54 protein-coding genes (2 of these 54 cut by a window edge) are annotated in these 57,671 nt (G+C 39.8%); 7 read left to right on the forward strand and 47 right to left on the reverse strand.

The window, feature by feature from the left end; all coding sequences use genetic code 11:
• The 3 genes from NSQ84_RS11845 to shc form a co-directional block, all read right to left on the reverse strand.
• On the reverse strand, positions 1–463 hold the start of the coding sequence (locus tag NSQ84_RS11845) for a sensor histidine kinase (protein ID WP_339211927.1). It extends 953 nt beyond the left edge of the window; 463 of the gene's 1,416 nt are visible here — the first part of the coding sequence; it begins with the start codon at positions 461–463; its stop codon lies beyond the left edge, outside the window.
• A gap of 14 nt (positions 464–477) precedes the next feature.
• Complete coding sequence (locus NSQ84_RS11850; protein WP_242513817.1) at positions 478–1,593, reverse strand: sugar-binding protein; 1,116 nt, start codon at positions 1,591–1,593, stop codon at positions 478–480.
• A gap of 215 nt (positions 1,594–1,808) precedes the next feature.
• Entirely contained in the window at positions 1,809–3,671 is a 1,863-nt protein-coding gene (gene shc / locus NSQ84_RS11855) for a squalene--hopene cyclase (protein WP_339211929.1), read from the reverse strand.
• Positions 3,672–3,761: 90 nt separating this feature from the next.
• On the opposite strand from shc, the gene NSQ84_RS11860 reads away from it, so the two are divergent.
• Positions 3,762–4,913 (forward strand): DUF2515 family protein, encoded by a 1,152-nt coding sequence (locus NSQ84_RS11860; RefSeq protein WP_066247631.1) that lies wholly within the window; start codon positions 3,762–3,764, stop codon positions 4,911–4,913.
• Positions 4,834–5,301, forward strand: coding sequence for a CBO0543 family protein (locus NSQ84_RS11865; protein WP_066247629.1), 468 nt, complete (start codon positions 4,834–4,836; stop codon positions 5,299–5,301). Before NSQ84_RS11860 ends, NSQ84_RS11865 begins: the two co-directional genes overlap by 80 nt.
• Positions 5,302–5,490: 189 nt before the next feature.
• On the opposite strand, the gene NSQ84_RS11870 is transcribed toward NSQ84_RS11865, so the two are convergent.
• The 7 genes from NSQ84_RS11870 to gltB form a co-directional block, all read right to left on the reverse strand.
• On the reverse strand, positions 5,491–6,162 hold the full coding sequence (locus NSQ84_RS11870) for an ABC transporter ATP-binding protein (protein WP_066247627.1): 672 nt from the start codon (positions 6,160–6,162) through the stop codon (positions 5,491–5,493).
• Positions 6,163–6,459: 297 nt separating this feature from the next.
• Positions 6,460–7,962 carry a hypothetical protein gene (locus NSQ84_RS11875; protein WP_339211933.1) on the reverse strand — a complete coding sequence of 501 codons (1,503 nt, stop codon included), beginning with the start codon at positions 7,960–7,962 and terminating at the stop codon, positions 6,460–6,462.
• Positions 7,963–8,123: 161 nt separating this feature from the next.
• Positions 8,124–8,675, reverse strand: coding sequence for a hypothetical protein (locus NSQ84_RS11880; RefSeq protein ID WP_130158810.1), 552 nt, complete (start codon positions 8,673–8,675; stop codon positions 8,124–8,126).
• A 226-nt stretch (positions 8,676–8,901) separates the two neighbouring features.
• Positions 8,902–10,314 (reverse strand): NADP-dependent phosphogluconate dehydrogenase, encoded by a 1,413-nt coding sequence (gene gndA, locus NSQ84_RS11885; protein WP_063388147.1) that lies wholly within the window; start codon positions 10,312–10,314, stop codon positions 8,902–8,904.
• A 110-nt stretch (positions 10,315–10,424) separates the two neighbouring features.
• Positions 10,425–11,648, reverse strand: a complete 1,224-nt coding sequence (locus NSQ84_RS11890) for a DNA polymerase IV (protein ID WP_261308722.1) — start codon at positions 11,646–11,648, stop codon at positions 10,425–10,427.
• A 264-nt stretch (positions 11,649–11,912) separates the two neighbouring features.
• Positions 11,913–13,394, reverse strand: a complete 1,482-nt coding sequence (locus NSQ84_RS11895) for a glutamate synthase subunit beta (protein WP_063388146.1) — start codon at positions 13,392–13,394, stop codon at positions 11,913–11,915.
• A gap of 45 nt (positions 13,395–13,439) precedes the next feature.
• Positions 13,440–17,999: a glutamate synthase large subunit gene (gltB, locus tag NSQ84_RS11900; protein WP_327874051.1), complete on the reverse strand. Its 4,560-nt coding sequence runs from the start codon at positions 17,997–17,999 to the stop codon at positions 13,440–13,442.
• A gap of 128 nt (positions 18,000–18,127) precedes the next feature.
• Between gltB and NSQ84_RS11905 the strand changes: the two genes are divergently transcribed.
• Entirely contained in the window at positions 18,128–19,030 is a 903-nt protein-coding gene (locus NSQ84_RS11905) for a LysR family transcriptional regulator (RefSeq protein WP_063388144.1), read from the forward strand.
• 190 nt (positions 19,031–19,220) lie between these two features.
• Here NSQ84_RS11905 and NSQ84_RS11910 read toward each other — a convergent pair whose 3' ends face one another.
• Entirely contained in the window at positions 19,221–20,342 is a 1,122-nt protein-coding gene (locus NSQ84_RS11910; RefSeq protein ID WP_063388143.1) for a tripeptidase T, read from the reverse strand.
• A gap of 150 nt (positions 20,343–20,492) precedes the next feature.
• Between NSQ84_RS11910 and prli42 the strand changes: the two genes are divergently transcribed.
• The gene (prli42, locus tag NSQ84_RS11915) at positions 20,493–20,588 is read left to right on the forward strand and encodes a stressosome-associated protein Prli42 (RefSeq protein WP_153028099.1); all 96 of its coding nucleotides are present in this window, start codon (positions 20,493–20,495) and stop codon (positions 20,586–20,588) included.
• Between the two features lie 425 nt (positions 20,589–21,013).
• Here prli42 and NSQ84_RS11920 read toward each other — a convergent pair whose 3' ends face one another.
• The 6 genes from NSQ84_RS11920 to lpdA form a co-directional block, all read right to left on the reverse strand.
• Entirely contained in the window at positions 21,014–21,991 is a 978-nt protein-coding gene (locus tag NSQ84_RS11920) for an aromatic acid exporter family protein (RefSeq protein ID WP_063388142.1), read from the reverse strand.
• Between the two features lie 77 nt (positions 21,992–22,068).
• Entirely contained in the window at positions 22,069–22,506 is a 438-nt protein-coding gene (locus NSQ84_RS11925; protein ID WP_063388141.1) for a BrxA/BrxB family bacilliredoxin, read from the reverse strand.
• Positions 22,507–22,623: 117 nt separating this feature from the next.
• Complete coding sequence (locus tag NSQ84_RS11930; protein WP_327873851.1) at positions 22,624–23,859, reverse strand: dihydrolipoamide acetyltransferase family protein; 1,236 nt, start codon at positions 23,857–23,859, stop codon at positions 22,624–22,626.
• A gap of 31 nt (positions 23,860–23,890) precedes the next feature.
• A complete protein-coding gene (locus NSQ84_RS11935) occupies positions 23,891–24,874 on the reverse strand; it encodes an alpha-ketoacid dehydrogenase subunit beta (RefSeq protein ID WP_063388139.1) in 984 nt (327 codons plus the stop codon).
• Between the two features lie 13 nt (positions 24,875–24,887).
• Complete coding sequence (locus NSQ84_RS11940; protein WP_063388138.1) at positions 24,888–25,880, reverse strand: thiamine pyrophosphate-dependent dehydrogenase E1 component subunit alpha; 993 nt, start codon at positions 25,878–25,880, stop codon at positions 24,888–24,890.
• 17 nt (positions 25,881–25,897) lie between these two features.
• Positions 25,898–27,319, reverse strand: a complete 1,422-nt coding sequence (gene lpdA / locus NSQ84_RS11945; RefSeq protein ID WP_063388137.1) for a dihydrolipoyl dehydrogenase — start codon at positions 27,317–27,319, stop codon at positions 25,898–25,900.
• A 211-nt stretch (positions 27,320–27,530) separates the two neighbouring features.
• Between lpdA and NSQ84_RS11950 the strand changes: the two genes are divergently transcribed.
• On the forward strand, positions 27,531–27,779 hold the full coding sequence (locus NSQ84_RS11950) for a DUF2627 domain-containing protein (RefSeq protein WP_063388136.1): 249 nt from the start codon (positions 27,531–27,533) through the stop codon (positions 27,777–27,779).
• Positions 27,780–27,799: 20 nt separating this feature from the next.
• Here the strand turns inward: NSQ84_RS11950 and spo0A are convergent, their stop codons facing one another.
• The 27 genes from spo0A to NSQ84_RS12085 form a co-directional block, all read right to left on the reverse strand.
• The gene (gene spo0A / locus NSQ84_RS11955; RefSeq protein ID WP_063388135.1) at positions 27,800–28,594 is read right to left on the reverse strand and encodes a sporulation transcription factor Spo0A; all 795 of its coding nucleotides are present in this window, start codon (positions 28,592–28,594) and stop codon (positions 27,800–27,802) included.
• A gap of 382 nt (positions 28,595–28,976) precedes the next feature.
• A complete protein-coding gene (gene spoIVB, locus NSQ84_RS11960) occupies positions 28,977–30,266 on the reverse strand; it encodes a SpoIVB peptidase (protein ID WP_327873850.1) in 1,290 nt (429 codons plus the stop codon).
• Between the two features lie 115 nt (positions 30,267–30,381).
• On the reverse strand, positions 30,382–32,106 hold the full coding sequence (gene recN, locus NSQ84_RS11965) for a DNA repair protein RecN (RefSeq protein WP_063388133.1): 1,725 nt from the start codon (positions 32,104–32,106) through the stop codon (positions 30,382–30,384).
• 21 nt (positions 32,107–32,127) lie between these two features.
• A complete protein-coding gene (gene argR / locus NSQ84_RS11970; protein WP_063388132.1) occupies positions 32,128–32,577 on the reverse strand; it encodes a transcriptional regulator ArgR in 450 nt (149 codons plus the stop codon).
• Between the two features lie 67 nt (positions 32,578–32,644).
• Positions 32,645–33,478 (reverse strand): TlyA family RNA methyltransferase, encoded by an 834-nt coding sequence (locus tag NSQ84_RS11975; protein WP_066247615.1) that lies wholly within the window; start codon positions 33,476–33,478, stop codon positions 32,645–32,647.
• Entirely contained in the window at positions 33,471–35,372 is a 1,902-nt protein-coding gene (dxs, locus tag NSQ84_RS11980; protein ID WP_063388130.1) for a 1-deoxy-D-xylulose-5-phosphate synthase, read from the reverse strand. The genes NSQ84_RS11975 and dxs overlap by 8 nt, the downstream gene beginning before the upstream one ends.
• A gap of 10 nt (positions 35,373–35,382) precedes the next feature.
• Positions 35,383–36,003 carry a hypothetical protein gene (locus tag NSQ84_RS11985; RefSeq protein ID WP_063388177.1) on the reverse strand — a complete coding sequence of 207 codons (621 nt, stop codon included), beginning with the start codon at positions 36,001–36,003 and terminating at the stop codon, positions 35,383–35,385.
• A gap of 763 nt (positions 36,004–36,766) precedes the next feature.
• Positions 36,767–37,645, reverse strand: coding sequence for a farnesyl diphosphate synthase (locus NSQ84_RS11990; RefSeq protein ID WP_327873853.1), 879 nt, complete (start codon positions 37,643–37,645; stop codon positions 36,767–36,769).
• Positions 37,645–37,884, reverse strand: a complete 240-nt coding sequence (locus NSQ84_RS11995; RefSeq protein WP_063388128.1) for an exodeoxyribonuclease VII small subunit — start codon at positions 37,882–37,884, stop codon at positions 37,645–37,647. Before NSQ84_RS11995 ends, NSQ84_RS11990 begins: the two co-directional genes overlap by 1 nt.
• Positions 37,881–39,227, reverse strand: a complete 1,347-nt coding sequence (gene xseA, locus NSQ84_RS12000; protein ID WP_144596800.1) for an exodeoxyribonuclease VII large subunit — start codon at positions 39,225–39,227, stop codon at positions 37,881–37,883. Before xseA ends, NSQ84_RS11995 begins: the two co-directional genes overlap by 4 nt.
• 22 nt (positions 39,228–39,249) lie before the next feature.
• Positions 39,250–40,104: a bifunctional methylenetetrahydrofolate dehydrogenase/methenyltetrahydrofolate cyclohydrolase FolD gene (gene folD, locus NSQ84_RS12005; RefSeq protein WP_063388126.1), complete on the reverse strand. Its 855-nt coding sequence runs from the start codon at positions 40,102–40,104 to the stop codon at positions 39,250–39,252.
• 10 nt (positions 40,105–40,114) lie between these two features.
• Positions 40,115–40,513, reverse strand: a complete 399-nt coding sequence (nusB, locus tag NSQ84_RS12010) for a transcription antitermination factor NusB (RefSeq protein ID WP_063388125.1) — start codon at positions 40,511–40,513, stop codon at positions 40,115–40,117.
• Positions 40,514–40,671: 158 nt separating this feature from the next.
• On the reverse strand, positions 40,672–41,073 hold the full coding sequence (locus NSQ84_RS12015) for an Asp23/Gls24 family envelope stress response protein (RefSeq protein WP_063388124.1): 402 nt from the start codon (positions 41,071–41,073) through the stop codon (positions 40,672–40,674).
• A gap of 17 nt (positions 41,074–41,090) precedes the next feature.
• Complete coding sequence (accC, locus tag NSQ84_RS12020; RefSeq protein ID WP_063388123.1) at positions 41,091–42,440, reverse strand: acetyl-CoA carboxylase biotin carboxylase subunit; 1,350 nt, start codon at positions 42,438–42,440, stop codon at positions 41,091–41,093.
• 10 nt (positions 42,441–42,450) lie between these two features.
• On the reverse strand, positions 42,451–42,942 hold the full coding sequence (accB, locus tag NSQ84_RS12025) for an acetyl-CoA carboxylase biotin carboxyl carrier protein (protein ID WP_063388122.1): 492 nt from the start codon (positions 42,940–42,942) through the stop codon (positions 42,451–42,453).
• A gap of 185 nt (positions 42,943–43,127) precedes the next feature.
• Positions 43,128–43,748, reverse strand: a complete 621-nt coding sequence (locus NSQ84_RS12030; protein WP_066247608.1) for a SpoIIIAH-like family protein — start codon at positions 43,746–43,748, stop codon at positions 43,128–43,130.
• A gap of 15 nt (positions 43,749–43,763) precedes the next feature.
• Positions 43,764–44,399 carry a stage III sporulation protein AG gene (gene spoIIIAG / locus NSQ84_RS12035; RefSeq protein WP_339211937.1) on the reverse strand — a complete coding sequence of 212 codons (636 nt, stop codon included), beginning with the start codon at positions 44,397–44,399 and terminating at the stop codon, positions 43,764–43,766.
• Positions 44,392–45,009: a stage III sporulation protein AF gene (gene spoIIIAF, locus NSQ84_RS12040; protein ID WP_327873848.1), complete on the reverse strand. Its 618-nt coding sequence runs from the start codon at positions 45,007–45,009 to the stop codon at positions 44,392–44,394. Before spoIIIAF ends, spoIIIAG begins: the two co-directional genes overlap by 8 nt.
• A 12-nt stretch (positions 45,010–45,021) precedes the next feature.
• Complete coding sequence (gene spoIIIAE, locus NSQ84_RS12045) at positions 45,022–46,170, reverse strand: stage III sporulation protein AE (protein WP_339212784.1); 1,149 nt, start codon at positions 46,168–46,170, stop codon at positions 45,022–45,024.
• 82 nt (positions 46,171–46,252) lie between these two features.
• On the reverse strand, positions 46,253–46,651 hold the full coding sequence (gene spoIIIAD, locus NSQ84_RS12050) for a stage III sporulation protein AD (protein WP_094246193.1): 399 nt from the start codon (positions 46,649–46,651) through the stop codon (positions 46,253–46,255).
• A 6-nt stretch (positions 46,652–46,657) separates the two neighbouring features.
• Positions 46,658–46,864 (reverse strand): stage III sporulation protein AC, encoded by a 207-nt coding sequence (spoIIIAC, locus tag NSQ84_RS12055; RefSeq protein ID WP_063388118.1) that lies wholly within the window; start codon positions 46,862–46,864, stop codon positions 46,658–46,660.
• A 27-nt stretch (positions 46,865–46,891) separates the two neighbouring features.
• Positions 46,892–47,404: a stage III sporulation protein SpoIIIAB gene (gene spoIIIAB, locus NSQ84_RS12060; RefSeq protein ID WP_066247606.1), complete on the reverse strand. Its 513-nt coding sequence runs from the start codon at positions 47,402–47,404 to the stop codon at positions 46,892–46,894.
• Between the two features lie 2 nt (positions 47,405–47,406).
• Positions 47,407–48,324 (reverse strand): stage III sporulation protein AA, encoded by a 918-nt coding sequence (gene spoIIIAA, locus NSQ84_RS12065; protein ID WP_327873846.1) that lies wholly within the window; start codon positions 48,322–48,324, stop codon positions 47,407–47,409.
• 481 nt (positions 48,325–48,805) lie between these two features.
• Positions 48,806–49,363 (reverse strand): elongation factor P, encoded by a 558-nt coding sequence (efp, locus tag NSQ84_RS12070; RefSeq protein WP_063388115.1) that lies wholly within the window; start codon positions 49,361–49,363, stop codon positions 48,806–48,808.
• Between the two features lie 50 nt (positions 49,364–49,413).
• On the reverse strand, positions 49,414–50,475 hold the full coding sequence (locus NSQ84_RS12075) for a Xaa-Pro peptidase family protein (protein WP_094246194.1): 1,062 nt from the start codon (positions 50,473–50,475) through the stop codon (positions 49,414–49,416).
• A complete protein-coding gene (gene aroQ / locus NSQ84_RS12080; RefSeq protein ID WP_063388113.1) occupies positions 50,465–50,917 on the reverse strand; it encodes a type II 3-dehydroquinate dehydratase in 453 nt (150 codons plus the stop codon). Before aroQ ends, NSQ84_RS12075 begins: the two co-directional genes overlap by 11 nt.
• A 140-nt stretch (positions 50,918–51,057) precedes the next feature.
• Entirely contained in the window at positions 51,058–51,552 is a 495-nt protein-coding gene (locus NSQ84_RS12085; protein ID WP_063388112.1) for a YqhR family membrane protein, read from the reverse strand.
• A gap of 243 nt (positions 51,553–51,795) precedes the next feature.
• On the opposite strand from NSQ84_RS12085, the gene NSQ84_RS12090 reads away from it, so the two are divergent.
• On the forward strand, positions 51,796–52,734 hold the full coding sequence (locus tag NSQ84_RS12090; protein WP_327873844.1) for a DUF1385 domain-containing protein: 939 nt from the start codon (positions 51,796–51,798) through the stop codon (positions 52,732–52,734).
• A 57-nt stretch (positions 52,735–52,791) separates the two neighbouring features.
• A complete protein-coding gene (locus NSQ84_RS12095) occupies positions 52,792–53,163 on the forward strand; it encodes an SA1362 family protein (protein WP_066247602.1) in 372 nt (123 codons plus the stop codon).
• Here NSQ84_RS12095 and NSQ84_RS12100 read toward each other — a convergent pair.
• The 3 genes from NSQ84_RS12100 to NSQ84_RS12110 all read right to left on the reverse strand — a co-directional run.
• Positions 53,160–54,038, reverse strand: coding sequence for a patatin-like phospholipase family protein (locus NSQ84_RS12100; RefSeq protein ID WP_066247600.1), 879 nt, complete (start codon positions 54,036–54,038; stop codon positions 53,160–53,162). The two genes, NSQ84_RS12095 and NSQ84_RS12100, sit on opposite strands and share 4 nt — an antisense overlap.
• Positions 54,039–54,146: 108 nt before the next feature.
• Positions 54,147–56,708 (reverse strand): vitamin B12-dependent ribonucleotide reductase, encoded by a 2,562-nt coding sequence (locus tag NSQ84_RS12105; RefSeq protein WP_063388108.1) that lies wholly within the window; start codon positions 56,706–56,708, stop codon positions 54,147–54,149.
• A 323-nt stretch (positions 56,709–57,031) separates the two neighbouring features.
• On the reverse strand, positions 57,032–57,671 hold the 3' portion of the coding sequence (locus tag NSQ84_RS12110; RefSeq protein ID WP_063388107.1) for a biotin/lipoate A/B protein ligase family protein. It continues 197 nt past the right edge of the window; 640 of the gene's 837 nt are visible here — the last part of the coding sequence; its start codon lies beyond the right edge, outside the window; it ends in the stop codon at positions 57,032–57,034.

Genomic DNA, 57,671 nt, shown 5'->3' on the forward strand with positions numbered 1-57,671 from the left:
CAGGCTGGTATTCACTCAATTCCATGTCTACTAGTTGTTGGCTATCCTCCCGAATGAAAGAAGCAACTCTTTCTATTTCTTTGAATTGATCAGCTTGATCCAGAAATTTTTTTTCTTTTAAGTTTGTTAAAATAGCTTCTTCCAGTTGGAGAAAAGTATTGATCATATTTTTGTAATTATCAACTACTAAAGCATTACTGGCCGAATTGTTGCTTAAATTACTTTGCAGAGCTTCTAAATTAGCTTTATGTTTAATTAGCAAGTTAAGATTTTCTTTGTCTTGATATATGAGATAGCTGCTTAAATAGCGAAGATTTTCTTGAGTTTCATTGGAAATTTGTTTGTATAAGTAAATACGATGGACCATGAAGTCATAGCTCTTTTGAACTTTTTTTCCACTATCAAAAATAAAAAATGCTATAGTATTGAGTAAAATGACGAGCAATGGAATAAAGATAAACAATTTTGTCCGTATATTCACGGTGTTACCTCCATTTGTACGTTTGATGCATCTACTTTTTTGCTTGAAGTAAAATATACGTTTGGAATAGGTTGTCCTTGCAAATGCTTGGACATTAATTGAACAGCAATAAAACCCATTTCATATGGTTTTTGAATGATGGTTGCTGTAATCTCTCCTTTTTTTATTGCCAATAATGTTTCTTCGACGTCATCAAATCCAAAAATTTGAATATCGGATCGTTGCAAATTTTTCACAGCCACTGTCATACCAATTGCATCTAAAGCACTTGTCCCAACCATCACTGAAATATCGGGATATTTTCTTAACATAATATCAGCTTGAATGGACGCTTGTATTCTTGAAATATTGGATGCTTGGACTTCCACTACTTCTAACCTTGGATGTTGTTTAATAACTGACAAAAAACCATCTAGCCGCTCCTGTTGATTGTCAGATGATTCACTCCCAATAATAACCCCAATTTTATGCTGCCCTGTTGTCATATCTACCACGGTTTTCCCAAGCAATTGACCAGCTGCAAAATTGTCTGTCCCTACATAGGAAAGACGACGGCTCGCTTTAGCATCTGTATCAATTGTGATAATTGGAATATTTTTGGATATTGCTTTATTAATGATTGGAGTAAATGTTTCTTCATCCAAACTTTGAACAATGATTCCATCTACTTTAGAAGCAATTGCTTTTTCTAATAACTTAATCTGTTCTTCAATACTTGTTCGTAACGGAGCGACATATTCAACTTCTACTTGAAACTTTTTTGCAGCATCCTGAGCACCTTTTTCTACTTTCCGCCAGTATGGATTATCGAATTCTTGAGCAATAAGAATAAAATGCGGAGGTTCTTCATGTAGGGAAACCCTTTTGTCAAGAGCTTCCACTGTCTCTTCCATCTGCTTTGACGTCCATATAAATTGAATAAAAACATATAGAAACAAAATAATTAAGAATAAAAAAGTTAATGTCCATCTTTTGTTTGACATATATTTCACCTTTAGCTCAAATAAATTGTAACCGTTTACAGTTAATCCGATTAAATATTTTGATAATCTACAAGCCTTATATCTATTAATATTATTATAAACTAGTGCGATTTCCTTTTTATTTTTCATAAATTTCTCATGTATGACTCCTCATAGGGAAATAATTCATAGCTTTTGTCTTACACTGATCGCTTTTTCCCTTTAGGAGTCTCGCGAATTTCACTTTAAATGAGGATAGCTTTCCATTGAAACATCGTTCTACTATTTTTCGGTAAAAAGGTTAAAAATTAATTATCAAAAATGTTACGGCCGTAGCTTTTTGCATACAAATTTCCATCCTCTAATCACCATTTCTTTACAAAATGAGCCAATGCCAGCAAAGGAAAAATATATTCATAGCTTGGATAATGAATGTAAAATCCGCCAGGTAAGCCTTGACCTTTTGGGTATGTGATTGTCCATGAATTTTCATCTTTTGAATTTAATAAATAGTTCACTGCTTGATTCATTTGTGGTGTAACCGTTTCTTCTGCCGCTGCCAAAGCGTCTAATGCCCACGCGGTATGCACTCTAGTACTAGCTGGTAAAGGGATAAATTTTTTCTGTATATCACTTTTACAAGACTCTCCCCAGCCCCCATCGTCATTTTGAATGGAGTATAACCATTTCACAGCCTTTCGTACGGCAGGGTGATCTCTTCTCACCTTTACTGCGATTAAGCCTGTTAATGCACACCATGATCCATAAATATAACAAATTCCCCATCGTCCATACCAAGAACCATCGCTTCGTTGATTTTTTAAAAGCCACTTTACCCCTTGTTTTATAAACGTTTGATTGTAGCTTGATCGTGTAAAATTCCCTAAAAACTCCAACGTTCTTCCCGTTAAATCAGGCGTTGATGGGTCAAGAAGCATTTTTTCCCCGCCTTCTATCGGAAGCCAAGATAGCGATGACTTATTGACATTTTTTTCGAACGATCCCCAGCCTCCATCATCGTTTTGCATAGACAGGAGCCATTTCATTCCTCGATCCCAAAAGGAGCGATTATTTAATGCTTCTTTTCGCAACGCGCGTAAAGCCGCTGTTGTATCATCAATATCCGGATTCATCGTATTAATATTTGAAAATCCCCATCCCCCCGGTATTTGATACGGATTATGAACAGCCCAATCACCATATAGATAGTGCTGGCGAGAAAGCAAATATTGATTTGCTCTTTGAATAGAAGCTGACGCAGATGGTACACCAGCTTCTTGTAATGAATAGCTTAATAATGCCGTATTCCAAACAGTTGCCGTCGTGTATTGAATATGAGTGTGTCCATCTATTGTTGTCTTCATTGACTTTAGCCCTTGAACAGCCCGAACAATAACTGGATGCTTTTTCGAATATCCTAGAGCCATCAGAGCAAAAATCATTAAAAATGTTGAACTAAAGTAGCTATAAAAGGTACCATCTTGTTCAATTCGATTTAACATATATTGTTCTGCTCGATGTAATGCCAATCGATGAAGCTCAAAAGGAATACCTACTAATTGTTTCATGCCGTCATATATAAACGAAAAAAAAGAACGCCATTCAGAAGAGTCCAAGTCCCAAAGGTCTTCATTTCTATGAACATATAAGTCTGATAAGTCAGGAGTATGCTTTGTCTTTATACTAAACTTGCGATCAGCAGCAATCAATATTGGTATTAAATTGGCTCTTGCATAAACGGAAAAGTCAAAAAAATTTACAGGAAAAGTAGTTGGAAATAAAATGAATTCGATCGGCAGATGAAAGGATTTAGGCCATTTGATTTGGCCCGTTAAAGCAAGCATGACTTTCGTAAACATATTTACTTTTCCAATGCCACCATAGTTTATGATAAACTTCCTAGCTAGTCGCATGTTTGTATTGTTTTGATCGATGAATCCCGAATAAAGTAAAGCATAGTATGCTTCAACTGTTGTGGATAGATTTCCCTTCTCTTCATCGTAAAACAGCTTCCATGCTCCGTTTTTCTCCTGTTTACTTAATATCCTGTCAACGAGTGATTGAATGAATTGTTCATCATGAATTTCCAATGTTCGTAATAAGATAATCATATAACAATCTGTGGCAATACCCGTTTCAAATGGGAAATCCCAAGCTCCGTCAAAATTTTGCCTCTTTAGGATTAATTCCGCCAATCGATTGATTTCAGCTTCAATTCGTTGTTTCATCCTATTCACCACCACTTCATGTAGTAAGTTTTAGCTTATTCCTATACATATTCAGCTTTTATGGAAGCTATTCGATGAGGGAGGAATAGGATGGTCTTTCCATGGTTGAACAACAATAAATTGATCGATCAACAGCTTTTGAAAATTAAGGAAGATCTCGTCGAAAAAATGAAAAGTAACGTAAATCAGCCTATGCCTCCATTACAAACATGGGAACAAAACATCATTGATTCCATTGTGAACGTGACAAATACACTCAACACTAACAACGTAACTAGAACAGCTGCATATTTAAATTTTTATATCAGGCATCCAGACATCCATTGGGCGCTCTTAGGACATATGGTTTCCCGGAATGGAGGATGGCATATGACAGATTTAAAAGGAGACTTGTTATCAAGGCTAATATCAGAAAAGGAGCAAAAAAACTACTTTTTATTTTTAGAACGTGGAAATTGGTTAATCTTTCAAGATGTATTCCCGCAATTTTTACTTTATCACCACAGCTTGCGCATGAAACGAAACTTATTTTACCTCCTCCCCTATTTAAACGTATCAACATTTATGGAAACAATCTGGAATCACTATTGGGAAAACAGAAACTATTATCTACTGGCAATCGCAACGGTCATCAATGAACAAAACTATTTAGAAAAACATGTTATTCAAAATCATCATTTTCAAAAGACCGTATTAAACACGATTGGTTTCAAGCTTTATGATTTTTTGCGATTTAATCACATCATCTTTCCGTATGTCGAAAATGAAACAAAGCCTGCTTTAATCGGAGCGACGCTGCAGCATTTTGCATCGCTTCATGAACGAATTATGTTAGGTAAACGTTTATATTCTTTGCTTTTTCACCAAGAGAACGTTTTACAAGGAGTGCTGCGTTGGGCAAAAAAAAATAAGCATACAGGTTCGAGAGCAGACTACTGGGGGCACCTCTTTCATCATGTGAAAGAATCATTGCCAGGCACAATCTATAAACGAAGGACAAAAAAGTGCGAGTTGAAAAAAGGAGAGCCGCGCATTTACAGCCCTCAATTAAAATTCGCTTGGGGAAATATCAAACACGAAGACGCGGACAGTGGAGATTGGTTCCATGATTGGAAGGTCATCCACTATTTAAAAGAAGAAACATTTTCAGGCGGGGATATTTATGAAGATTATTGTAAAACAATCGAAAAAATTGAACTTACCATCATGGCGAAAAAAGCAATTTTTCTTAGAAAGGAATAACATTGCTTTACTTGCTGCAGCACTTTTTGCCTCTTTACTTGGAACATACTTAGATTTGATTTTTGTTGAATGCAGATTTTACGCCTTTCCAAAACGATTGTTCCCGAAAATCTTCTCTATTAACATCTTGTTTACGCTCGTCATTCTACCTATTATCACCGCCTCATTTTTAATCGTCATGCATAAAATCCGTCCTTTTGTTCGCCCAATCCTACTTTGCTTAATTGGTATTTTAGCCTGCATTTTTGAACAAGCGGCTGAACGAGCGGGCGTGTTTATCCATTCTTCTAATTGGAATCATTTCTATTCTTTTTTTGGATATATCCTTTTCTTTATAATTATATGGAGATTTTACAGCATACTGGTGAATTCTCCCCAAAACAATTAGGGCTGCAACGTTCAGCCCTTTGAAGCTGTCGATTACGGGAAAAGAGGCTCCAATAAAAGGATCAATGAGATTCTGGAGAATGATAAATCGGTGATTTTTTCGGTCTTGACAATAATTGCTGTTTTAAGCCCGACAGCATAATTAACGGCATCGATTTTGAAATAGCTGAAGCATCCAGCAAAAATATTATTATATTTGATTTAACACATAATGTTCCAGTTCGCTTTCGCTGTATTGATTGGCAACTTGATGAATTTTCCCGTTTTTCAGCAATAATATTTCATCGGCCAATTTATGGGCGATCGGGATCATATGCGTGGAAAGAAGAACAATATTTCCCCTTCTGGCATAAGAAACGAGCTTCTTATAAGTTTCAGCAATGTTAATCGGGTCTAAAGATACTAGCGGCTCATCCAACAGCAATACCCTCGGTTTTATTAAAAAAGCAACGGCTAAAGCCAGCTGGTGCTTCATTCCATGCGAATAATTGATGACCAGTTCGTGGATAAACGACTGAATTCCTTGTTCTTCACAAAACCTTTCCAATTCATCTTTCGACATATTCAAATGATAGATTTTTTGAATAAAATCTAAGTTGTCAAAGCCAGATAAAAAATCTAGAAAAATTGGCTTCTCTGAAACATAATGAACAAGCTCATTAAGCTTTTTGTTATCTTTTATTATAATCGTGCCGGAATCATAAGCTAGAATGCCGGACAAAATTTTCATCAATGTCGTTTTTCCCGCACCATTCCTCCCTAATAGACAATAGATATTATTTGGTTCTAATGTAAATTGAACTCCTTTTAATATTTCCATTTTCGCCCGATACGACTTTTTTAAATCCGCAACTTGAATCATCTTTTTCAACCCTAACTTATGTTAATTTTTAACATTTCCCTCTATATTTAAAGAGGAGACAACATAATCCCATTGTTGATTCTTAATTGAAGCTGACTGCAAGCCAACGCGACCGCTGTCTTCCCAGCCTATATAAAATGAAGCGAAATGTTGATAAGCTGTCCATGACCGATCGCTGTTGAAAAAGCAGCAAAAATTAGCATAGTGAATAATGCGACAAAAATGGTGCGTTTTATCAATAAATTTTCGTAGAAGCCGATTGTTTAGGTAAATTCCAAGCACGCCATCATTCAAAAATCAATGAAATCGCTCATAAAAGAAGCCTCTTATTCGATCGATTTTATGAAAAATTAAAAATAAAATTGTACAAACACAAATGAGACTTAGCATTTCTCCTAAAAATAAATTGTTTAAACCTATTAGACGCAGCAAGGATTTTATAGCAGCAACGAAGGCAAAAAAGAGAACGATTAAAATCCCGCCTAATTTTTCAAACGCTTTTTCGTCAATAAAATATTTTTCAAATTGATAAATAAACGTACAATAAATGATTAGACTGGAAAATATAAAGGCAAATCCTAATAAAATAAAGGATAATGCTGCCAGATCAGCAGATATCAACTTCGCAGAAATTAGTAAAATCACCACAATGAAGTATTGAACCCATAAAATATACGAAAACATAACAGACGTTTGAATGATCGAAAGTTTATGTCTTTTACAAAGCAAAATGATATTCGAATGATTATGATTCATGAATAGAGAAATAAATAGAAAAACTGTAAAAAGGGATATATCATTCACCTTTATAGGAAGAGATTCGACAAATAGAAACAGCAGAACAGTTAATGTGTACGTCACGAAAAAATGGCTGTTGATGATCCCGTTTGATCTTATATAATTGAAAAAAATATATAATGACTTCTTTTTAGGCAAATGGTATTTAGAAAAAGATCGTATTATTTGCTTTTCAATGAATAAATAATCGCAGGCTTTATGAAAGAAAAACAAGCAAATTCCTATTAAAACAATGCCCAGCCAAAACAGCCATCCATGTATTCTCAACTCATATAAATTGACTTCGGTAGGGACAAATTTTATTACAAAATCCGCAAAATCTCCGTGAATAAAATAACGAACGGCAGAACCAACAAAAAATTCAAGATCTTCTTTTTTTCCATTGATGAATAAACAGAGAAGCAAATAAATGAAAGAAATCATGAACCGATTGCTTCCAAAGGGGTAGCTTCGCTTGAACACAAATAATAAAAATTTTATAAATGCCAGCACAAACCCATAGAAGAACAAAAATGAAAAGATTTGCAGAAGAAAAACAAAGCCTGCATAGGAGTTGTAATATGTCTGTACGATAAAAAAAGGCAATGACATGATCAAAAGAAACAGCCATATTAAAAAAAAGCCTAAAAATTCATTAGTGATGATCAATTTCTTCTTTATGTCTGCTGAAAATCTGCTTTCAATTGCAAAATTGCGAATTTCATCGCTAACACCGCTTCCAGCCTGAATTATACACAGCTGCAAAATATATAAGATAATCAATAAATTCAATGTTTTTATGGGCAAGGAAATATGGTGAAACAAGATTTGGAATAAGACCGCAAGTACAAACCAGAATATATAAGCAGCCAAACATACAAAAACAGCATATCTTTTCAGTATTTGAAGGATCGGATTAAAAATATTAGACTTTAATCCAATTCCATCGCTTAAATAAAAAAGCCTGTTTATAAATACTTTGATGATTTTATTCGTTAATAAATAGCATAATTTTAAATACATGTCTTATCATACTCACTTACACAAGTTTAGATCGGTTTTCTCGTGAATAAGGATGAATCATGTGATATTTTAAGAGTACTAAATTTTAAAAGCCGCTTTTAGTGCACCCTTTATAATAAACTGCATAACTTCATCCTGATGCCATATTAGAAAAGATCACGTCACATAATGTATTCTTCATCAAATACGCAACCTCCTAAAAATGTAAAAGCCAAATAGACGAATAAAGAAAAAATGGTGAAAAGGAGCGGCTTTTTCCAGCTTAAATTCGCCATTCTTTTCAATAGAATAAAAAGAGTAAAAAGACCTGAGAGTAAAAACGGATTGGCTACAATGAAAAAAATATTCGAAGTATCTCGGAACATAAACAATTGCCAAATAATCGATAACGCTAAAAAAGAAGTGAAAATAAGATAAACTCTATAAAATAAAGAAAATTGTAAAGGAATTCTAAATAGAAATTTTACGAAAAAATGAGTAATGGAAGCTCCTACAAATAATTGCATTATGACTGATAATATAATAAACACGAGGACAATTCCGAAAACTGCATAAGCCGGCGCCCCTTCTTTTTTCAGCATGATTGGAATATTTTCCACCTCTGAGCCCATCGATATATAGATGGACAGAATGATCGAAATGAACGACAATGTAAAAGCAATAAAAAACAATACATAGCTGGAAAATTTATTATCCTTTATCCATTGGATCATTTTTTATCACTCATCTCGCTTTTTAGCAAATGAATTATAAGTCTAGTTTTATATCTTAATGGAATATATAACCTTTATTTGAATTTATAGTAATTTATGTTGAAATTTTTATCAAGAAAAATTTTGTATTTTCCTTTTTCAAAATGAAAAATAGCAGAACGGTGCTCACGAGAAAGGAATCATGGCGAAATGAAAAAGCATCGGTTAAAACCGATGCTTTTTATCGTTATTTATTCAGCCAATCTGTATGGAAGATGCCTTCTTTGTCAACGCGCTGATACGTATGAGCGCCGAAATAATCGCGCTGTGCTTGAATTAAGTTTGCCGGCAATGTTTCAGTGCGGTAGCTGTCATAATAAGCAAGAGCGGCAGAGAAGCACGGCACTGGAATTCCTCTTTCGATGGCAATCGCAATAACTTGTCGTAAAGCTCCCTGATAGCTTTCAACAATTTCTTTAAAATAAGGGTCCAACAGTAGGTTTGGAAGATCAGGGTCGCGATCGTAAGCGTCTTTGATTTTTTGCAAAAACGCTGCGCGGATGATGCAGCCGCCGCGGAAGATCATGGCAATATCGCCGTATTTTAAATTCCAATTATACTCTTCGCTTGCTGCTTTCATTTGCGCAAACCCTTGAGCATAAGAACAAATTTTGCTCATGTACAGCGCTTTGCGAACGGCTTCAATGAGTTCTTCCTTGCTTCCTTCATAAGGCCGTACATTCGGTCCGCTCAACAGTTTGCTTGCTTTAACACGCTCTTCCTTCATGGCGGAAATAAAACGGGCAAATACCGATTCAGTAATGATCGGAAGAGGGATTCCTAAATCGAGAGCGTCTTGGCTTGTCCATTTTCCTGTTCCTTTTTGCCCGGCGGTGTCAAGAATGACATCGACAAGCGGTTTTCCTGTTTCTTCATCGATTTTTGTGAAAATATCTGCTGTAATTTCAATTAAATAGCTGTCGAGCTCTCCTTTATTCCATTCAGCAAACACTTCATGAAGCTCTTGAGCATTTAACCCTAGAACATGTTTTAAAATGAAGTAAGCTTCGGAAATTAATTGCATATCTCCGTATTCAATGCCGTTATGCACCATTTTTACGTAATGTCCTGCTCCATCTGGACCAATGTAGGTGGTGCACGGCTCACCATTTACCTTAGCGGCGATCGCTTCAAAAATTGGACGCACAAGCTCATGAGCCTCTTTTTGTCCTCCCGGCATGATGGAAGGGCCTTTTAAAGCTCCTTCTTCCCCGCCGGAAACCCCTGTGCCAATGAAATGGATGCCGCGTTCAGCGAGCTGTTTGCTGCGGCGTTGAGTATCTTTATAATATGTATTTCCGCCGTCAATTAAAATATCTCCTTCATCGAGATATGGAAGAAGCTGTTCAATAGTTGCATCAGTCGCAGCACCCGCTTTAACCATCAGTAAAATTTTTCGAGGCTTTTCAAGAGAATTGACAAATTCCTCTATACTATACGTTCCGACGATTTTTTTTCCTGCTGCTTCTTTTAGCATTTCGTCTGTTTTTTCTGAAGAACGGTTGTAGACAGAAACGCTGTAGCCTCTGCTTTCAATATTCAATGCTAAATTTTTTCCCATTACTGCTAATCCGATAACACCTATTTGCTGTTTTGACATATGAATACGTCCCTTTCTATTTCGAATAACTATTCTACAGAACTGAAAATACCATAATTAATAGATTGTTTTCAAGTCAAAGCCATATACAAAGTACAGGCTTAAAAAACTTATTTAAAGAAAAAATCTTTCCCGAAGCTCGAGCCGAAAGAATCAATCTCTTTATGCATGCTCAGTCCTTTTTTGATAATTCCTTCTCCATATTTTTCAGACAATTTTTCTATCGCCTGATGGAGCGGTTCATTTTTCGCTTCTTCTTCAAAAGTAAATAGATCAAGCTGTTTAAAAGCATTTTTTTTGTGCATCACATCCTGCCCTGTTATGCCGAGCAGGCGCACAGGCTCGTTTTTCCACAGCTTTTGAAAAACAATCAAAGCATGCTGGAAAATTGTTCTTTCATCATCGGTTGGGTTTTCTAATTTCATACTTTTTGTTACAGTCGTCCGGTCTTTATAGCGAAGCATCACTGCAACTTTTGTCGCTACCGCCTCTTTTTTCTTCAATCGGAGACTTACCGATTTCGCCAAACTTTTCAGGGCATTCTTTAACTCTTCTTCATTTGTTGCATCTTCGGGCAGCGTCATCTGATTTCCGACGCTTTTAAAATCATAAACGGACGATGGATCAACCGGGCGATGGTCAATGCCGTTTGCTTTTTCTTTTAACCTTAATCCATTAATACCAATTATTTTTTCTAGTTGAACGTCGTTTCCTCTTGCAAGGTCACCGATTGTCCGAATTCCGATCTTCTTTAATTTTTCAGCTGTTTTCGCCCCTACGCCATGCATCTCTTCTACATCAAGAGGCCACAATTTCTCTTTAATATCCCTCTTCCTTAAAACCGTTATGCCTAAAGGCTTTTTCATATCAGAAGCTGTTTTAGCCAAAAATTTATTCGGGGCAATTCCGATGCTGGACGGCAGCTCCAACTCATCAAGAAGCCGCTGTTGAATTTCTTTTGCCAGATCGAGCGGATGTCTTGCGACGTCTGTGACATCCATATATCCTTCGTCTATAGAAACCGGCTCTACAATCGGTGTGTATGAACATAAAATCGCAAACATTGCTTTCGATGCTTTTCGATAACGATCAAAACGGGGCTTTTTGACAATTAAATTCGGGCAAAGCTTCTTTGCCTCCCATACTGGCATGGTCGTCTTTACCCCAAACGCTCTAGCTTCATAGCTGCAAGTCACAACAATTCCTTTCCTCTCCTCCGGGTTGCCGGCTATCGCAAGCGGCAGCCCTTTTAACGACGGATCAAAGGCAGCCTCAACAGATGCGTAAAAACTATTCATATCAATATGCAAAATAACGCGGCTCATACACATCACCCAATATCATTGTACCATACATAAATAAAAGAGGCTCCCTTGTTCTTTTGAATGGGCGGACAGAGCTGAATGAAGCTGGCATTTCTTGCTGCCTGCTATGCAAATGCTTTAAAAATAAAGGAAAGGGGGTATCTAATAAGTCGTTTTTACGGCTTATTGACGCCCCCATTAATGTTTTAGAAACGTTGATATATCGGTGTTTATGATTTTTATTTTCAATGGCGATTGACTTTCTAGACAGCCCCGGGATTTCAAAATATAATTTTAAGGTAAATTCGTCGCTCCCATTAAGAAACGATCCACTTCCCTTGCGGCACCTCTTCCTTCATGAATCGCCCAGACAATCAAGCTCTGTCCTCTTCTTGCGTCACCTGCGGCAAATACGCCTTCTACATTTGTTGTAAATTTGCCGTACGGAGCGTTCACTTTCCGGTTTACCGTTTCAACGCCAAATTGCTTCAGAACAGGCTGTTCCGGCCCTTCAAAGCCGATTGCGATAAAGACTAAATCGCACGGCCATACTTTTTCTGTGCCGGGTATTTCTTTAAACACCGCATTGCCGTTTTCATCAAATGATTTTTCCATTTGAATCGTATGCAATTCTTTTACATTGCCATTTTCATCGCCGACAATTTTCTTTGTTTGGATGCAAAATTGACGAGGATCCTGTCCGAATTTGCTTTTGGCTTCCTCATATGCATAATCTAACGTAAAGACCAGCGGAGCTTGAGGCCATGGATTGCCTTCCGCCCGCTCCTTCGGCAAGGCTGGATGTTTACCAAATTGCACAACGCTTTTACACTTTTGCCGCAATGCTGTCGCTACACAGTCAGCACCTGTATCACCGCCGCCAATGACGATGACATGCTTATCTTTTGCATCAATAAACTTTTTGTCTGCAAAATTAGAATTGAGCAGGCTTTTCGTCGTTTCTGTTAAATAATCCATCGCAAAGTGCACGCCGTTTAATTCTCTTCCTTCAATCACAAGATCACGCTGCTTTTGCGCTCCTGTGCATAAAACAACAGCATCATATTGGGAGCGAAGCTCATCAGCGGTGATGTCTTTGCCTACTTCCGTATTAGTTATAAACGTAATTCCTTCTTCTTCTAAAAGACGCACTCTTCTTTCAACAATTTCCTTCTCAAGCTTCATATTCGGAATACCGTACATTAATAACCCGCCGATTCGATCAGCCCGCTCATAAACCGTAACGGAATGTCCCGCTTGGTTTAATTGATCCGCACATGCCAGACCGGCAGGACCTGACCCAACAATAGCGACTTTTTTACCTGTGCGCTTTTCAGGAATTCTCGGCTGAACCCATCCTTCGTCAAAGCCCTTATCGATTATTGCGCGCTCGATGCCTTTAATGGCAACAGCAGGATCTGAAATCGCAACCGTACAAGATCCTTCACACGGTGCAGGGCAAACCCTTCCGGTAAATTCAGGAAAATTATTTGTTTTTAAAAGACGGTCCAGCGCTTCCTTCCATCTACCTCTATAAACAAGATCATTCCATTCAGGGATTAAATTATGAATCGGACAACCTGATGTTAAGCCGTTAATCTCCATTCCCATATGACAGAAAGGAGTCCCGCAGTCCATGCAGCGGGCACCTTGTCTGGCAAGTGTTTCATTTGAAAACGGGAATGAATATTCCTTCCAATCATCAAGGCGGGAAAGCGGATCACGTTTTTTCTCTTCTTCGCGTACATACTCCATAAAACCTGTTGCTTTTCCCACGAGTCTCCCCCTCCTTTTCATCCATTCACTAGGTGTGCAATGAGGTTAATTTGCAACAGCCTGTAAAGCGAATGGTTCACCGGCGGTTGTTTTCTCATTCGCAACCGCTTCAAATGCTGCAAGTACAGCTTCTTCTTTCGTAAGACCTGAATTTTCCATTTTTTCAATCGTGTTGATCATTAATTTGTAGTTTCTAGGTATCACTTTAATAAATCTTCCGACATACTCTTCCCAGTGATCTAATATATGCCGGGCCTTTGGACTTTCTGTATATTGGAAATGCTTCGAAATCATGTCATATACAGTGCGGATTTCTTCTTCATCTTCAAGAGATTCAAATAACACTAATTCCTTATTGGCTGTTCGTTTGAATTTCTCCTGATCATCCGCCAATACGTAAGCAATGCCTCCGGACATACCAGCTGCAAAGTTTTTGCCGACAGATCCGAGAATGACAACACGTCCTCCGGTCATATATTCACAACCGTGATCGCCGACACCTTCAACAACAGCATTCACACCGCTGTTTCTTACACAAAATCTTTCGCCGGCTCGCCCTTGAATATATGCTTCACCGCTCGTTGCACCGTAGAACGCCACATTTCCAATAATGACATTGTCACTTGATGCAAAAGATGCTTCTTTCGGGTGACGGACAATTACTTTTCCGCCGGATAAGCCTTTTCCAATGTAATCATTGGCGTCGCCAGTAAGCGTCATCGTCATTCCTTTCGGTACAAACGCAGCAAAGCTTTGACCTGCTGAGCCGTAGAAATGAAGATTGATCGTATCTTCCGGCAGCCCCTCTTCGCCATATTGTTTTGCAATTTCGCTGCCTGTAATGGTTCCAACGACGCGGTTCACATTTTTAATGTTCAAATGGAGTTCAACTTTTTCTTGCCGTTTAATTGCCTCTTCAACTTTCGGCAATACTTCGTTCACGTCTAATGACTGGTCGATTTTATGGTTTTGCGGACGTGCAAATGTTCGCGGACCCTCCACTTGATAAAGCAAGCGGGATAGGTCAAGATGCTTTGCTTTCCAATGTTTTTTTGCACGGTCGCTAACCTTCAATACATCTACTCTTCCAACCATTTCATCAATAGTTCGGAATCCGAGGCTTGCCATGATTTCGCGAACTTCCTGCGCGATGAAATACATGAAATTAACAACATGCTCTGGCTTGCCCATAAATTTTTCACGAAGTTCAGGATTTTGCGTTGCCACTCCGACTGGACATGTATCAAGATGACATACACGCATCATGACACATCCTAGAACGACTAGAGGAGCGGTTGCAAAACCAAATTCTTCTGCCCCGAACAATGCCGCCATCACAACATCACGGCCTGTCATCAGCTTGCCGTCTGTTTCAAGAACGACTCGGTCACGCAATCCGTTGAGCATAAGCGTTTGATGTGTTTCACTAAGGCCGAGCTCCCACGGAAGTCCGGCATGCTTAATGCTCGTCTTTGGAGATGCCCCGGTACCGCCGTCATAGCCGCTGATTGTAATAACGTCCGCTGCACCTTTCGCAACTCCAGCAGCAATCGTTCCTACTCCAGCTTTTGAAACAAGCTTGACGCTGATTCGGGCATCTCTATTCGCGTTTTTCAAATCATGAATAAGCTGCGCCAAGTCTTCAATTGAATAAATGTCATGGTGCGGAGGCGGTGAAATCAATTCCACACCCGGTGTAGAGCCGCGAACTTTTCCGATCCAAGGATACACCTTTTTGCTTGGCAGCTGTCCGCCCTCACCTGGCTTTGCTCCTTGAGCCATTTTAATTTGCAGCTCGTCAGCATTGACTAAATAATGGATTTTCACGCCGAAGCGGCCGGAAGCTACTTGTTTTATGGCGCTTCGCTTCAAATCTCCATTTTCATCTGGAACATAGCGGTTCGGATCTTCTCCACCTTCACCGCTGTTGCTTTTTCCACCGATGCGGTTCATCGCAACCGCCAATGCTTCATGCGCTTCCTTGCTTAAGGAACCGAAGGACATTGCTCCTGTTTTAAAGCGGCGTACGATCGATTCCACCGGCTCAACTTCTTCAATAGGAATCGGTTTTCTAGATTCATTGAATTCAAACAAGTTGCGCAAAAACGTCACTTGCTCTTCATTGGCCATCTTCGAGTATTCTTTAAATAACTTATAATCGTTTTTCCGGCATGCCCATTGCAGCGTATGGATCGTTTTCGGATTGAATGCATGGTGTTCTCCGTTTCTTCTCCATTGAAATTCGCTGCCTGGATCGAGCGTTTCATCTCGATAAGTTGTTTTAAATCCTTGAGCATGACGCATTTTCGCTTCTTTTTCAATTTCTTTTAATCCGATTCCTCCAATTTGCGAGGCTGTTCCAGTGAAGTATTCCTCGATAACTTCTTCTCCAATGCCGACCGCTTCAAAAATTTGGGCTCCGCGGTAGCTTTGAATCGTAGAAATTCCCATTTTTGACATGACTTTGACGACCCCGTCTGTCACCGCTTTTTTAAATCTTTTTACTGCTTCTTTATATGAATATGGAATCGTTCCCTTTTGAACAGCATTTCGCACTGTTTCTAAAGCTAAATAAGGATTGACCGCATCTACACCATATCCTATTAGAGCCGCAAAATGGTGCACTTCTCTCGCTTCTCCGCATTCAACAATAATGCTTGCTTTCGTGCGGGTTCCTTTTTTCACCATATATTGATGCAGAGCGCTTCCGGCAAGCAGTGCTGGAATTGCTGCATATTCTTCATTTACTCCGCGATCTGATAAAACTAGAAGTGTAGCGCCGTTTTCCACCGCTTCATCAGCAGCTTGAAAGAGCTGATCTAATGCATTTTTCAAATCATCTTTAAACAAAGCTGGCAAAGTGACGCATTTAAATTCAGGATACGGATTATTTTTCAAAGCAGCGAGTTCTTCATTCGAAAGAATTGGAGATTCTAAGCGAATGCGTCGTGCTGCTGATGGATCAGGATCGAGAATATTTCCTTCCTTTCCTAACAGTGTCATCGTAGAAGTGACGATCGATTCACGAATCGCATCAATCGGAGGATTCGTTACTTGGGCAAACAATTGTTTAAAATAATTAAACAAGCTTTGCGGGCGATCTGACAGCACTGCAAGAGGAGTATCATTTCCCATTGCACCGATCGGATCTTTTCCATCGATCACCATTGCTGCAATTGTTTTTTCAACATCTTCATACGTATAACCAAACGCTTTTTGGAGTTTGGTTAGATCGTCAACCTTTTCAACATCTTCAGGGACATTGATGTCGAAAATAGAAATCATCTGATCATTGATCCACTGGCGATATGGTTTTTCTTTGGCGATTTCTTCTTTGATTTCCTGATCAGAAATGATTCTTCCTTCTTCCAAGTCAATCAACAGCATTTTTCCTGGACTCAGCCGGTCTTTATAAAGCACATTTTCCGGTTCAACATCAATCACACCGACTTCTGATGAGAAAATAATGTAATCATCTTTCGTCACATAGTAGCGGGCTGGTCTAAGTCCATTGCGGTCCAAAATAGCTCCAATCTGCTTTCCGTCTGTAAACGAGATGGCCGTTGGACCGTCCCACGGCTCCATAAAACAGCTGTGAAACTCATAAAATGCTTTCTTATCATCATCCATTTCATCATCCCAAAACCACGGTTCAGGAATAAGCATCATCGCCGCGTGCGCCAGCTTTTTCCCTGCCAGCACAAAAAATTCAAAAGCGTTGTCTAAAATGGATGAATCGCTTCCGTTCATATCTAAAATAGGTGTGATTTTTGTCAAATCATCCCCGAAAACGTCTGAAACAAACAGCTTTTCCCTTGCAGCCATCCAATTCACATTGCCGCGCAATGTGTTGATCTCGCCATTATGGATTAAATATCTGTTTGGATGCGCTCTTTCCCAGCTTGGGAACGTATTGGTGCTGAATCGGGAGTGGACTAGAGCAAAAGCTGATTGAAATCTCTCGTCCTGCAAGTCTACATAAAATTCATCTAATTGTTCAGGCGTCAAGAGACCTTTATAAACAATTGTCCGGCTTGATAAACTTGCAAAATAAAATTCATTATTTTGAACAAGACGTTCTGCTTGTTTCCGAATAACATACAGCTTTCTCTCAAAAGTAAGCTCGTCTTGAATATCATCGCTCGCCCCAATAAATACTTGTCTGATGAAAGGTTTGCTCTCTTTTGCAAGCCAACCGATCTTTTCAGAATTTACCGGCACAGTTCTCCAACCTAATAATATTTGTCCTTCTTTTTCAATGATTTTATTGATTTCTGTTTCATAATGTATCCGATCATGTTCACGACTCGGCAAAAAGACCATTCCGACTCCATATCGTCCTTTTTCTGGAAGGTTCATTCGTCCGCAAGCAACTTTAAAATAATTGTGCGGAATTTGAACCATAATGCCTGCACCGTCTCCAGTTTTCGGATCGCTTCCTTGTCCGCCGCGGTGCTCCAATTGACAAAGCATGTGAAGGCCTTTTTTGACAATATCATGAGAAGGTTTCCCTTTCAGATGAGCATATAAACCGATCCCACATGCATCATGTTCAAATTCAGGACGATAGAGACCTTGTGCCTTTGGTAATCCTATCTGTTTCATCTCTTCTCCCCCATTCTCATGCCGATAAGTCTGTATGTATAATTGTAGTTTTCAAAAATAATATTAACAATATATAATTTAGATAATAATAATCTCATTTTGATATAAATTGCTTGGGGGTGAGTCAAATGGAACTGAGACAGCTTATATATTTTTGGGAGGTTGCGAAGCGGGAGCATGTTTCAGAAGCTGCTGAAGCCCTTCATGTCGCACAGTCGGCTATCAGCAGGCAAATAGCAAATTTAGAGGCGGAGCTCGGAGTGGAGCTTTTTGAAAGGGAAGGAAGGAATGTTAAGCTTACTCCAATTGGACGTCATTTTTTGCCCCATGTCGAGACGGCTTTAAAAGCGATCGAACACGCCAAACAGCAAATTGAAGAATTTTTGGATCCGGAAAGAGGAACAGTTAAAATCGGCTTTCCGACCAGCTTGGCAAGCCATACAATGCCGACTGTTATTTCCGCTTTTAAAGCAAAACACCCGAACGTTTCCTTTCATTTGCGACAAGGTTCTTATAAATATTTAATTGAAGCCGTCAAAAAAAGAGAAATCGATTTAGCTTTTCTCGGTCCTATTCCGACGGATGACAACGATGTGAAAGGGGATATTTTATTTACGGAATCCTTTGCAGCCCTTTTGCCGCACAATCATCCGCTTGCGCACAAAAAAAGCTTAGTGCTGACTGAATTGCGTAATGAACCGTTTGTGACGTTTCCAGAAGGTTATATTCTGCATAAAATCGTGCATGAAGCGTGTCAACAGGCTGGATTTTCCCCAATTATTTCATCGGAAGGGGAAGATTTAGATGCCATCAAAGGGCTCGTATCGGCAGAAATTGGCGTAACATTGCTGCCTGAAAGCACTTTTTATGAAACAATGCCTCGTTTTACGGTAAAAATTCCGATTGAAATGCCTCGTGTAAGCAGAAATGTCGGCATTATTATATCGAAAAATTACGAGCTGGCCCCGTCCGTTAAAGTGTTTTATCAATTTGCTAAAGAGTTTTTCTCAGTACTAGAAAAATATCAATAAAAAAGATGCTCTTCCAACACGACGCTGGAAGAGCGGAACGGCTGTCAATATTATAGAAGCCGGAGGTTGTAAAAACTATCAGAGGTCTTGCAGATGTTTTGGAGCTGTCAATTCTTATTATGAAGCCTAAGGCCTGGCACATCGGATCGTTTGCTGAGTGACGAGCTTCCGGCTTCAAATTTTCAAAGCTCTATTGGTTTGCTACCTCTTTTATAATGGCGACAACTAATTCTGCTGTTTTGACAAGCTCCTCAATCGGCATTTTTTCATTTGTTGTATGAATTTCCTCATAACCAACAGCAAGATTAACAGTCGGAATACCGAAGCCAGCGATAATATTCGCATCGCTTCCGCCCCCGCTTTTTAACAATCTGCTCTCTCTGCCGATTGTTTTGATAGCTTTTTTAGCAATTTGAACGACCTTATCTTCATCGGTAAACGTAAATCCGGGATACATTACGTTAATATCCACTTCTGCTTTTGCTCCCATTTCGGCAGCTGCTGTTTCAAAAGCTTCCTTCATTTTTTGTACTTGCTGCTCCAATTTTTCAGGTACAAGTGAACGCGCTTCAGCTAAAATATCAACGCGGTCGCATACGATATTTGTTTGCGTTCCCCCTTCAAAACGGCCGATATTTGCCGTTGTTTCTTCATCGATTCGGCCTAAAGGCATATTGGCAACTGCTTTTGCTGCAACCGTAATAGCGGAAATTCCTTTTTCTGGCGCAACCCCGGCATGAGCGGTTTTTCCGTGAATCGTCGCTTTAATTTTTGCATGTGTCGGCGCCGAAACAATAATGTCTCCAACTTTTCCGTCACTGTCCAATGCATACCCGTATTGCGCGGTAATCAGTTTTGAATCGAGCGCTTTTGCCCCAATTAAACCTGATTCTTCTCCAACCGTAATGACAAACTCGATTTTCCCGTGAGGAATGTTATTTTCTTTTAATACACGCACCGCTTCCAGCATTGCGGCAAGGCCCGCTTTATCATCAGCGCCTAAAATCGTTGTTCCGTCCGTCACAATATATCCGTTTTGTATAGAAGGTTTTACCCCTTTTCCAGGTACGACCGTATCCATATGAGAGGTAAAATAAATCGTATCAACGCCTTCTTTCGTCGCCTCTAGCGTACAAATTAAATTTCCTGCTCCATGTCCTGTTTTTTCAATTGATTCGTCTTCTATTACTTGTAGTCCAAGCTCGGTAAATTTTTGCTTTAATACATTTGCTATTTCCCGTTCAAATTTTGTTTCTGAATCAATTTTCACGAGTTCTAAAAATTCATTCACTAGCCGGTTTTCCTGAACCATTTTGTCTTTCCTCCTAATTATGTATTCATGTTTAGTGTAACCGATTTTGATTCCGCTTGTGAAATCAAAAAGAAGCTGTCGATGAAGGTTGTCCCCTCTAAAAAATCGTTGTACAATGTTTTATAAATCATGTATGTGGAGGGAATCATGATGACAAGCAAAAAAATGCAAAAGTGGGTTGTTTATATTATGTTAGGTTCATTGCTGATCACCTCAATTTTAACAGGCATCACTATGTGGCTTTAAAAATTCAACATGCACTTTTTACACCACATAGGCTGTTTGGTGAAAAACAATTTCTTTCAAATCGGTGCTTCCTCCTCTCGATTGCTCGTCCTCATACTACCTTTTGTTACATATTTTCCGATAAAGTCCATGAATTCCGCACATTCATTTTCGCAAAATCAATCTCGTCCGCTGCGGACTTTTGGCATCGTTGCCGCGAATTTTTTTACAGATCACGCTGATTTATTCCATAGCTGTTCACGAATATTTTCAGATCATGCGAACCGATATGGTGAACATTCTTAGCCGATTTTTTTCAGCAGACACGGTCCATTCTTCTGTTTGTATTTTGAAAAGTGCAGCTCATAAAGGCGTTTCTTCTAAACATATGTACGAAAAAAGCATTGACACGATCTCTCGTTTTATTGTGCTCAATGACAAGCGCTTCATCCTTTTCCTTTTTTGGCGTCGGCAAGACCTTTAAACTGGCTTTTAATAATTAAATATTGCTCCATTTCATATAAAAAATGATAAAGCCTTGCTCTCGTTTCAAATTCCTTTCTTGTTTTCGGAAGCGGTGCCCTTTCCATCTCTTTTTTGATGTCATCTAGCTTTTTTAAAAATTTCTTTGCTGTATTTCCGGAATGAATGTTGTCTTTTAACTCTTCAATAAACTGTGCAATAAGGTGCGCTTGTTCTACGTTTGCGGTGATCATCGTGAACGTCGGCAGCACTCGTTCAATGATTTCAAATTGTTTTTCTCTCATTTTAAAATATGCATAATATTGGTCTTCATGTCTTAGCAAACGATTTTCTACATTTCGGAGCGCCAATCCTTTCCCTTTTTCAATGAGATCGGCTGTCTCAGGAATTTCTTTTCCATCCCACGTATAGTCGCCTTCTCTTAAAAAAGCTACAATTTTTTCAAAAATAACCGCAAAGTTTTTTTCTACTTCTTTTCGATAAACATTAAGGTCATTTTCCAAGCTCGGCATATACAGATTCATTAAGAGCGCTACTCCGATCCCTGTCACAATAATCAAAAGTTCGTTTTGAACAATATCCAGCGTTATTTGACCTGCTTCATATAAGTGCAAAATAATAACAGCGCTCGTTACAATGCCTTCTGTCGTTTTAAAAAGCACCATTGTCGGTATGAAAAAAAGCAACAGAAATCCAATGACAATTGGATGGTAACCAAAAATTTCAAAAAAAAGAAAAGAAAACATCATTCCCGTTATACAAGCAAAAAACCTGGACCAAGCGCTTTTCAATGATTTCTTTTTTGTTACTTGAATACAAAGAATCGCGATGATGCCGGTGGAAACAAAATGGTTTAAATCCATCAGCTGTGCTAAAAATATCGATAGAGAAGCACCTATCGCTGTTTTTAACGTACGATAACCGATTTTAAATTTTCTCATTACTCATCACCATCATTTGCCTATTCTCTTTTCGAAATAAAAAAGGCGCCACATCTAAAAATGGCAGCCTTTTCTTTTTATACTTCGTCACAATATTGCTCGAATGCCTCTTGCAATTTTTGGACAACAGACATCGGCTCATGTCCTTCGATTTCATGGCGTTCAATCATGGTAACGAGCTTTCCATCCTTGAGCAGCGCAAAAGATGGAGAAGACGGCGGATAACCGGTAAAATAAGATCTAGCTCGTTCCGTAGCTTCTTTATCTTGACCTGCAAATACAGTCACTAATTGATCAGGACGTTTATCATAATGAAGCGCATGATATGCAGCCGGTCTTGCGATTCCGCCTGCACAGCCGCAAACAGAATTAACCATTACTAAAGTGGTTCCTTTTTTCGTTAAAGCTTCATCCACTTCTTCCGGTGTTTTCAATTCCGTATAGCCAGCGGCAACGATTTCCTCACGCGCTTGGCGAACTATGTCGTTCATGAAGAAATTAAAATCGATGCTCATTCATTCGCACCCCTTTCCCTTTTTTTCACCATTATATTGTTATCTTACAATAACAGCAATCTTTGAAGCAAATGTTAACCAATGTTGCTTAAGCATTATTTCTAATAACTCAAAGGACTAATATACGGATGTCGTTTCTTTCGAAATACCTTCTAATATTTGTTTTACTCTTTGCAAAAATCTTCCGCATACAACCCCATCTAATACTCTATGATCGAGAGAAAGGCAGAGATTCACCATATCGCGCACGGCGATCATTCCGTTTTTCATGACAACTAATCTTTTCACAATCGTTTCTACTTGCAGCAAAGCCGCTTGTGGATAGTTAATAATTCCCATTGATTGAATAGAGCCAAATGAACCTGTGTTGTTAACGGTAAATGTACCGCCTTCCATTTCCTTCGCTTCTATCGTTCCCGTTCTAACCTTTAAAGCAAGCTCGTTAATTTCTCGAGCAATTCCTTTAATGGATTTTTCATCAGTGTGTTTAATAACTGGTACATAAAGCGCATCATCTGTTGCAACAGCGATCGAAATATTAATGTCTTTCTTTTGAATAATTTTATCCCCCGCCCAAGTCGAATTCATTTGCGGATATTCTTTCAACGCTTCTGCAACGCTTTTCACAAAAAACGGGAAAAATGTTAAAGGAAAACCTTCTTTTGCTTTAAATTCTTCCTTGATCGAATTTCTTAACTCAACTAACCCAGTTACATCGACCTCAATCATCATCCAAGCATGGGGAATTTCTGTTTTGCTTCGCGCCATATTTTGAGCAATGGCTTTGCGCACCCCAGAAACAGGAATTTCAGTATCACCGGCTGTTTTAGGTGATTTATAGGATTTCGTTTCTTGGATCAAGGAGCCCTTTTTCGGTATATTACCTGCTTCAATCAGTTTCAACACATCTTTTCGGGTAATTCTTCCGAAAGCTCCCGTTCCGTTGACTTTTTCTAAATCAATATCATGTTCTTGAGCTAGCCGGAGCACTGCCGGAGAATACCTGTTTTTCATAGTCTTCTTTTCCGTTTCTTCTTTTTCAGCCGGCTGATGGTCATTAGCATAAAGACTGTCTTTTGGCTGAATGTTTTTTTCTTGTTCAACCGCCACAGCCTCCACTTCAATTCTGCAAATAACTTCGCCAACTTGGAGAGTATCTCCCTCCTCAGCTAAAAGCTCTTTAATTACACCTGTATATGATGAAGGAACTTCTGCATTCACTTTATCCGTCATAACTTCTGCAATGGGATCGTATTTGTTGACCTTATCGCCGATGGAGACGAGCCACTTGCTGATTGTTCCTTCTGTCACGCTTTCTCCTAATTGAGGCATTTTCATTTCTTCGATTAGCACGTTGATTCCTCCTTGAGATTAGGGTCAACTTTTAAAACTCTGCCAATTCTCTCATCGCTTTTTCAATTTTTTCTGCATTCATCATAAAAAATTTTTCCATTGTCGGTGCAAATGGCATCGCAGGTACATCCGGGCCTGCAAGCCGTTTAATTGGTGCATCAAGATCAAACAAACAATGCTCTGCAATAATGGCGGATACCTCGCTCATTACACTGCCTTCTTTATTATCCTCAGTCACGAGAAGCACCTTGCCGGTTTTTGAAGCGGCCTCAATAATAGCCTCCTGATCAAGCGGATATACCGTTCTTAAATCTAAAAGGTGGACAGAAATTCCATCTTTTTCTAATCGTTCAGCTGCCTGCAGAGCAAAATGAACGCACAATCCATATGTAATAACGGTAATGTCATCCCCTTCCAGCTTGACATCCGCCTTTCCAATCGGCAAAACATAATCATCTGCCGGAACTTCCCCTTTAATGAGCCTGTATGCCCGCTTATGTTCAAAAAATAAGACAGGATCATCATCGCGTATCGCTGCTTTTAATAATCCTTTTACGTCATACGGCGTAGAAGGTATGACAATTTTCAAACCGGGCTGGTTGGCAAATACCGCTTCAACAGACTGAGAATGGTATAAAGCACCGTGCACTCCTCCGCCAAACGGCGCCCGAATCGTAATCGGACAGTTCCAGTCATTGTTGGAGCGATACCGTATTTTCGCTGCTTCTGAAATAATTTGATTGACAGCCGGCATAATAAAATCAGCAAATTGTATTTCACAAACAGGGCGCATTCCGTACATGGCCGCTCCTATTCCAACGCCAGCGATAGCAGATTCAGCAAGGGGAGCATCGATTACCCTCTCTTCTCCAAACTGTTCATATAACCCTTGAGTCGCTTTAAAAACTCCTCCTTTTTTCCCGACATCTTCTCCTAGTAGAAATACTTTTTCATCTCGCTCCATTTCCTCACGAAGTGCAGCTGTAACTGCTTCGATATATGACATAATTGGCATCTTTTTTCCTCCTTCAGTTTCCATACACATGTTTCAGTGCATGTTCCGGAGCCGCATAAGGCGCATTTTCTGCATAATCAGTTGCTTCATCGATTATGCTTGCAATTTTCGTCTGCATATTTTGTTCCAATTCCTCTGTTAACAATCCAATTTCTTTTAAATAGGATGCAAACGTATAAATCGGATCTTTTTTCTTAGCTTCTTCGATTTCTTCTTTTGTCCGGTAGCTCCGATCATCATCATCGCTCGAATGGGGTGTAAGGCGGTGCACAAGCGTTTCAACCAATGTCGGTCCCTCTCCTCGGACAGCTCTTTCTCTCGCTTCCTTCACAACTTTATACACTTCAAGAGGATCGTTTCCATCTACAGTCACCCCGTGCATGCCGTACCCTGCTGCTCTGTCTGACACTTTTTCGCAAGCTAATTGCTTTTGAATCGGAACGCTGATGGCGTATTGGTTATTTTCACACATCAAAATGACAGGTAATTTATGTACTCCAGCAAAATTCGCCCCTTCATGAAAATCTCCTTGGTTCGATGATCCTTCCCCAAAGGAAACAAATGTGACAAAATCCTTTTTATCGATTTTTCCTGCTAAGGCGATCCCAGCTGCATGAGGAACTTGAGTTGTAACAGGGGATGAACCAGTTACAATCCGATTTTTCTTTTGGCCGAAATGTCCTGGCATTTGCCTGCCCCCGGAATTCGGGTCTTCCGCTTTTGCAAATGCTGATAGCATTAATTCTTTCACGGTCATTCCAAAGTGCAGGACAACGCCTACATCACGGTAGTAAGGCAAGATATAATCCTTTGTTTTGTCCAAGGCAAAGGCTGCACCAACTTGAGCGCCTTCATGCCCTTGACATGAGATGACAAATGGGATTTTTCCTGCTCGGTTTAAAAGCCACATCCGTTCGTCCACTTTTCTTGCAAGAAGCATCGTTTCATACATGTTTAATACGTCCTGATCCGTTAAACCTAAAGACTGATGACGATTTTTGGGCATGACAAGACCTCCCTAGCTTATATATGTATTGCTTTGCCATTTACCGCAAGAGCCGCTTCCATTATCCCTTCTGACAATGTTGGATGGGCATGAATCGTACGGGAGAGTTCCCAAGAGCTTGCATCGAGAAAGCTTGCTAAACTTCCTTCAGAAATCAGCTCTGTTGCATTTGGTCCGATAATATGAATTCCTAAAAGATCATCGGTCTTTTCATCTGCGACAATTTTGACAAACCCTTGCGGTTCTCCATAAATGAGCGCTTTTCCAACTCCTTGAAAAGGAAATTTTCCGATTTTGATGGTATAGCCTTTTTCCCTCGCTTCTTGTTCTGTTAAACCGATACTTGCAGCTGCAGGATTCGAATAAATACATTTAGGGACTTTTTTGTAGTCAATTGGCAAAACATTCTCTCCTGCAATATGTTCTACGGCGCGTATTCCTTCTTGCGATGCGACATGGGCAAGCTGAAGACCGCCGATGACATCACCGACTGCATAGATGTTTGATTCCTTTGTTTGATAAAACTCGTTTGTCACAATATAGCCATTATGGATTTCAATTTCGGTATTTTCCAATCCAATTCCTTCTGTGTTCCCTTTTCTCCCTATTGACAACAGCAGTTTTTCACTGTGCAAACTGATTTCTTGTCCATCCTGTTCGATGAACACTGTGATTCCGTTTTGTATTTCTGTTTTTTCAGGCAAAATCGATATATTCGTAAAAATGCGGACTCCTTTTTTCCTCATTAGCCGTTCCATTTCTTTACTTATTTCAATATCTTCTGACGGCAAAATTCGATCCGCCATTTCAAGGATCGTGACTTCAACTCCGAAATCAGAGAGCATAGATGCCCATTCCATTCCAATCACTCCGCCGCCCACAATGATCATAGATGAAGGAAGGCGTTGTAATTGCAATGCTTCATCTGACGTCAAAATAGTCTCGCCGTCAATCGTTAATCCAGGCAATTCACGAGGGCGCGATCCAGTTGCAATAATAACGTATTTCGGAAGTAAAATTTGGTTTTCCTCCCCGTTTTCCATCTCTACAGAAACTGTTCCTGGCTGCGGAGAAAAGATGGACGCACCTAAAATTCGTCCGATGCCATGAAACACATCGATCTTTCCCTTTTTGACTAATTGCCTGACCCCTTGATAAAGTTGAGAAACTATCTTTTCCTTCCGCTCCTGCACTTTATCAAAATTGACTTGAACATTGGACAGCTCGATTCCAAAGTCGCTGCTTTTTTTTGATTGAGCAAATATTTCAGCGCTTCGCAATAAAACTTTGCTCGGGATGCAGCCCGAATGCAAACAGGTCCCTCCAAGCTTTGATTTTTCAACAATAGCTGTTTTCATTCCGAGCTGGGATGCCCGGATCGCTGTAACATATCCTGCCGTTCCTCCTCCTAAAATCACTACATCATATTCTTTGGCCATGAAACTCTCCTTCCTTCATCTCTTCTATGTATGCTAAAAAACCGATTTTTAAAAATATTTATATAGAAAAGACGTATGCTCCTTGTCCATTCATCGTTAATAAAATGGCATATCTTCATCATAACATGTTTATTTGTATTGACAAATTGTAATATGATCGTAAAAATGAAATTGATTCGCTCTATTTTAACAGAAAGGGATATAAAGTCAAATGATAAGGCTTATTGCATTGTTGATTATGGTGATTCCAGGGATCCTGGCGGTTTACGGAATTAAATTAATGAGAGACATGCTTTTTGGCATTTTACAGCCCCCGTTTCCTTACTTATGGCTGCAATTTTTAATGGGTTTATTATTTTTCCTAGCAGGATTGTTCTTTATAGGAGGATTTATTTTGCATAGAGATAGAAAACGCAATCGAGTTCAGCCGCGTTTTCAGAAAAAAAGTAACCGCCGTTAGGCTCAGCGGTTACTTTTTTTTCAGGAGGCCTTATGCTCCAATCTCAATTTATCTGCCACCATTGCAATAAATTCCGAGTTCGTCGGTTTGGCTTTTGACATGCTGACTGTGTAGCCAAACAGCGATGAGATAGATTCAATGTTGCCGCGGCTCCATGCTACTTCAATAGCATGGCGGATAGCACGTTCCACACGGCTTGCCGTTGTGTTAAATTTTTTCGCAATATCTGGATAAAGCACTTTTGTAATCGATCCTAACAGCTCGATATCATTATAAACCATGGAAATCGCTTCTCTTAAATATAAATATCCTTTGATGTGCGCAGGAACCCCGATTTCATGAATAATGCTTGTAATACTAGCGTCTAGATTGTCATTTTTATTTTCAGAAACAGCAGAGCCAGATTTATGTAAAGATATATTTTTCATTAGAGGCGAAGGCTTTCCACTCACTTGACGAATATTTCCAGCCAGCTGTTCCATATCGAACGGTTTTAAAATAAAATAAGCAGCCCCTAGGTCGACCGCTTTTTTCGTTACATCCTCCTGGCCAAAAGCAGTTAACATGATTACGTTCGGCTTTTTCGCTTTGTTTAGCTCCTTGAGCTTTTGCAGTACTGCTAATCCATCTAAATGGGGCATAATGATATCCAAAACAAGGACGTCCGGGCTTTTTTCATTCAAAATATTTAAACATTCCTGACCATTGTAAGCAACGCCGATTACTTCCATATCCTCCTGGCTGGATAAATATTCATCCAAAAGGGCAACAAGCTCTCGATTATCATCAACGATACATACTTTAATTTTTTCCACACGCACTCCTCCCAATCCTCTTTACAAAATTATACATTGTTTGATCTACAAGATATTTTCGACAACTTTACAGAGAATCCTTTTCCTTTTTTAAAAAAAGTGAAAAATTATGTGTTTTTTCAAAGTTCTTCTTATTATGAATAAAGTTTTCGATTTCAAGCAAAATTCTCCTCTAACAAACATAAACAGCGTTTTTGTAATAAATATGTATGTCGAATTAAATAAGTTTATACATAAATTTTCGCTTGATTGAGCCAGTACACTTCCCTTGCTTTTAAAGCAAACAGCCCACTTCACAAAACTCCTTTATGTGAACGTGACGTTTTTCGCAAAAGGATTTATGTCAGAACGCTGCATCATGTAATAAGAAAAAGCGAGTGCGTTAACTCGCTTTTTGCTGCTTTTCGTCCATACTAATCCCTGCGTCTTGCAGCATCCATTCAATGTGAACACCGTAACCAGATGTCGGATCATTGACAAATACATGAGTCACAGCGCCAACCAGCTTTCCATCTTGAATGATTGGACTGCCGCTCATTCCTTGAACAATGCCTCCTGTTTTCTTAAGCAATTCCTTATCTGTCACTTTTATGACCATACCTTTTGTTGCAGGAAACTTTTGATTAACGGTACTGACAATTTCTACATCAAATGCTTCCACTTTATTTTGATCTACCACTGTTAAAATTTGTGCAGGACCTTCTTTCACTTGATGTGAAAAAGCAACTGGTATCGGTTTGTCCATAATTCCGTTTTTCACTTCTTGATTCAGCCTGCCAAATATGCCGAATGGACTGTTTTTTGAAATAGAGCCGATCACTTCATGTTTTTCTGAAAATCTTGCTAATTTTTCACCTGGACTTCCGCCTCTTCCTTTTTCAATCGACGTTACCGTAGACCGGACAATTTTTCCGTTTTCAACCACAATCGGTTTTTTTGTATCCATATCTGATATAACGTGCCCAAGAGCACCGTATTTTTTTGATTTCGGATCATAAAACGTCATCGTTCCAATGCCTGCTGCAGAATCCCGTATATAGAGACCGATACGATACGTTTTGTCGCTTTTGTCTTTGACTGGTGTCAATTTCGTGTTGAGAACTTTGTTGTTGCGTTTTACTTCGATCGCTAAAGGGCGGCCTGTTCTTCCTGCTTCTTGTATAAATGGAATAATATCACTCATTTTTTCTATTTTTGTCCCATTAATTTTTGTTATCATATCGCCGACTTCTACACCTGCCGATTCACCCGGTGATTTTTTTCCGGCTTCAGTTTCAATTTGGTGAAAGCCGACTACTAAAACACCAAGTGTATTTAACTTAACACCGATCGATTGGCCTCCAGGAATTACCTTTAATTCCGGGAGAACTTTGACATTCACGTTTTTAACCGGCATGCCTTTTATTTCATAGAGAATTTGTCCATCTCCAGATTTCGTGCCTTTTAGCTGCAATTCGTCCCCGCTTTCCGACACTTTGAAAGCGTTTTGAACATCCTGAACTTGAGCTTGAGCTGGAATAACATTTTTTTCTATTGTATAAATGTCATTTTCAAAAATGGTGATTGTTTTCGGAATGTGTAAATATTGTCGCACCTCTTTTGAAAAGCCTAAACTGATTAAAGAAACAAGGAGAATCGTACCAATTATTTTTCTGATGTATTCTAAAGTCATTTCTTCACTCTCCTCGCTCCTAACCCACACCATATGACTATTTCACATGGCTACATCTAATAATTTTTCCTTGAGCGAGGTCATTTATAACTTTTTCTTAAAGAAATTATTTCCGCTAGGAGGATTTCACCGATATAGCCAGATCCAACAGCTCTTTTGCATGCTGCTTCGACAATTCCGTCACTTCTGCTCCAGCAATCATCCGGCCGATTTCTGCAATTTTTTCTTTTTCAGAAAGCGGAATAACCTTTGTTTTCGTTCTTCCCTCTTTGCTTACTTCCTTAGCAATTAATAGATGGTTGTCAGCCATCGCTGCAACTTGAGGAAGATGCGTGATGCATAGCACTTGAGAGTTAATCGACACCTGATAAATTTTTTCTCCGATCGCTTGGGCGACACGGCCGCTTACACCAGTATCCACCTCGTCAAATATGATGGAAGTAATTCCTTGATGCTTGGAAAAAATCGTTTTTAAGGCAAGCATGATTCTTGATAATTCCCCGCCGGAAGCAATTTTCGCAAGAGGCTTAAGAGGTTCGCCTGGATTGGTGGAAATGTAAAATTCCACAAAATCCATGCCGTCACTTCCAAATTTCGCTGGAATTCCATCGATCAAAGCGGAATCTTGGGCCTCTTTCTGCGAAAATTGAACCTTAAATGTAGTTTTATCCATGTACAGCTGTTTTAATTCAGATGTGATTTGAGCAGTTAGCTTGTTTGCATATTTTTTTCTTATTGCCGTTAAATGTTGGGATTTTGTCAGCAGTTCTTCGACGACAGATTTAAGCTCATTTCTAAGCGTTTGAATATGGCTATCACGGTTTTCAATCGTATCGATCTCTTTTTCAATTTCATCTCTATATTGCAAAATGTCTTTGATTGTTTGCCCGTACTTTCGTTTTAACCGATGAATGACATGGAGGCGGTCCTCTATCATATTTAACCGATCAGGATTAAATTCCATGCGTTCTAATTCATTTCTAAGCTGAAACGTTAAATCCTCTACAACGTAAAAACTGTTCGACAGCGTTTCGGACATTTCTTTTAACTGTTTATTAAATTCTGCTGCTTCTTCTAAATGATTCATGGCAAGTCGTAAAAAATCAAGCCCGCGCTGCTCTCCTTGCAGCGATTCATAGCTATTTTTCAAGGCTTCATAAATTTTTTCAAAATTTAACATTTCCTGCCGTTCTTCCTGAAGCTTTATATCTTCATCCATTTTTAAATCGGCATCGTCAATTTCCTTTAATTGAAACTTCAATAAATCCAATCGATGCGCCATCTGCTGCTCATTTTCTGAAAGGGCTTTTAACCGCTTTGTTAAGTCCGCGTATTTTTTATAAAGCTTTACGTATGCATCCTTTGCTTTTTTCACTTCTTCGCCGCCATATTCGTCGAGAAGATGAAGATGCTTTTGCTCGTCCATCAGCTCTTGATGATCGTGCTGTCCGTGTATATCGACTAATGTGCTCCCAATATCCCGGAGAATTCCGATTGTGACAAGCTTTCCATTAATTCTGCAAATGCTTTTTCCGTTAGCGGAGATATTCCGGTTTAAAACAATCATGCCTTCACTAGCATCTATTCCTAATTCATGGCACTTTTTCAAGCACGGATGGTCCTCTTCTTCCAATATAAACAACCCTTCCAATTCAGCGCGCTTTTCACCGGCTCGGACAAATTCAGAAGAACCGCGTCCTCCTACAAGAAGAGATATAGCATCAATAATGATCGATTTCCCAGCACCTGTTTCTCCCGTCAGCACTGTCAGCCCTTTTTCAAAAGAAAGAGATAGGGATTCAATAATGGCAAAATTTTTAATCGACAATTCCGCTAACATCGCATTTTCACCCCAAACTTGTTAAAGCATGTCCAAAAATTTTTCCGTCAACGTTTTGGTGTCTTCATTCTTCCTGCATATAATTAAAATCGTGTCATCGCCGCAAATTGTCCCTAATATTTCTTCCCAGTCCAAATTATCAATTAATGCACCAATTGCATGAGCATTTCCCGGCATTGTTTTCATCACAAGCAAATGTCCGGCAGAATCGATTTTAACAAATGCATCCATCAATGCTCTTTTCAGCTTTTGATGGGGATTGAAGCGCTGATCTGCGGGCAGGCTGTATTTATAACGTCCATCAGATGTCGGAACCTTCACTAAATGGAGCTCTTTGATGTCGCGGGATACGGTTGCTTGGGTGACATTAAAACCTAAATTTTTCAGCATTTCAACTAGTTCATCCTGCGTTTCGATTTCGTAATTTGTGACAAGCTCTCTAATTTTAATAAGACGCTGTCCTTTTGTCATTAGCGACCACCCCTATTCTCTTTCCTATTATGATATCTCATAGAAAAACAGGAATAACTTGTATTCGTTATCCCTGTCTCTTTATTTTTAACGTCGAATGAGCGTTTTTCACAATTTCTTCAATTGTTTCCGTAAATTTTATGTCACCTTTTTCTTTTGCCCCTCCCCAATACAAATGGAGCAAAAACTCTATATTCCCGTTGCTGCCAGTGATCGGAGAGTACGATAAATGTAAGCAATCAAATCCTTCATTGATTGCAAAGGCCGTTATGTCATGCAAAACTTCCTCATGAACCCGAGCATCTTTCACAATTCCTTTTTTCCCGACTTTTTCTTTTCCTGCTTCAAATTGCGGCTTAATTAGCGCGACGCATTCACCAGTGGGCACCAAAATGGTTTTTAAAACAGGGAGGATCAATTTTAAAGAGATAAACGATACATCAATGGTAGCAAATTCCGGAAGCCCCTTTTGAAAATCCTCCGGCTTTACATAACGGAAGTTTGTCCGTTCCATCACGATGACACGTTCATCTTGACGCAGCTTCCAATCCAATTGATTATACCCGACATCCACCGCATAACATAATTTTGCGCCGTTCTGCAAGGCGCAGTCGGTAAATCCACCCGTAGAAGAGCCGACATCTACCATAATTTTTCCTGCCACACTGATTTCAAATTGTTTCAATGCCTTTTCCAGCTTTAAACCGCCTCTTGAAACATAAGGGATCGCATCTCCCTTTACAGTTAACGGGATGTCGCGATCAATTTTTTCGCCAGGCTTATCCAATCGTTTTTCATTTGAATAAACAAGCCCGGCCATAACGGCCCTTTTTGCTTTTTCTCTCGTTTCTGCAAGTCCTCTTTCTACAAGCAATACATCTAAACGTTCCTTTTTACCCATATTTGATTCCTTTTTCTTTTTTTGGTATTACTTCGAGCACATTTTTTATTATTCCTTCTTTTGTTAATCCAATCTCTTCTAATAGTTTTTCCACGCTTCCATGCTCGATAAAGCGATCTGGAATTCCCATTCTTTTCATTGTAAGATTTGTAAAGCCATGCTTTTCAGCAAATTCTAATACCGAGCTGCCAAAACCGCCTTCAAGAACTGCTTCCTCTACTGTTAAAATCGGTATTCCTTCGTTGAAAATCTCAAGAAGCATTTTCTCATCAAGCGGCTTTAAAAAGCGGGCATTGACGACTCGAACGGAAACATTATTTTTGGCAAGTGCTTTCGCTGCATCCAATGCCATTTTAATCGTCGTTCCAAATGTTAAAATGACAGCATCTTTACCTTGTAAAAGAACTTCCCACGTACCGATCGGAATTTCTTTCAGCTCAGGATCAAGAGGCACACCCAATCCTGTTCCTCTCGGATAGCGAAGAGCGATCGGCCCTTCATCGTACTTCAGAGCCGTATAAACCATATGCTGTCCTTCATTTTCGTCTTTCGCCATCATTAATACAATGTTTGGTATATGGCGCAAAAAAGCGATGTCAAATACTCCCTGATGGGTTTCTCCGTCAGCTCCGACGAGTCCTGCGCGGTCAATTCCGAAAAACACATTTAAGTTTTGTCGGCAAATGTCATGAACCATTTGGTCATAACCGCGCTGCAAAAAGGTTGAATAGATTGCCAAAAACGGCTTCATATTGGCAGCAGCAAGTCCTCCTGCAAGCGTCACCGCATGCTGCTCGGCAATACCGACATCAAACATTCTGTCCGGAAATTCTTCTCGGAATTTTTCAAGTTTCGAACCAACCGGCATGGCTGGTGTAATTGCAACAATTCTTTCATCGTTTCTCGCTAATTTTCGAACTGTTTCACTTACTAATTCACTCCAAGACGGAGCCGATATTTTCGGTTTAACAAAATCGCCTGTTTCAATTTTATACGGGCCTGTTCCATGCCATGTTCCAACCTTGTCTTTTTCGGCAGGCAAATAGCCCTTTCCTTTTTTCGTGATAACATGCAGCAAAACAGGGCCTTTTGTTTTTTTGGCATAACTAATGTTTTCCATCAATGCCTGAAAATCATGTCCGTCAATCGGTCCAAAATAGGTAAAGCCAAGCTCCTCAAAAAACATGCCCGAAACGAATAAATATTTCAGACTGTCTTTAAGCCGTTCTGCTGTTGAGGCAAGCTTTCCTCCGACAGCTGGAATTTTTTTCAACAAGTATTCCAACTCTTCTTTTACCCAGTGATATTTGCCTGTTGTTCTTAATCTTCCAAGTATATGATGAAGAGCACCGACGTTTGGAGCAATAGACATTTCATTATCGTTTAACACAACAATAATATCCTTTTGTTCATGGCCGATGTGATTCAATGCTTCAAGCGCCATGCCTCCGGTTAAAGCACCGTCGCCGATAATCGGCACAATATATTCATCCGTTCCTTTTAAATCGCGGGCAATAACCATTCCCATTGCCGCAGAAAGTGAAGTTGAACTGTGCCCCGTTTCCCAAACATCGTGCTCGCTTTCTGAACGCTTCGGAAAACCGGACAATCCTTTATACTGCCTCAACGTATCAAACTCTTTCGCCCTGCCTGTCAAAATTTTATGAACGTACGCCTGGTGACCTACATCCCAAATAAATTTATCTTTCGGGCTGTCAAACATTTTATGTAAAGATATTGTCAGCTCAACTACTCCTAAATTTGGTCCAATATGTCCGCCGGTCACTGACAGCTTTTCAATTAAAAATTGGCGAATTTCCGCGCTCAATTGCTCCAGTTCTTTTATTGAAAACTTTTTCAGAAATTTTGGATTTTCGATGGACAATAGATCCAAAACGGATCACTCACTTTCGCTTTTTAGATATGCTTGCTTTTTTATGATTCTTTCCTTTTTTCTCTTTCATCAAAACAATATTAAATCTTTTTTCAAAAAAATAAAATATCTTTCCGACATAAAAAATAATCGGAGTTGAAAAACGGATTGCAAACGCCTTTCCAAACGCTTTTCCTCCGACAGTAAGAGCAGCTACAATGCTTGTGAATACGATTGAAATCGTAAACTCAAGCGCCGAAGTTTGACGGTCGGCAAACGTCACCGCCAGCTGCACTACGACAACAGCCGAGGCTGTTCCGCTGATTATGCCGGAAATATCACCAATAACATCGTTGCAAAAGTTCGAAAAGCGATCGGCATTTCGGATAATTTGAATGGCATGCTTGGCACCGCTCACACGCTTTGACGCCATCGCATGAAACGGAACCTCATCTGCTGATGTGGCAGCAATGCCGAGCATATCAAAAAAAATGCCGATTAAAACGATCACAAAAACGATCATCATACCGGCAGCCCATCCGACGCCTTTCAGGAGAACAGTTGATACAATTGAAAAAAGAGCCGCTAACACGAATGTGATAACGGCAATTCCTAAACTCCATCGTATTGAATATCGAATTAGCTCTTTCATCATGAAATGCATAACACCTGATTTCTATGTAAAAACTATATATAACGAAATGGAGTGGTCATATATAGAGTAAACATTACGGCTTAGGTCCAGTAGGTTTTCCCAGTCAAGTACCAGGCGTTGCCGCCCCGGCGGTTTCCCTTTAAACCTGACTTAGCGCTGTCGCCAAACGCTAGACTGGATTGCCACTTAGTCCGTACTACAATCCTCTATATATGTCATGTGAACAGTCTAGGAGTTTTCCTCAAACAGCCTTTAGCCGGTTCCTAGCCTCTTTTGCAGAGCCGATTTCATATGTCACATAAGAAACTCTTTCATTGGCCATATGAAAAAGTTCCTTGTTTCCATAATCCCCTCGGCCTCCACTCAAGGCAGGCTACGCTGTCCGCGCCTCATAGCACTATGAAGCGCGTAGACAGGTTCATACCCATTTTGCACATAAAATGGGCCTCCGCGGAAAGAGGGTCAACGCCCACATGCCATTGTGGATCGCCCTCTAACCTTAACCCCCAGCATCAACCCAAGGCTGGGCGCCTCAAGCCAACACCAGGAACTTCATCGATGTGCCCTTTAGCGGATTTTTAGGCCCGCCTTCAGAACCGGAGGGCTGACTAGAATACTGCACCACTCCATCATGTTTTCTGACAGAATTATATCATATAGGAGTGTTTTCCTCAACTTGTTGGAGAATGCACACATTCAAATGCGAATCCCGTTCCTCACATTTTGTCGACCCGTTGGAGGTGCACCGAATTTTCATCGTTTAATGTTCGCGCTCCCCAATTAAATCACAAAACGATAATAGAAGCTCATTGTTTATGGAACATGTTTGCAAAATAGCCTTTGATGTTTCAATATGCTCCGACAATTTTTTCTTTGCGCCTTCCAAAGACAGTACGGACAAATACGTTGTTTTTTTATTCTCTTCATCGGAACCAACAGGCTTTCCGATCTTTTCTTCGTCTCCTTCAACATCTAATATGTCATCTTTAATTTGGAAGGCAATGCCTATATGGTATGCGAATTCCTTTAATTTATTTATTTCTTCAATCGACGCCTCAGCAATAATGGCACCTGCAATAATACTGAAAGCCAGAAGCTTTGCTGTTTTATGCTCATGAATATATTCAAGCTGTTTTAAAGTTAATTGTTTGTTTTCTCCTTCCATGTCGGCAACTTGTCCGCCAACCATTCCTTCTGCACCAGCCGCCTTTGAAAGCTCTGAAATGAGCGTCAATTTTACGCGATCTGAAAGCTCTTCAGCATCAGCAATCAGCCGAAAGCTTTCAGTCAGTAATCCGTCACCTGCCAGCACGGCTATGGCTTCTCCATATACTTTATGATTGGTCGGCTTTCCTCTTCTAAAATCATCATTGTCCATGCATGGAAGGTCATCATGAATGAGCGAATACGTATGAATCAATTCCACCGCACATGCGACCGGGTAGCCAATTTTCTCTTCTTTTCCATACGAATGGAGAACGGCAAGCAAGAGCATAGGGCGCAGACGTTTCCCGCCGGCATTTAAGGAATAAATCATCGATTCTTTAATAATTTTCGGGGCATTTAATCTTTCAATATATGTGGGAAGAACGGAATCAATGGCAGCTTTGCGCGTTTTTAAGTATTCCGGAAAAGACATCACTTTTGTTCTTCCTCCTGTGCTTGGAAAGGTTTGATCGTTCCATCTTCATCAAGAATAAAATCCAATTGCTTTTCAGCTTGCGTTAATTTTTCATGGCAAAGCTTTGAAAGCTTCATTCCTTCTTGAAAATATTGGATCGCCTGTTCTAATGGAACATCTCCGTCTTCTAATTTTAAAACAATTGCTTCCAGCTCTTTCATCGCTTCTTCAAACGTTAATTCTTTTTGATCATTCATGATCTTCTCTCCTCAATTTCAGATACTTCACAATGGATGGTCCCGTCCTGCAATTTAATTTGAATAAAATCCCCTTCAGCCGTTTGTTTTACGCTCTTTACCAGCTTATCTTGTTTATACACAAGGCTGTATCCACGTTCCATAATCTTTAATGGGCTGAGCGCATCAAGTTTAGAAGCCAATGCTTGAAAGCGATTCAGCTTCTGTTGATATAAAGCTGTCATCTCGCGCAGCATTTTTTTGTCCAGATCCTTCATTCTTGTCTTCGCCCGCTCAATTTGGTCATATGGAAGTTCGTTTTTAAGACGATTCGTCAATAACAAGTATCGGTTCGTTTGATCGTTTAAGTAACGTTTTCCTGCTTTTTTAAAACGTTCGAATAAAATGTCCAGCTCCTGTTCTTTTTGCATATAAAGCTTTTTCGGATATTTGAATGCATATGAGTTGGTTAAGCGGAAAAGCTTGAGCTTTTCCTTTTTGATCCGTTCCTTTAAAGCGTTCGTCATTCTAATGTTCCGTTCCCGGATCTTTTCGATTAAATCCGTTATATTAGGAACAGCCAGCTCTGCTGCTCCGGTTGGAGTCGGCGCCCGAAGATCGGCGACAAAATCTGCGATTGTATAATCTGTTTCATGGCCTACAGCAGATATAACGGGTATTTTTGATTTAAAAATTTCCCTTGCCACCACCTCTTCATTGAAAGCCCACAACTCTTCAATCGACCCGCCTCCTCTTCCAACAATGAGGACATCGAAATAACCGAGGGAGTTGGCAAGCTGTATTTTATTCACAATCGATTTTCCCGCTTGTACACCTTGAACAATTGCGGGAATAACCACCACTTTTGCCACAGGGTATCTTCGTTTGATCGTTGTGATGATATCCCTGACGGCTGCACCTGTCGGCGATGTGATCACACCGATCGTCTTTGGAAAGGCAGGAATCGTTTTTTTATGCTTGACATCGAACAGCCCTTCTTGCTCCAATTTTTTTTTCAGCTGCTCGAATGCAAGATAAAGCCCTCCTACTCCATCAGGCTCCATTTCCTTTGCATAAATTTGGTATATTCCTCCGGGCTGGTAAATGGTAATTTCACCGCGTACCAATACGTTCATCCCGTCCTCTGGGCGAAATGGAAGAGAACGGTTAAAACTTGAAAACATAACCGCCTGTATTCTGGCATGCTCGTCCTTTAACGTAAAATAAATATGTCCGCTGTCATGAATTTTTACGTTTGATAATTCGCCTTTTACCCAAATATCGCGCAAATGTGGATCAACATCAAATTTTCGCTTAAGGTATTTTGTTAACGCCGAAACGGTTACAAATTTTTTGTTACTCATGAACAACTCCTTTAAAGCAAGTTTATGGACGTACCCGCTTCTTTGCGGATTTAACCGTATTATAAACCAGCATCGTAATCGTCATTGGACCTACTCCGCCGGGAACAGGAGTAATGGCGCTTGCTTTTTCTTTTGCCTCATCAAATTTTACATCGCCTACAAGTTTTCCGTTCTCAAGTCTATTGACGCCAACATCTATTACGACTGCACCTTCTTTAATATGATCAGCACCTATGAAATGAGGACGCCCGACAGCAACGATTAAAATATCTCCTTGGATCGTATGCTCCCGCAAATTTTTCGTTTTCGAATGGCAATATGTAACCGTTGCATTTTCGTTTAGAAGCAATTGTCCGACCGGTTTTCCGACAATATTGCTTCTGCCAACAACGACAACATGCTTTCCGGCAATTTCGATATTTGCAGATTTGATCATTTCAACAATTCCGGCCGGTGTGCACGGCAAAAACGCATCCTGTCCCGTCATCATGCGTCCAACATTAATCGGATGAAAGCCATCCACATCTTTTTCTGGAGAAATTTTTTCAATGACTGCTGTTTCATCAATATGGTCAGGTAACGGAAGCTGAACAAGAATTCCGTCATAACGATCGTCCTGATTATATTTTTCTATCACTTCAAGCAGTTCTTCTTGTGAAATCGACTCCTCCAAATGTTCCAGCTTAAAAGAAACGCCGATTTCCTCCGAAGCTTTTTGCTTCCCCTTAATGTAAGAAAGGGAAGCAGGATTATTTCCAACTAAAATAATGGCAAGGCCGGGTGTTACCCCTTTTTCCTTTAATTGTTCCACTTCTTTCTTTAACTCGCTTCGCATTTCTTTTGCCAATTCTTTTCCGTCAATAATCGTCGCCACCATCTTTTTCCTCCTAAGCTTTTTTTTCTAACTCTTCTTTTATACTTGAGAGGACACCATTTACAAATTTGCTCGACTGAACATCTCCGAACATTTTAGCAAGTTCAATCGCTTCATCAATTGTTACATTGAACGGAATATCCGGTTCATATTTCATCTCATATACAGCTAAACGCAAAATGGCACGGTCAATGTTAGCCAATCTTTCCAATTTCCAATTGGTTAAATTCCTTTTTATCAATTCGTCAATTTCGTTTTGATGTTCAACCGTTCCGAGTACAAGCTTATTTAAAAATGGATCATGTTCATTACCGTCCAAAACATGATTGATGGCTTCCTCAGGAAGCGCTTCAGCCAAGTCAATTTGAAACAGTGCCTGCAATGCCTTTTTCCTAGCTGTTCTCCGTTTCATCTTTTTGCTCCTTTTTTCAAACTATGTCGAAATGTCATATATGAATCATATCATAACTGCCTCTTGTATCACATATGAAAGTTCATCCGAAAAGAAATTTCAGAATCTTTCTTATTATTCTTTATTTTAAACAAAAAAGGGGAGGATATCCTCCGCCTTTACATTTCCTCTTGAATTTCAGGCTCTTCCGTCTTCGTTTCAAACTGAATGCCCACTACATGAATGTTGATTTCGTTGATTTCAAGCGCCGTCATCGTTAAAAGCGTTTGACGAATGTTTTCTTGTACTTTCTGTGCAACAGCCGGAATGGAAACCCCGAAATTCATGACACAATATACATCAATGACAATGCCTTCTTCACCTAAGTCTACTTTTACGCCTTTACCATGATTTTTTTTGCCAAAGCGTTCAGCGACTCCTGAAGCGAAATTGCCGCGCATTTGGGCTACCCCTTCTATTTCAGATGCGGCAATTCCGGCGATGACTTCAATGACTTCCGGAGCGATTTCCACTTTTCCAAAGCTTGCTTCATGATTCATTTCCAATCCTGTATCTTTCAAATAGTACACCTCCAAAATTATGACATGATTTTATAATTTTCAAGAAATCTAGTGTTGAACTCCCCGCTGATAAATTTTTCATGATCCATTAATTTCAGGTGGAAAGGTATGGTTGTATGCACTCCTTCTATAACAAATTCACTTAAAGCTCTTTTCATTTTGGCTATCGCTTCTTCCCTTGTCGCTCCGTGTGTAATCAGCTTTGCGACCATTGAATCATAATATGGCGGAATGGAATAGCCAGGGTAGCAGGCAGAATCAATGCGGACACCCGGTCCGCCCGGAGGCAGGTACATTTCGATTTTACCAGCTGAAGGCATAAAATTCTTTTCCGGGTTTTCTGCGTTAATTCTACATTCGATCGCCCAGCCGTTAAATGTAATGTCTTTCTGTTCAAAGCTTAGTGGTTCGTTTGCTGCAATCTTGATCTGCTCTTTGATCAGGTCAATGCCTGTGACCATTTCAGTAACAGGATGCTCAACTTGAATGCGGGTATTCATTTCCATGAAATAAAATTGCTCATTTTTATAATCAAAAATGAATTCCACTGTACCTGCACCGGAATAACGCACCGCTTTGGCTGCTTTTACAGCCGCTTCCCCCATTTTATGTCGCATTTTATCAGATAGTGCAGGAGAAGGAGTTTCTTCCACCAGCTTTTGTAAGCGCCTTTGAATGCTGCAGTCCCTTTCACCTAAATGAACGACGTTTCCATGGTGATCGGCAAGAATTTGGATTTCAACATGGCGGAAATCTTCAATACATTTTTCAATGTAAACGCCTGGGTTTCCAAATGCTGTTTGCGCTTCCTGCTGAGTAATTTGGATCCCTTTCCGCAAGCTTTCTTCGTCATTCGCAACGCGTATTCCTTTTCCTCCGCCTCCGGCGGCTGCTTTAATAATGACTGGATAACCGATTTGATTTGCGATCTCAACTGCTTCCTCTTCGCTTTTAATGATCCCTTTTGACCCAGGCACAATCGGAACACCCGCCTGCCGCATTGTTTCCCTAGCAACATCTTTTTTTCCCATTTTTGTGATTGCTTCTGGACTAGGGCCTACAAAAACAATGTTGCAATCATTGCAAAGCTCGGCGAAATCAGCGTTTTCTGCCAAAAATCCGTAGCCTGGATGAATGGCTTCTGATCCAGTCAGCGTCGCTACACTCACGATGTTCGTAAAGTTTAAATAGCTGTCTTTAGATGCAGTCGGTCCTATGCAATACGCTTCATCTGCAAGCTGAACATGCAAGGAGTCTTTATCCGCCTCAGAATATATGGCGACTGTTTCGATCCCTAATTCCTTGCAGGCGCGTATGATTCTTACTGCAATTTCTCCTCTGTTTGCTATCAGCAATTTTTTAAACATTTTCTTTCCCTCACTCTGGTTTTACAAGGAATAATGGTTGTCCGTATTCAACAAGCTGACCGTTCTCAACTAAAATGTCGACAATTTCGCCTTTTACTTCCGCTTCAATCTCATTAAATAATTTCATTGCCTCTACAATGCAAACAACGGTATTCTCTTTTACTTTTGATCCTATTGTAACATAAGGATCTGCATCTGGGTTTGGAGCAGCATAAAATGTGCCGACCATCGGCGAAGTAATTTTATGTAAATTTTCTGTTTTCTGCTCGCTTTCTTCTTTCGGCAAATGCACCTCTTTTTTCGGCTGTTCTAAAGATTCAGCAGCTGGCTGCTTTGGCAAAGCTTGAATTTCAGATGCATTGTTATAGACAACATGCTGACCAGCCCGAGCCGCAGTTTTTTTTAATTGGACCTTTGCCCCTTCGCTTTCATATGTAAATTCATCAATGGATGAATCATCGATCAATTTGATGATTTCCTTTATTTCCTTAAAATTTAACATGAAAAAACACTCCTTAAAATGAATTCCAATTTGCTAGATATTATCATCAAGTATTAAAAGTAACTATCATTTATGATACGATAACTTTTTGCTAAAATTCAATAACTATTAAAAATATGAGCAAACAATTCAAAGCAGCTTTTTCTTCACATGAAAAAATCCCCGATTTTTTTCGGGGAGTCATGTTACTTTGCTATTTCAAATGTTACGGCAACATCCTGCATGGACTGGATTTCATCCTTCACCAATTGAATCAGTTCGTTTGCTTGCTGCGGGGAGTGTTCTTTCGCTTTTACGGTAATTCTCACCTTGTCTCCATCAGCGCGAACTAATGCATCCTCGTAGCCTTTTGTTTTGATAAGTGTTTCTAATACCTTCTCTTTCTCTGACAGCTTGGATAATTCGCGCATCTCCTCATATGCATTGTTTTTTTCCTCAGATGAGACATCATTGGACCCAATAATTGTCTCCAGCTCCTGCTTGCGTTCACTTCTTTCATCTTCCACTTCCATTCTCAGCGCAGTAAATAAATCATCGTCCGTTATTGTGGAGACTACCGATCCATCTTCTGAGCTGGACTGCTTGCTCGATTGTTCTTTTTCTTGCTGCTTCGCATCAGTTTTTTGTTGCTCTGTTTGTTCTTTATTATTGTCATTTCCGCTTTCTTTTTCATTCGAATTCGTCTCTGTATCCGTCAACACCACATCAGGGGAAGATCCTCCTTCAGGAGATGTAATGTAATAAACGGACAGCACAACAACTAAACTTAACATGGTTAATAACCAAACAGTTTGTTTTTTTAACATGTCAAGCATCCTCCTTTACTTTTTTGGCAATACGGCTACTCTATGACTATCGACATCAAGCACCCTTGTAACTGCATCGGTGATCATTTTTTTTATTTGAACGTTTTCAGCACCTTTTGCTACTACTAACACCCCGCGTATTTTCGGCTTTTCGGTTTTTACAACGATGGGCGATTCTTGATCCCCTTTTCGAATGATTACCACTTGTTCGTCAACAGATTTATCTTCCACCTGCCGCTTTCCACCTTCACGGTCCGTCTCATCTGTCGTTTGGTTTTGAATCGAGCGATTTTTTTCCAACACACTTTCAGATGAAGAGTCAACATTGACAATAACTTCTACCTCACCTACGCCTGAAATGGACTGAAGCGCTCCTTTTAGCTCATTTGCATACTGCTGTTCATAACGTTCAATTGTTCCTTTTTCACTTGTTGTTTGTTTAAATACGGGCTCAACATCCTCTTCTTCTGCAGCGGTGTTTATCGTTTCTACTGTTTTGCTTTCGCCGGATAAAAAACTGCCGATCAGCATAAAAGCGATTCCAAGCGTCAAAAGTATAAGCATGAATGGATAGGTGGCTGATTTTTTGAGCATATCTCGTCCGGGAAGAAGAGAGGCTAGTCGCTGCAAAAAATTTTTCCTATCATTCACTTAGGCCGCCTCCTTCCATTTCAATCGAAATTTTTTCTTTCGATACTCCCCATGTTTTTGCAAGCTGGGCAATTATTTCGTTTTCATTTGCGAGCATTTTTTTGTCTTCTTCGTTCATGTTGATTTCAACCGGTTTAACCGTTTCAACCGTGTGGGGAAGATCTTTTTCTTCCACGAAAACTGTAACTTGCTTTAAATCGTTTTCTGATTCAATCTTCTCTTTTGTTTCATCAACCGAAAGATGAATTTTTTGAACCTTTAAACCATAGTTTTCTACCAGCTCCTCTTCCGCTAAATTTTTCATTTGGACAGCCATTTGTTCTAAAATATATGCACGGTTGTTAGCTTGTATTTCATTTTTCTTAAATTCTATTGATTTTTTTATTGAATCTTCTTTTGCTTCCGAGTTCAGCAGCTCCTCGGATAACAAGTTCGGAAAATCATAGGAAAATATTTTTAAAATCGGCGTAAGAATGACAGACACTAATAATAAACTAACAACGACTTTTACATATTTTTGCATTGCGGATCTCGGCAGCAGCATATCTAAAATAATGGCAATAAAAATAAATAATATGATATTTGTGACCCATTCGGTGATGAATGACATATACCACCACTCCTATCGAACCATCATGGTGACATTGCTCGCTGCGATAATAACTGTAATGCTTAAAAAAAACATGAACGATACAAGGATCAGTGCCGCTAGTATATAGATGATGCTCTTGGAGATGATGTCTAAACAGGAGATAATCTCTCCCGGCCCTAAAGGCTGCAAAACGGCAGCGGCAAATTTATAGATGAAGGCAATCGCCAGTACTTTTATTGCCGGAAAAATGGTGATCAAAAAGAGAATGGCAACACCAATGACGCCAATTGTGTTTTTTAACAGCATCGATGCGCTGAAGAGCGTATCAGCCGCTTCCGTAAACATTTTTCCAAGCACAGGTATAAAGTTTCCCGTTATAAACTTTGTCGTCCGCAAGGCGATCCCGTCTGTCACAGCTGCCGTCGCCCCCTGGACAGAAATCACTCCTAAAAAAATGGTTAAGAAAATGCCTAAAAGCCAGATGCTAATGCTTCTGAACAGCTGAGCAAGCTGAGTAACTTTATATTGATCCGTCATCGTGCTGATTAAAAATAACAAAGAAGACAAAAACAGCAGTGGGAGAACAATTTTTTCAATCAACAAACCGCTTCCGTTCATCAAGAAAATGGTAATGGGGTGAAAAAATGCAGCCGAAGCAACTCCTCCAGATGACGCCATTAAAGCTATTAACATCGGAATTAAGGCTAGAAGAAAGCTTGTCATCCCGTTAATCGCATTCGTTGCATAGGAAATGGCTACGTGAAAACTGTTTAAAGCTAAAATGACAAGCACCATATAAACAATGGAGTAAGCAACTTTGCTTACATTTTTTTCTTCAAAAGCGTTTTGTAAATGCTGGAGAAGAACGCTAAATATCGTTAAAATGATAATGGTTCCAAGAAGCTTTCCGTTTGCCAAGATTTCATGTAAAAGAAATTTCAAAATGCCAACGGCCCACTCTTTTATAGAAAATTGTTTTTCACCTTTAATAAAATCCATCAAACTTCCCTTCTGGCTTTCCGGAAGAAGTCCTCCGTATGTCGTCATAATGTCATTCCAAAAATTTTTAATTTCCTCAATCCCAAGCTCGTCCATTTGTTCTGCCATATATTCTTGTTGAATCGCTTCTTCTTTTGGAGGATCTGCCGATGAATTTTGCTCTTGAGAGGCTTGTACCATGTTTGGCACAGCGAAAGCAAAAAACGCCAAAAAAAGGATGCCGCGAAAAAATGATGACTGAATCCCCATCACCCCCTTAAACTTATATATTTGGGAGAAGCTTAATCATCGTTTGTATAATCACCGTCATGATCGGAATTGCCATAGATAAGATTAAAATTTTCCCTGCCAATTCAATTTTGGATGCAATGGAGCCTTGTCCGGCATCTTTCGTAATTTGCGCACCAAATTCAGCAATATAGGCAATTCCGATGATTTTTAAAATGGTTTCGACATAAATCAAATCAATGCTTGCTTCATTCGCAATTCTTTCGACCATTCGAATCAATTCATAAATTTGATCCACTAAAAAAAGAAAAATGGAGACACCGGTAAAGACGATTAATAGAAAGGCAAAGGTCGGCTTTTGTTCTTTTATGACAAGAGCGAGCAAAGTTGCAATCAATCCTAGCCCGACAATTTGAAAAATTTCAATCTCCAAAACCTCCTATCCTTGAAAAAGAAAAACCGCTTTAATTTTTTGGAACAAATCGTTGACAATGGAAGCAACCATAAAAAGTATGTAAATAAATCCCAACAATGTAACCCATTGGGCGTACTCTTTCTTCCCCATTTGATCTAAAATGGTATGAAGAAACGCAACGATTATTCCGATTCCAGCGATTTGGAAAATTGTGTTGACGTCAACACCCATGTCCCTTTCTCCTCCCAGCTTATATCGCTACATCAAAAGAATGATAATGAGCAATCCCGCTAAAAATCCTAAGCTTTTCGTCATTTTTCCGTAATGCTCTTGATTAAACAGCGCTTCTTTTTCTTCTTTTTCCAAATGAGCCATTGTCAATTTAATATGCTTTTGCTGGCTGATTAAATCATGCTGCCCCAATGTTTCTCCAAATTGCTTTAAAACTTCCAATTCCCCTTCCTTCAGCGATGTATAAGGCCATATTTCAAGCAGACTGCTTTCCCATGCGCTTTTCACATCCATGTCGCCTTGCGATAATTTCTCAGAAAATAATGTAAATAGATTAGAAAGCGGAGGGGCTGCCTGTTTGGCAATATGAAGCGATGCATCCTGCAATGGTGTGTGGCCGTACATGATCTCAGCTTCCAAGCTTTGCAAAGAAACCTTTAATTGCCGCAATTGTCTTGTCCGCTCTGTCAATCGTTTAGCCGAATCAAACCCAATCCATGTTGTTGCTAATAAGATGAATAAAGACCCTAGCAATTTCATCGCTATTTCACACCTGCTTTATACACAATCTCTTTTTCTTTTTTTCCAAATATACGGGAAACCGTCCCTGGAGTACCTTTTTTCTCCAATTCCATGTATCGGTCAAAAATGCCTAATTGAATAAGTTCTCTTAAGGTCGGACGGTGCAGCAAATCTTCAAAGCATTCGCCATGAGCGCTCACAAACAGCTGAACACCGCTGTTCACAGCTTCCATTAATGCATCGGTATCTTCCTTACGCCCTATTTCATCAGCAATAATGATGTCAGGGCTCATAGAACGGATCAACATCATCATCCCTTCTGCTTTCGGGCATCCGTCCAATACATCAATGCGAAGACCAAAAGTAAATTGCGGAATTCCTTTTACACTGCCGGCTATTTCTGATCTTTCATCCACAATGCCGACCTTTTGAGGCGGGATCGTTTTAACCCCAGTACTTATGATCCGGGCAAAATCGCGCAGCAGAGTCGTTTTTCCTGATTGGGGAGGTCCAAAAATAAGCGTATTTAACCATTTTTTTTCATATACATAAGGAATATATTGCTCAGCTAGGCCTATTTTCTCCCTTGCTATCCGGATATTAAAAGATGTAACGTGCCGTATGGCTTTGACATTGCCGTTTTCTGTAATCACTTTTCCAGCAAGGCCGATCCGGTGCCCTCCTCCAATCGTAATAAAACCTCTCTTTAATTCTTCCTCCAGTGTGTAAATCGAATATTGGCTGATCTTGTTTAAAATCATCATCCCGTCTTCTTTTGTCGCCTCGTAGTGAAGAAAGTGCGGTTTGCCGAAAACGATGATTTCAATCGGCTTGTACAAACGTATGCGAATTTCTTCCATCTGTTCAAAAAAAGAAGAAGGAAGCTGCTTTAATTCATTTGCAATTGTTTCGGGAAAAATTGAGATGATTTCTTTCAATCTTCCTTCCCCCTTTAATACCTTATTTATTTTCAATGTATGCAAGCTTGGCCACTTTATGACTACCGTTTCTCTTATTCCTTTTTTTGCATTTATCATTTCAATAGAATTTGATAGAATTTTCTGATTTTAACAGTTATAATGGAGTTAGGGGGTGGTGAGTGAATGTTGGTTCAAATTTATGATGGACTTGTATGGCTTCTTGCGGCTTTTATTTATATTGTTATACCTTTTGCCGTTTTCAGTGAATTGAGGAAAAAGAAAAAAGCGTGGATGGATCATTAAAGGTGGACAAGCTGTAATTGAATCCTGTTCAAAAAAAGGCCAGGTTGGAAAGCTTGTGTATTCTGGTCTTTTATAAACGATTGCGAAAATAGCTATAAAATCTTTCTTTTCAAAAAAATAACCCACAGAAATCAGTTATGAATTCTGCGGGTCTTTTCGTTTTCTTTGACTTTTTTCATTATTTTTTTAAGAATAATTACGCACGGGAAACATAAGAACCATCAGAAGTATTGACGATAATAACGTCCCCTTCATTAACGAAAAACGGCACTTGCACGACAAGCCCTGTTTCAAGCGTAGCCGGTTTAGAGCCGCCTGATGCAGTGTCCCCTTTAATGCCAGGTTCTGTTTCCGTAACAGTTAATTCAACCGTGTTCGGAAGCTCAATTCCGATTGTTTCGCCTTGATACATCATGATGTATACTTCCATATTTTCTTTCAAAAACTTCAACTCATATTCAATTTGTTTTGAAGTAAGCTCAATTTGTTCATACGATTCTGTGTCCATGAAAACGTGCTGATCGCCATTTGCATACAAATATTGCATTTTCCGGGTGTCAATTTGAGCACGTGCTACTTTTTCGCCAGCCCGAAACGTTTTTTCTTGGATGGCACCTGTCCGAAGGTTGCGCAATTTTGAACGAACGAACGCCGCCCCTTTACCAGGCTTTACATGCTGGAATTCAAGAACGCGCCAAATCCCCCCATCGACTTCAATCGTTAAACCTGTACGAAAATCATTTACAGAAATCATATTTGGTCCTCCTATTACATTTTCTTTAACAACATTGATTGGGGCACTCGCTAGAGAATGATGAGCTCTTTCTTCGAATGAGTCAACACTTCATTTCCGTGCTCAGTGATCAAAATATCATCCTCAATTCTTACCCCGCCTTTTCCTGGAAGGTATATACCAGGTTCAACCGTGACCACCATGCCTGGCTGAAGAACGGTATCAGAGCGAGCTGATAGTGTCGGTCCTTCATGGATTTCAAGTCCGATTCCATGTCCAGTTGAATGACCGAAATATTCCCCGTACCCTTTATCCTCAATGTAGGTACGTGTGACAGCATCCGCTTCCCTTCCAGTCATTCCAGACTTGATTTCGCGCACGCCTTTCTTTTGTGCTTCAAGCACGATGTTATAAATTTCTTTCATTTCATCTCCAGGATCTCCAACAGCAATTGTCCGCGTCATATCTGAACAGTATCCTTTATAATAGGCGCCAAAGTCAAACGTTACAAGCTCTCCCTTTTCAATTGGTTTTTCACTTGCTACACCATGGGGAAGGGCTGACCGATAGCCTGACGCGACAATCGTATCGAAAGATGAGGAAGCTGCTCCTTTTTTTCGCATAAAAAATTCGAGCTCATTCGCTAGTTCAATCTCTCTCACACCTGGACGGATCATATGTAAAATGTGTGTAAAGGCAGCATCAACGATTTCAGCGGCTTCCTTTAATATCTTAATCTCTTCATCAGTCTTTATCAAGCGCAACTTTTCCACAATATTTGAGACAGGAACGAATTCAATCCCTTTTAAAACATCCTTGTACGATGTGTATGTTGAATAAGAAAGATGATCCTGCTCAAACCCGAGCGTTTTGATCCCCATTTTCTTCGCCTGCGCAGCGACTTCTTCAAAAATCGATCCTGAATGCTGCACGATTCTAAAATGCTTTACTTGTTTTTTTGACTGTTCTACATACCGGAAATCGGTAATAAAGCATGCATCCTCTTTTGCCACCAGTGCGACCCCGGCCGTACCTGTAAATCCCGTCAAATAGCGGCGGTTATATTCGTTTGTAATGAGCATGCCGTCAATATTTAACTGTTCCATTTGTGAACGAACTTTTTCAAGCTTCATGTGTTTCCTCCCTGATCAAATGTAGTAAAGATAAAGCTGCCAATTGATAGCCGTAAAACCCTAAGCCAATTATTTGCCCTTGTGTCACCGGCGCTGTGACAGAATGATGCCGGAACGGTTCCCGTTGATTTGTATTGGAGATATGGACTTCAATTACCGGTTTTGAAATGCTGGCAATTGCATCCCGTATCGCATAGCTGTAATGAGTAAAAGCTCCTGGATTTAAAATCACTCCATCAAATTGTTGATCGGCTTCATAAAGCTTATCGATAATCTCTCCTTCATGATTCGATTGAAAAAAAGAAAATTGAACTTGTTTTTTTTCACCGAGAGATTTCAATTCATTTTCCAAATCTGCCAATGTTTTTTTTCCGTAAATATGCGGCTCCCTCACGCCTAAATAATTTAAATTCGGGCCATTGATCACAAGTATTCTCTCCATCGATTACACCTTTCTATCATGTATTAAAAAAGAATGTCCAGTATTATGAACATTCTACCATAAGATTCTTGATCTCTCATCATTTAGTTTATGATTGGATCTTGTGATCCTGACACAGTTCTATAATCTCATCATTTAGTTTATGATTGACGCTCCCCATATTCGTAGGAAATGGAATACCCGACAAAAACGCCAAACAGCACATACAAGCAGATGGAGGTGACAATGGTATTTGTACCAAGCCGACCGAGCGGATCGATTTTTAGAAATGCCGGTCCCAGCCAGCAAAAAACAACGGCCCACAGCGCGACTCCGAAAACAATGCCTCCCCATATTGACCGAACTTTTTTGAACAGAACATAATATAAAAATGCAGTAAGTATAGAAATGATGCCTATGAAGGCAGCTCCCGCAAAATGCCCAGCGACTCCGTTCTTCCAATTATCAAAGGCAAATAACATGAGAGCTCGATTTGGCCCGATTTTCGTAAAGTTCAACACATACGCTAAATATCCTATCAAACTCCATAATACTCCGCCAGTAAAACCAATGACAACAATTTTCAGAAAAAAGGATCGGAATGGTTCTTTTTTCTTTTCCTTACCAGTAGAATTCTTTTTTTCGCTGTTAAGCATCCGTCCACCTCCCTTTTTTAATATGTCCACTTTTCTTTTCTTGATGAATTTTTCATGAAAAGTTTATTTTTTGTATAAAAAAATTTATTTCATTCATACTAAATAATGATAAAGTTTTTCACGCCGCCCTATTGGAAAAAAGACACATCCAACCTAGAGGTTTCATCTAATTTTTTGTAGAATAGTAATAAATAAAACTTTTCAATAGCTTTTTTATTATATAGATAGGCAGGTTGGTGCGTCATGAAAAACGAAAAGACTATGTATGGCGGGCAAGCGGTAATTGAAGGAGTTATGTTTGGAGGGAAGCATCATTTCGTCACAGCGATCAGGAGAAAAGACAATTCAATTGATTTTTTTCAATTGCCGCGAAAAAAACATCCTATATTATCCCGCTTCAAAAAAATTCCTTTTATTCGCGGAATTGCCGCCATTATTGAAGCAAGCGCAAACGGCTCCAAACATTTAAGCTATTCTTCAGATCGATACGATGTTGATCCAGCCGATGATGAAAAATTATTGTCAGAAGAAAAAAAAGAGTCGAAGCTTTCACTCATTTTAGGAGCTGCTGCTGTCGGAGTGCTGTCATTTTTGCTTGGCAAATTTATCTTTACTTTAATTCCAGTGTTTATCGCAGAATGGTTCAGGCCGATCATCTCATCGGATGTGGGGCAAATTTTGCTCGAAGGCTTTTTTAAGCTTTTGCTGTTGCTTGCTTATATTTATTTCATCTCGATGACTCCTTTAGTAAAGCGTGTTTTTCAATACCATGGGGCTGAGCATAAAGTGATTAACGCCTATGAAAACGGGCTCGCTTTAACTGTTGAAAATGTACAAAAACAATCAAGACTTCATTATCGATGCGGTTCCAGTTTCATTTTGTTTACGGTTATTGTTGGAGTATTTGTGTATCTGCTCGTTCCGACAGACCCGCTTTGGCTTCGCGTTGTTGACCGAATCGCTCTTATACCGGTTGTTCTCGGCATTTCATTTGAAGTATTGCAGATTACAAATAAGCTGCGGCATAAGCCTGTTTTAAAATATCTTGGTTATCCAGGACTATGGCTTCAGCTGCTGACGACAAAAGAACCTACAGACGATCAAGTGGAAGTAGCGATTGCAAGCTTTCAAAAGCTGCTTTTATTGGAAGAAGAGACGGAAAAAATGGAGCGTATTGGTTGATTTGATAAACGAGAGCTTTTCTTTTTCTTGAAAACGACTGATGGAGGTGGCCTTTAGATGAACCGTTTTCCCGTCCATCCCGTATTCGCCGTTATCGCTACTTTAGGAGGTTTAGGGCTTATTTATATGCTCTTTTTCAATCCAAAGACTTTTTTCAAATTGTTTATTTGGGCGGTTGTCATCGGGATCATCATCCTCATTTATCGCTTAGTGATGAAAAAACGTACAAATAATGAGTATTCACAGTTTTTAAAAGCTGCGAAAAGATCGAAAAAAAGATTTAAAGATAAAAAGATACATTATGCTCAAAAGCACGTACTCCACAAAAAAAACAAAACGGCTATCTCTGCTAAAAGGCGGAGAGAAAACAATCATTTGACAGTCATCGAAGGTAAAAAAGGAAAAAAGAAAAATAGAGCTCTTTTCTAATAGGACCACTTTTTTAAAAAGGTTTCCGTTTTTTCTTTGCCGAGCTGAATTAATTCCTGTTTCTTCTCATTCGTAATTTTAAATTCCGTCGTTAAAATATTTTCAACCGGAATAAAAACGATGCTGCGTTCATGCCTTGTGGCAATATGCCTTGCATCGTGCGCTTCCTTCATCGTTTCAAATAACGCGTGAAACATTGATAAAGCGTTTTTTATTTCATTTCTTGGCCTTTCCTCTATATGCGCGCTAAGCTGAAAACCGAGGATCGGTCTTTTTTTTATTTTTCCATCAAAAAGCCAAATCGGGAAATTGCTGAGCACTCCTCCATCGACAACAATACTGACGCCATCCTTCGTCCATAGTTTGACAGGTTCAAAAAAATACGGGAGGCATGAGCTCATTCTGACTGCCTTTGCAACAGAAAATCTATTAGGATTGATTCCATATTTGCTTAAATCGTCCGGCAATACAACAATTTTTCCGTTCGTAAGGTCGGAGGCAATCACACGAAGCTTTCCTTTCGGCAAATCTGCAAATGTTGAAACTCCTTTTGCTTTTAATTTTTCTTCCATCCATTCTTCTAAAAATTGTCCTTTATATAGTCCCATCCGCCAATAAACACTGATCCATTTCATGAGCATAAATGACATAATTCCTTTTCTTTTATCTAAAAACTTTCGCAGCTCTAAGCTGTCCATCAAAGAAAGGATTTCATCACTTTTGTAGCCGGCTGCAATGAGAGCGGCAATGATCGAACCGGCGCTCGTGCCAGCAACCCTGGCGAATTCAAATCCTTTTTCCTCCAAGGCCTTGTATGCTCCAATAAAAGCGAAGCCTTTGATCCCTCCACCAGAAAAAACACCGTCAATTTTCAAAGCATTCCCTCCTTACTATTCCGTTACTACATTTTAAGAAGGGAAAACGATGTTTAGAAGTTTGTTTTCAATAAAAGAATAAAGCAGCAGAACAAGTCTGCCGCTTTATTATAATCCACATTTCAATTGGGCACCGCATTTTGTACAAGTATTGCAGCCGCCGATTTCTTGAACCTTTCCTTCCCGGCAAACAGGACATGTATTGCCAACTTCGTTGCCATATGTGACATCAGTTGAGCGCAAATCTTGAACAGTGTTCATTAACACAACTTTACCTTCATTTTCTTTCGTCGATTCCGGAATGTCGTCATTCAATACATTTTCTTCCGCTTTTAATGTCAGGACTTGGGTATCACGGCTTCCGTCTACATAAACAGTTCCGCCTTTTGCTCCGCCCTTCCATAGGCGCTCATATACTTTTTGCACTTGATCAACTGTATAGCCTTTCGGTGCATTTACTGTTTTGGAAAGGCTTGAATCGACCCATCGTTGAATGATGCATTGCACATCGGCATGAGCTTCAGGCGACAAGTCCATCGCTGACACAAACCAATGCGGTAAATGATTCGGGTCAGCTTCCGGATGTTCATTTAAATATTCTTGAACGATATCCGCTTTTACTTCAATAAATTTGCCAAGACGCCCGCTTCGGTAGTATGAGAAGGAGAAATATGGCTCAAGACCTGTAGAAACGCCAACCATAGTGCCAGTTGATCCTGTCGGTGCTACCGTCAGCAAATGCGAGTTGCGAATACCATATTTTAAAATGTTTTCGCGAATATCTTCCGGCATTTTTTTCATATATCCTGTATTAATGAAGGCTTGTCTTAATTTTTGCGTCTCTTCCTCCGTTTCGCCGACTAGGAACGGGAAGCTGCCTTTTTCTTTTGCCAGTTCTATTGATGCCCGGTATGCGGTCGTTGCAATTACCTTAAACACTTCATCAACAAGCTTGTTGCCGTCCTCTGCTCCATATTCTTTTTCGCAGTAGATAAGCAAGTCCGCCAAACCCATAACGCCTAAGCCGATGCGCCGTTCACCCAGCGCTTGCTTTTTGTTTTCTTCGAGAAAATAAGGCGTAGCATCAATGACATTATCTTGCATTCTGACGCCGATTTCCACAGTTCGTTTGAGCTTTTCATAGTCAACAGCTTTCTTTTCCTTGTCGACCATCTTCGCCAAGTTTACTGCTGCTAAGTTGCAGACGGAATATGGTGCAAGAGGCTGTTCACCGCACGGATTTGTTGCAACAACCTTTTGACCGTATGCTCTTGCGTTCGTCATATCATTGGCATTGTCAATGAAGAAAATACCTGGCTCCGCTGAATAGGTTGCACAAATGTTAATCAGCTTCCAAAGCTCTCTTGCGCGAATTTTGCGGTACACGCGCACGCGATGCCCCATTTTCTCCCATTCGCGCACATCGCCAACTTTATGCCATTCTTCATTGTAAATCTTCATTTCTTCATCATTGTAGCTTTCCACATCTGGGAAGCGAAGCTCATACTCCCGATCTTCTTCCACTGCTTCCATAAACTCTTTCGTCAAGCAGACAGAAATGTTAGCGCCTGTTAAAAATTCCGGATTATGAACAGTATATGTTCCTCCGACTCGAAGCTTTAATTCCGCCTCTCTAATAACAGCGTCTGAAAAGCCTCCTTTGCCCGGAACATTTTTAAAGTTGACAATTCCTTGATACATGTCGCGCTCTTGCTGTGTAAGAGGAACAAATTTGAGCTTGTCTTCAGCCGCCTTCTTAATTCCTTCATCATTTGTATTTTCAATTAAGTAGCGCAAAATGCGCGGGTTTTGCATTTTGGAAACGATAAATTCAATGATGTCAGGATGCCAGTCGGCCAGCATAATCATTTGGGCTCCTCGCCGTGAGCCACCTTGTTCAACAAGATGGGTTAATTTTGCAATGTCATCCAGCCACGACACAGATCCTGATGATTTGCCGTTTACACCTCGGGCTAATGTGTTTCTTGGTCTCAATGTTGAACCGTTCGTGCCGACACCGCCTCCGCGGCTCATAATTTCCATTACTTGTTTGCGGTGTTCAGAGATCCCTTCACGGGAATCTTTTACAAAGGGCATGACATAGCAGTTAAAATACGTCACTTCGGTTCCTGCTCCTGCGCCGTAAAGAACCCGGCCAGCCGGAATAAAATGCAGATTGACGAGCTCTTGATAAAATTTTTCAAACCATTCTTTTCTTTTTTCTTCTGTTTTTTCAACAGCAGCAAGACCTGTTGCATTTCTTTTGGCAATTTGTTCATAAAAAATTTCAAGCGGTTTTTCGATGACATCTAAAGAGCGAACGATGATTCCCGTCTCCCGTTCTTCAGGCTTTTCAAGAGTATGACGAAACTCTTCTTCGACCTGAACCTTTGCCTTTTTATTTTCCCAATCAATTTCTTTAATGTAGCCTAGCCCTCTTGCAGGAAATTTTGGATCTTCCTTGATCGTCAGCACTACAAAATCGCCTTCAGATAGCGTAATTTTTTCAGTGTCTTTAAATGAATACCTGTCCAGCATTACAAGGCGCGAAACACCTTTGTGCGTGATTTTCATATCTTCCGTAATCGGATGCACCTGCGGGAAAAGGCTGATATCTTTATTCAGCTTCTCCACATCAATTTTCATTTTCTCATTCAGCGCCACTGTCATATTCACAACTCCCTTAAAAATATCGTACTTGATATACGTTACCACATTTAGATGATATTATCAACGAAAAAATAACAATATATTGTGCTAAAGAACATTTGTTTGCTCTATATATTGTATGATATACGCTACATTATGAAAATGTCAAATGTAAAACTAACCAAAAAAAGAAGCAAGGAAAAGAAATTTAATGATCTTAGAATCATTCCGGCGGTATTTGAAGAAATTTGTCAGTTGCAGTTTTTGAAAACACATCGGCACCTTGATTTACAAGCAACGATCCATTTCATTTTGATCATACAAAAAACGGCATGTTCGCCGCTTCATCTTCTAAAATTCCATTCTTCTGTTTCATATTTCTCTTTAGCCAGTTTTTTCACATACTCTTCTTGTTCGCTAGACAATTGATACGGTCTCAGCTCAATATCAAGCCCGTATTCAAACCCTTTTTTAAAGGCGCTCCATGCCTCTTCCATTGTGACGGGAGTTTCTCTAAGGTCGTTGATCGCCACCGCTTTATTTTTAAAGTTTTTCTCTAATCTTTCCCTGACTCGCTCATTAGGATATTTAAACAAGTCGAACAGCAGCTTTTCATCTAAATCTAGCAATATCGAGCCGTGCTGCAGGATAACGCCTTTCTGGCGAGTTTGGGCACTCCCGGCAACTTTTCTTCCTTCAACTACCAGCTCATACCAAGACGGTGCATCAAAGCATACAGATGACCGCGGATTTTTCAAATGCTGTTTTTCTTCATCCGTTCTTGGAATTGCAAAATGAGCGTCTAAGCCTAACAAGCGAAATCCATGCAAAATTCCTTCCGAAATTACACGATAAGCCTCTGTCACGGTTTTGGGCATTCGCGGATGATCTTCGGATACGATGACGCTATATGTAAGCTCCTTGTCATGCAGCACGCCCCTTCCGCCTGTTGGTCTTCGTACAAAGCCAAGGCCGTGCCGTCTT

Origin of the sequence: Aeribacillus sp. FSL K6-3256 (genome assembly GCF_037965805.1) — a bacterium.
In the GTDB taxonomy this organism is placed as follows: Bacteria; Bacillota; Bacilli; order Bacillales; family Aeribacillaceae; genus Aeribacillus; species Aeribacillus composti.

Coding starts and splice junctions, on each gene's coding strand:
- NSQ84_RS11850 (WP_242513817.1), bottom strand. CDS start 1,593: ATGAAAAATAAAAAGGAAATCGCACTAGTTTATAATAATATTAATAGA.
- shc (WP_339211929.1), bottom strand. CDS start 3,671: ATGAAACAACGAATTGAAGCTGAAATCAATCGATTGGCGGAATTAATC.
- NSQ84_RS11860 (WP_066247631.1), top strand. CDS start 3,762: ATGGTCTTTCCATGGTTGAACAACAATAAATTGATCGATCAACAGCTT.
- NSQ84_RS11865 (WP_066247629.1), top strand. CDS start 4,834: ATGAAGATTATTGTAAAACAATCGAAAAAATTGAACTTACCATCATGG.
- NSQ84_RS11870 (WP_066247627.1), bottom strand. CDS start 6,162: ATGATTCAAGTTGCGGATTTAAAAAAGTCGTATCGGGCGAAAATGGAA.
- NSQ84_RS11875 (WP_339211933.1), bottom strand. CDS start 7,962: ATGTATTTAAAATTATGCTATTTATTAACGAATAAAATCATCAAAGTA.
- NSQ84_RS11880 (WP_130158810.1), bottom strand. CDS start 8,675: ATGATCCAATGGATAAAGGATAATAAATTTTCCAGCTATGTATTGTTT.
- gndA (WP_063388147.1), bottom strand. CDS start 10,314: ATGTCAAAACAGCAAATAGGTGTTATCGGATTAGCAGTAATGGGAAAA.
- gltB (WP_327874051.1), bottom strand. CDS start 17,999: ATGAAACAGATAGGATTACCAAAGGCACAAGGTCTCTATCGTCCTGAA.
- NSQ84_RS11905 (WP_063388144.1), top strand. CDS start 18,128: ATGGAACTGAGACAGCTTATATATTTTTGGGAGGTTGCGAAGCGGGAG.
- NSQ84_RS11910 (WP_063388143.1), bottom strand. CDS start 20,342: ATGGTTCAGGAAAACCGGCTAGTGAATGAATTTTTAGAACTCGTGAAA.
- prli42 (WP_153028099.1), top strand. CDS start 20,493: ATGACAAGCAAAAAAATGCAAAAGTGGGTTGTTTATATTATGTTAGGT.
- NSQ84_RS11920 (WP_063388142.1), bottom strand. CDS start 21,991: ATGAGAAAATTTAAAATCGGTTATCGTACGTTAAAAACAGCGATAGGT.
- NSQ84_RS11925 (WP_063388141.1), bottom strand. CDS start 22,506: ATGAGCATCGATTTTAATTTCTTCATGAACGACATAGTTCGCCAAGCG.
- NSQ84_RS11935 (WP_063388139.1), bottom strand. CDS start 24,874: ATGCCAATTATGTCATATATCGAAGCAGTTACAGCTGCACTTCGTGAG.
- NSQ84_RS11940 (WP_063388138.1), bottom strand. CDS start 25,880: ATGCCCAAAAATCGTCATCAGTCTTTAGGTTTAACGGATCAGGACGTA.
- lpdA (WP_063388137.1), bottom strand. CDS start 27,319: ATGGCCAAAGAATATGATGTAGTGATTTTAGGAGGAGGAACGGCAGGA.
- NSQ84_RS11950 (WP_063388136.1), top strand. CDS start 27,531: ATGATAAGGCTTATTGCATTGTTGATTATGGTGATTCCAGGGATCCTG.
- spoIVB (WP_327873850.1), bottom strand. CDS start 30,266: ATGACTTTAGAATACATCAGAAAAATAATTGGTACGATTCTCCTTGTT.
- recN (WP_063388133.1), bottom strand. CDS start 32,106: ATGTTAGCGGAATTGTCGATTAAAAATTTTGCCATTATTGAATCCCTA.
- argR (WP_063388132.1), bottom strand. CDS start 32,577: ATGACAAAAGGACAGCGTCTTATTAAAATTAGAGAGCTTGTCACAAAT.
- NSQ84_RS11975 (WP_066247615.1), bottom strand. CDS start 33,478: ATGGGTAAAAAGGAACGTTTAGATGTATTGCTTGTAGAAAGAGGACTT.
- NSQ84_RS11985 (WP_063388177.1), bottom strand. CDS start 36,003: ATGAAAGAGCTAATTCGATATTCAATACGATGGAGTTTAGGAATTGCC.
- NSQ84_RS11990 (WP_327873853.1), bottom strand. CDS start 37,645: ATGTCTTTTCCGGAATACTTAAAAACGCGCAAAGCTGCCATTGATTCC.
- NSQ84_RS11995 (WP_063388128.1), bottom strand. CDS start 37,884: ATGAATGATCAAAAAGAATTAACGTTTGAAGAAGCGATGAAAGAGCTG.
- xseA (WP_144596800.1), bottom strand. CDS start 39,227: ATGAGTAACAAAAAATTTGTAACCGTTTCGGCGTTAACAAAATACCTT.
- folD (WP_063388126.1), bottom strand. CDS start 40,104: ATGGTGGCGACGATTATTGACGGAAAAGAATTGGCAAAAGAAATGCGA.
- nusB (WP_063388125.1), bottom strand. CDS start 40,513: ATGAAACGGAGAACAGCTAGGAAAAAGGCATTGCAGGCACTGTTTCAA.
- accC (WP_063388123.1), bottom strand. CDS start 42,440: ATGTTTAAAAAATTGCTGATAGCAAACAGAGGAGAAATTGCAGTAAGA.
- accB (WP_063388122.1), bottom strand. CDS start 42,942: ATGTTAAATTTTAAGGAAATAAAGGAAATCATCAAATTGATCGATGAT.
- NSQ84_RS12030 (WP_066247608.1), bottom strand. CDS start 43,748: ATGTTAAAAAAACAAACTGTTTGGTTATTAACCATGTTAAGTTTAGTT.
- spoIIIAF (WP_327873848.1), bottom strand. CDS start 45,009: ATGTCATTCATCACCGAATGGGTCACAAATATCATATTATTTATTTTT.
- spoIIIAE (WP_339212784.1), bottom strand. CDS start 46,170: ATGGTACAAGCCTCTCAAGAGCAAAATTCATCGGCAGATCCTCCAAAA.
- spoIIIAC (WP_063388118.1), bottom strand. CDS start 46,864: ATGGGTGTTGACGTCAACACAATTTTCCAAATCGCTGGAATCGGAATA.
- spoIIIAB (WP_066247606.1), bottom strand. CDS start 47,404: ATGAAATTGCTAGGGTCTTTATTCATCTTATTAGCAACAACATGGATT.
- efp (WP_063388115.1), bottom strand. CDS start 49,363: ATGATTTCTGTAAATGATTTTCGTACAGGTTTAACGATTGAAGTCGAT.
- NSQ84_RS12075 (WP_094246194.1), bottom strand. CDS start 50,475: ATGAAGCTTGAAAAAGTTCGTTCACAAATGGAACAGTTAAATATTGAC.
- aroQ (WP_063388113.1), bottom strand. CDS start 50,917: ATGGAGAGAATACTTGTGATCAATGGCCCGAATTTAAATTATTTAGGC.
- NSQ84_RS12085 (WP_063388112.1), bottom strand. CDS start 51,552: ATGCTTAACAGCGAAAAAAAGAATTCTACTGGTAAGGAAAAGAAAAAA.
- NSQ84_RS12090 (WP_327873844.1), top strand. CDS start 51,796: ATGAAAAACGAAAAGACTATGTATGGCGGGCAAGCGGTAATTGAAGGA.
- NSQ84_RS12095 (WP_066247602.1), top strand. CDS start 52,792: ATGAACCGTTTTCCCGTCCATCCCGTATTCGCCGTTATCGCTACTTTA.
- NSQ84_RS12105 (WP_063388108.1), bottom strand. CDS start 56,708: ATGACAGTGGCGCTGAATGAGAAAATGAAAATTGATGTGGAGAAGCTG.